This is a genomic window from Limisalsivibrio acetivorans, assembly GCF_000421105.1.
Classification (GTDB): Bacteria; Chrysiogenota; Deferribacteres; order Deferribacterales; family Geovibrionaceae; genus Limisalsivibrio; species Limisalsivibrio acetivorans.
This window is the reverse complement of record NZ_ATWF01000001.1, coordinates 1,486,161-1,543,831: the sequence shown is the minus strand read 5'-3', so window position 1 is coordinate 1,543,831 and position 57,671 is coordinate 1,486,161. Positions and strand designations below refer to the sequence as shown.

The following is a 57,671-nucleotide window of genomic DNA, read 5'->3' as shown; positions in this document are numbered from 1 at the left end:
TGGTTACACTTATCCCGGAGTTCACAGCCGTTTCATCACCAAGGGTATATATGTTAAGGCGGGCGGAATCGAGATACAGAAGCAGGCTGAGCAGGGATACGGCTATTAGAGATATCACCGCAGAATTAAATCCCACAAGGGTTGTATCCCCCATGTACCAGAGTACGAGGTTCTTTGTGAAGTGCTCGCTCATGACAGAATTAACAAGGGATATCACGGCGGAGAACAGAAAGTTAAGCCCAACTCCGCCTAGTATAAGTGTCGATGGGCTGAAACTGCGGAACCTCCCGGAAAAGCCGTAGACAGCGAAAACCGTTAATGCGGCAAAGGCGAAGCTGAATATCTGCCTTGCAAAGATGAACTCCGCCCCGATGAGCATTGCCAAAACCACACCCACGGCTGCTCCACCCGATATGCCGAGTGTAAAAGGCTCAGCCAGCGGGTTTCGGAAATAGGTCTGGAAGGCGAGTCCCACAATGGACAGGCCGCCGCCCACCATGAAATCCGCCATAATGCGTGGTACTCTGAGCTTTGAAATTATTATTCCGCCGTCAGCGATCCTGTGTGGGGGTATGAATTCCCCTCCGAAGGAGAGTGCGAGCCAGCACCCGGCAAAAGATAGGGCTGAGAGTATCAAAAAAAGGATTGTGAGGCGTGTGGGGGTTATTCCGCCAGTCTTTGCCGAAGATCCAGACATGCCCTGCCTATCCTTGAGGATGCTCTGCTGTAAAGGTCAGCGTCCACCTTTATAACCTTTGAGGTGAGCTTAAGGCGCCCAAGCTTGTCCTCAAACTCCTTAATCGATGCGCTCCCGGGAACTATGATCACATCGGGGTTGAGCCTGTATATCGATTCGAGGCTGGTTTTAGGATACTTCGCTCCGCTCGCCTCAAGCAGATTCCGTATCCCGGCACAGCTCATGGTATCGTTGATAAAGCTTCCTGCGCCAACTGCGAAAACGGGGTCCGTGGACACCAGATAAAGCCCCTGAACGGTCTCCTCCGGCTTACTGCGGAAGGTTTTGAGTATAGGCTGGATAACATCGGAATGGTCGGTTCCGGTTATTCCGGCGATCTCATCAATCATATTCAGGATCTCGCCAAGGTTATCCGCCTTGAAGAACCGGTTCTTTATCCCAAGGCTGTCCAGCTTCTCCTTGAGGGCCTTGGTGTATCCCTCACGCATGCCGAGTACATAGTCAGGATTCAGGCTCAGAACCTTCTCAAGGCTGGGTCTGCTGTATCCACCCACACTCGGTTTTTGAGCCGCCTCCAGGGGATAGTTGCAGAATTCGGTAACCCCCGCCACCTTTTCACCAGCGCCTAGGGCGTACAGGATCTCGGTGATGTTAGGCGCAAGGCTTATAATCCTCTGCTCTGCATAGGAAAAAGAAGCGATAAGAAAAATTGTTAGTAGTACGGCGAATTTTCTGACCATGGGCATTTATACATAATGTTCGGCGTGAAGAAAATCTATTTTTTTATATGGATGGGGTACATCTGTTTTAAAACTGTTGAAAGAGCCCCTTAAGCCGAATAGAATAGGGCGCTAAAAAATACGGGGGGAGATAATGAAACTTACCGCACCTAAGTTTATCACATGGCTTCTAGGAACCTTTCTTGGGGTTCTCGGGCTACTTATGGAATTTAATATAGTGAGCATATCCGGAGTATCTCTGAACTCTTTCTGGCTCATCGTCTCCGGCTTTGCTGTTCTCGCTCTTGCACCGCTTTTTGCAGGTCTGTAAATACCTTAGAAGCTGAATTCCTCAAGGTAGGAGTTCAGCTTTGAGGTTGCCTCATCGATATTCCGGCAGTTCCCCTGGATGCTGTCGAAGTAGTCCTTGAGCTTCTCACCCTGCTCCTTGGAGTTCTCCACGTTCTCCACCATGGTAATCGCCTTCCCTCTTATGCTTGAGATGATGTCGGATATCTCGCTCGTGGATGCCTGACTACGCTCGGCGAGTTTCCTTACCTCGTCTGCAACCACAGCAAAGCCCCTTCCCATCTCACCAGCCCTTGCAGCCTCGATGGAGGCGTTTAGCGCAAGCAGATTAGTTTGATCAGCTATATCCTTGATAAGCCCGACGATCCCCTCAATCTCAGCAGAGGAGGATTCCAGAGCGTTGCTTATCTCCTCAAGGGAGCCGAGACCCGATACGAAGTCGTTCTCATGCCACATTGTCATTATGTCCACATCACTGTTTATCTTTGAGGAGAGATCGGAGGCGGAGGCGGAGGATTCATTGATTGCAGAAAGTATTTCGTTCAGGTTGTGCACTATCTGATTAACCGGCTCCTCAAGCTGTTTCAGCTCGCTGTCTTCACTAAGGTGGAGCTCTTCGGTGATGTTCCTGTTTGCGATCTGTTCAAGGGCTGCGATTATGGGGGCAGACTCCTGCATCATGTATTCACGCCTGCGCTCAAACTCCTCCTCACGACTCTGTACAAAGCCAAAGGTGTGGGAGAGCTGTCCGTTTTTGAATATGGGTACTACAGTTACAAACACGGGTATCACATGACCGTTTCTGCTGGTTACCTGTGCTTCCTTTGAACCGGAATGTCCTTCATCCTCAAAATACTTAACAGTTTTGCAGACCTGACAGTCTGTAGGGTCGTTTGGTGAGAACATGCGACCAGCATCCGCCGGCCCTTCCACTTGTTCTACCTCAGAGGCGGACCAACCTATCATGTCAAGGAGTACATTGTTGTAGTAAAGAAACCGCCTCTTCGGGTTAACGGCAAAAACAGCCGAAGGGAAGTCGTTGAGGGGGGCTTTAAAGAAATCTGCCTCGGATTGCTTAATATCCCTGAAAAGACCTGCAAGCTCCTTTGCAGAGCCTTCATTTATTGTCTTCTCCACATTATCATCGGTAATGAAAAAGCCCTTCTCAAGCTCTTCTCTGATAATATCTCTCAGTACATCCCTTTCATCGTTATTTCTACCGCTGAAAAATCCCATTCAGAACCCCTATATTCAAAAATTATCATTTAATCTATCATTTAATCGAATATGTGGCAAGTTAAACCAAGGTTAAGAACACTCGCTTTAGAGCGAATTATAGTACACCTGTAACTCATTATTTCTAAGGCATAATATATTGAGCAGATGGGTAAACGTAATGATTTTTACCGATTATAAACAAAAAAAAGGCGGCTCTTAATGAGCCGCCCTTAAGTTATTAATTGTTAAAGAAAGTTATTTAGCGTGGCATGTGTTGCAGGATCTGCTCACTCTTCTTTCCTTGTGGCAGTCGATGCAGAGTTTATCGTGGAATGCGTTCTTCATCCCCTTAACCTCTCCAATCTCTACCTTGAGTGTGCCCATTTCAGGCTCGGCGTGGCACTCGGTACATGCAAGGTTCTCTGCGTGCATCTTGTGCTGGAATATAACAGCTGGCTTTGAGGGGTCTGCAACGTATCTTTCGGCAAGATTTATGGTGTCCACAGCCTCCACAATCTCCATGTGCTCGGGAGAGTTGATCGGTCCTGCGGGCTCCTCCTCCTTCTCCTCTTCTTCGTGCATAGCCTGCTGATCAGCATGGGGAAGAAGTTTGTCCTCAACGGGAACTGTCCAGTTGTGGATCTCTTCCTCAAGCTCTGCGGCTTTTTCGAAGAGCATGTCGAAGTACTCTGGGTTATGTACACCCTTGGAACCTTCTCTCTGAAGGATCTTCACGATATCGTTGTATTCGTTAAATATAGCCATTCTGCCGGGCTCCATATGCTCTCTCTGCTCAAAGAGGGGCTTGTATCTCTTGTTAAGAGCTTTAAGCTTCTCTTCATAGTCCTTTTGGATATCGAAGAGCATCTGGCCGTAGAAGGCATCTCCGTGACAGTTTATACATCCGTCGGAGTTGGGGGGAGTGTAGGCATCCATGTGGCAGTCACCGCATTCAAGGCTTGCCATATACCAGGGAAGCTCTTCCACGCCCTCAACAAGTGTCCCGTTCTGAACCTCTTCGTTCATGGTGTGGCACGCGGCACAGTCTTCGTTTGCAGGTATGGTTTCATACTCCGCCCGGACCTCATCGTGGCACTCGAAACATGTGTCCATTTCGGGACGATTGTAGAGTTCGCCGCCGTGTGCAACGCCGAGGTGGCATTCTGCACAGACAAGGCCGGCATCTTCTGTATGTACTTTATGGTTAGGCTCGACACCGCCGGTCACGCCGTCGGAGAGTATGTCGGGCATACCGTAGGATTCTCTGTAATCGGGGTTGTAAACTTCATCGATATGTCTGAAGTGTGCACCGATGGACATGATGTTCTCTCTGCGGAATTTTTCATTGTATTTATCCGTATGACAGAAGAGACAGGTCTCATCAGGTGCGGCATGCTCCGCTGCATGGGGATCGCTGGCAGCATGGGTGAGCATTTCGATCTTCGTTTCCTCTGAAGCGAAAACCTCATAAACCAGGCTTTTTGTGCCTGCAACAACGTGTGCGTAAAGGTAACCCATTACTCCGGGTTCGCCGTGACAGTCAAGGCAGCTTACATCAACCTTGCTGTGGATGTTCTTATCCCAAGTGTAGTATTCGCCCAAGACTCCAACATGTTCCTCGGGATGACAAGTTCTACAGAACTTTGCCGTACTGGTCATATGCATTATCTGCACTCCGCCCACAGCTCCGGCAGTTACAATAAAAACAATAGCCAGAACAAATATGAGAGGATCCTTACGGCTGAATTCCTTTAGTTTCCGCCACATAACAGCCTCCTAGAAAATAACAAACAAAGGGGCTCCCCGCTGGGAAGCCCCTGATTAAAGCCTTGATTAAACCACGAAGAGCAGGATAAGTGCTACAACGAGGGCGTAGATAGCGAGTGACTCGATAAGTGCAAGACCGATAATCATGGTAGTGGAGATTTTACCGGAAGCGCTAGGGTTTCTGGAAATACCTTCAACTGCGCTGCTGATAGCTTTACCCTGTCCCATACCGGTACCGAATGCTGCGATACCCATACCGAAGCCTGCTGCGATGTAGTGAGCCCACTTGTAGGTTTCGCCGCCGTTCTCTGCTGCGAAAGCGCTCACTGAGAAAAGAGCCATTACTGCTACTACGTTAAGTACGATTCTTACTGCTTTGGACATTTGGTGTTCCTCCTGGTTATGTTTATCCTAGTGTGCTTCTTCAAGTGCACCACTGATATAGATCATTGAGAGCATCATAAACACATACGCCTGAAGGGCGCCTGTGAAAAGACCGAGAAAAAACATCGGCAGAGGTACAATGTAGGGAACCAGCATGAAAAGGATGATGATTACCAGATCCTCACCGAAGATGTTACCGAAGAGACGCATGGAGAGCGAAAGGGGCCTAGCAAGGTGGCCGATAACCTCGATAACGAACATAAGGGGCGCAAGCAGAGCCACAGGGCCCATGAAATGCTTGATATAGCCCGCACCGTGTTTTCTGAAGCCGATGAACTGATAGGTAAGAAAAACCACAACGGCAGGTGCAATGGTGGTGTTAAGGTTTGACGTGGGGGCAAGGAATCCGGGTACGAGTCCCATCCAGTTTGAAAATAGGACGTATACTCCGATTCCGAAAATGAGGGGTACGTAGGGCCTTCCCTCTTCTCCCATGATGTCCACACCCATGTTGTAAACACCGCCGACCAGCAGTTCAAAGACATTCTGGCCTCTTCCGGGAACCTCACTACTGGCACGCATGGCCATGGTTCCGAGAAGGAGAGTTAGTAAAAGTACGATAAAGGTCATGATGACATGCCAATAGGTATGCGATATACCCATGGGCAGCAACATGGAAATGTTAAGTGGGTGTTGCATTAGTCGTTCTCCCGAAAGCTTTTATATAACACAACCGCCGGTATACTAATGGGTATTATGGAGAGCCCAACGAGCAGTCCGACCACGTTCGCACCGTAAAATTCAATGGCAGCCCAGAGGATTGCGCCAGTGATAAGCAGCCTGATTTGAGAGTTCAGGACTGCAAACCCGAAGGAACCCCCTTCAAGCATTCCAGTGACTTTGCGGGCGAGGGCGTAAAAGTTCAATACAGCCAATATGTAGCCGTATAGAACCCCGGTTGCTAATTCTATTCCCAGCTTGAACCTGCATACTGTATACAATATAAGAAAAAAGATCAACGATATAATGAAAATTTTATTCGCTGTCTTCATCGAACAGCCCAGCCTTGCGCATGAAATAAAACATATTTTTGAATCCTGCGGCGATACCTAAAACCATGAATATCAGAGTAAGATACGGTTTTGTACCGAAGGTGCTGTCCAGCCAGACTCCCATCCCCGTTCCTATAACTATACTGAAAACAAAGGACATTCCAATTGAACTGGCGTGCAGAAGCTTGTCCGCCTTCTTGGTTTTGCTCTCTTTATCCTTATTCAGCATTCCTGTTTATCTCCCTGAAAGTCCGTAGGTTTTATGGATATCCTGAAGGAAGGCTACCCCTGTTCCGGGCTCGTCGAAATGGATGATCCTGTCGAGCCCCTCCATGAAGTCCTCCGCAAGGGCATCGTCTATGGTGGTGAGGATAGTCTTATTGTTAGCTCTCGTGCCCACCATAAGATCACGGAAGCCGGCGAAGATCGGTATGTCGTAGGCGAAGATCTTTCCCATCCCCACCGAGTCCACGACTGTACCACCCTTAACGCCGGATTCCACGAAATATTCGATAACTTCTTCAAGAAGTTCTGTCTTGTTCAAAACGATAATTACAAGTTTCATCCAATCTCTTTGAGGCTGTCGTAATGTGCAGCCAGTGTTTTTTCGATATCCGCTTCACTGTGAGCCGCAGAAACAAACATGCACTCAAACTGTGCGGGGGCGAGGGCGATTCCCCTCTTAAGCATGGCGTGGAAAAACTTGGCGTACTTGTCTGTATCGGTCTTTACAGCGTCACTGAAAGCGTGAACACCACCCTCAACGAAGAAGAGGCAACCGAGTGATTCTATGCTGTTGAATGCGTATTTAAGGCCAAGCTTTTCGCTGTTTTCACGCATGCCGTTCCAGAGTATATCAGCCTTTGACTTAAGATTTTCATAGAAGCCGGGCTGGTTAAGCTTTTTAAGCGTTGCGATACCAGCAGCACAGGCAAGGGGGTTTCCGGCGAGGGTTCCAGCCTGATATACGGGGCCAGTGGGTGAAACCATCTCCATGAGTTCCTTTTTTGCACCGTAAGCACCAACAGGAAGACCGCCGCCGATGATCTTACCCATTGTTGTGATGTCGGGAGTTACGCCGTAATACTTCTGTGCGCCGCCGGAGCTGAGGCGAAAACCGGTGATAACCTCGTCGAAGAGAAGTGTTGCGCCGTTTTCATCACAAAGTTCACGAAGTCCTTCAAGGAAACCTTTCTCGGGGAGTACGAGCCCCATGTTGCCTGCAACAGGTTCCACAAGTACGCATGCGATCTCGTCCTTGTTCTCCTTGAATAGGTCACGCACGGTGGCGAGGTCGTTGTACTGGGCAATAAGTGTATGTTTTGCGAAATCCTCGGGTACACCGGGGCTGCTGGGCTGGTTGAATGTGAGCGCACCGCTTCCCGCTTTAACAAGCAGGCTGTCGGAGTGGCCGTGGTAGCAGCCTTCGAACTTGATGATCTTGTCACGCTTGGTATATGCCCTGGCAAGACGTATGGCACTCATGAGTGCCTCTGTGCCGGAGCTTACGAGGCGTACCATGTCGACGCCGGGAACCATCTCTGTTATCATCCTTGCCATATCAAGCTCCTGCTTTGTGGGTGTGCCGAAGCTTGAGCCTTTGTCTGCGGTTTCCACGATGGCTTTGTAGACATCCTCGTCACGATGGCCAAGGATCATGGGCCCCCATGAGCTTACATAATCGATGTACTCCTGACCATCAACATCGTATACCTTAGAGCCCTTCGCACTCTCTATAACCACAGGGTCGCCCCCTACTGAGCCGAAAGCCCGCACCGGACTGTTTACACCGCCGGGCATGTAGTTTAGCGATTCCTTGAAAATATCCATAATAATCCTCCCATGAATTAAATTTTGAGGTAATGAATTTATAAAGGATCATGGGAATGCATACAAGGGAAAGTGCAGGGATAATCTATTTATGGAATTTACCTTGGTCTGATTTTATCTATGGAATTTTCCATCCATGGAAATTCCATTGCCGCTTCGCTTGGCAAAGCCTTCGCTCCGCTTACTTCCGTTACAGAATATGAAGCATAGCTTCATATTCCTCACTTCAGGGCTTCCATCCATGGAAGCCTGTTGCGTATCAACCTTATTTGCATGATTAGTATAAAATTTCATGGACGAAAGCTCGCTTGCGTAAGTGAGAAGGAAGTCTCTTTCTTCGAACGGCAGAATATTTTTCATGGACGGGAAATTATTCAGATAGATTAAGGTGGGTTTTTGAGGGGTGCGGGGAACTTTGTTCCCTAAAAAGTTCCCTGCGATCTTTTGCTTTCATACTTAAATTAGAAATTAGTCACTAATTTATGTGTTTCGTGCTAAAGCACGCCATACTTTTGGCGCAAAAGTATGCAAAATTATTCCCTCAGGGTTTTTAATCCGTCATTGTTATCAGCATTTAAATAAAATACTGATAACTGATAACGGTTCCCTCGCTTCGTACTCCCTTTTCCTGAATATTTCCTGATTCTGAGGAGGTTATTAACTTATCACAGATAACCGAAGCCATTATTCATACATTCAGCAATGGTTATCGTGCGGGAAATATTCCTGGCGGAAAAGTAAGCACTTGCTCGGCTTAAAAACATTCGGGGGAAGAAAAGAAAGGGACGTGGTCACAATATCTTAGTGTCGTGAGTTATGATTACTGGCAAAACAGGTTCACACGGGGCACGTTGTTTTGCTCGCATCGGGCACGTGACAGCATGCCTTATAACGATCTGCGTCGTAATTGGTCTGATTTAATCTATGGAATTTTCCATCCATGGAAATTCCATTGCCGCTACGCTTGGCAAAGCCTTCGCTCCGCTTACTTCCGTTACAGAATATGAAGCATAGCTTCATATTCCTCACTTCAGGGCTTCCATCCTTGGAAGCCTGTTGTGTATCAACATTGATGATTATCTTTATTTGAGTGATTAGCATAAGCTTTCATGGATGAAAGCTCGCTTGCGTAAGTGAGAAGGAAGCCTCTTTCTTCGAACGGCAGAATAATTTCCATGGATGGGAAATTATTCAGATAGATTAAGGTGAGTTTTTGAGGGGTGCGGGGAACTTTGTTCCCAAAAAGTTCCCTGCGATGTTTTTTTAATTAATCTGGGAAATTACGTAGATAAATAAAGAAAGAGCCCCCTCAATTGAGGGGGCTCTGATAACACTATATAACGAATTATGGTCTAACTTTTAGGCTTCCCTTCTTCTGGCGAGCTTGAGCATTCCTGCCAGTGCGAGGAGTGCGATAAGCCAGTTGCTGCCGCTACCTGCGGAGCATCCACCCTGTGGCTCGGTATCCGTTGTTGTTCCGGTATCACCATCTCCGCCGGTATCACCGCCGTCACCGTCTCCGCCAGTGTCGGTATCGTTATCACCGCCGTCTCCGGTGGTATCTTCCTCGATACCTGTTCCCTTGAGTGTGAGAGTTCCTGATGTTCCGACCAGGCTGGTGTTGATATTGATCTTGTTCGTGTAGTTTACAGCCGCAGTGGGGACGAACGTGACGCTGAACTGCTGGCTCTGGGTTGCGGCAAGGGTTATAGGGAGTGATGCCGCCTGATTGAGTGTGAAGGGTGAGGCAACGCCTGTTATGGAGTCTATGGTGTAGTCCACAGAGCCGGTGTTTCTGATGGTGAATGTGAGTGTGTTCCCCTGGCCCACGGTAACGTTATCGAAGTTAAGGGTACCGTCCGTTGCATTGTCACCTTCGGTTATGCTCATATCTGCGGTAAGCGCAGAACCGGAAACGTATATATCTTTGTATCCGGCGTTTGAGTATATGGTGAATTGTGAGTTGAATGTTCCGTTTGTCGTAGGCTTGAAGTCTACGTTAAAGCTCTGCGAGGATGAGGGGACAATCTCGAGGGAGCCTGAGTCGCAGGAAACAAGCTGTTCGGGTATGTTCTTATACTCGAAGGGTGAGTCCAGCTCCTGGAAGCACTTTATCTCGAGCATGTCGTCACCGCTGTTCTTGATGGTGAAGGATTTAGTTACGGTTTCGCCTGTGGCGGTTGTTCCGAAGTTAAGGAGTGCAGGGTTGAGGTCACTTCCATTATCGGGGTTTATGAGCTTTAACTGGGGCTGGCCTAGGGTGAAGCGGATTCCGAAGATGTCAGAACCGCAGGGTTCGTCTTCGCCAGCTCCGCATGTGTTATTGTCGAGGCTCCTTGCATCCTTCCAGACTGAGAGGTACTGACTGTTGGACGTATTGAACGCAACGGAGGGGCTGTACTGGTTGAACTGTGCAGTTGCTATGGGGAAGTTGTCACCCCTGAGTGAGCCGTCGTAGTCGAGGAACTGTCCGTAAACATCGATGTTTTCTATGGAGTTCTCACCAGTACGTGCATCCTGCCATGAAACGAAGTAGCGCTGGTTTACAGGGTCGAAGGTTACAACGGGGTTGGTCTGTTTATGGGTTGAGTCACCGGGGTCTACCCCGATCTGAATGTTGTGGTTGTAGAGTCCTCCTGTGCTGTAAAGGAGCTGACCGTATATCTTGGTATTGTCGTCATCTCTGGCATCTTCCCATGCCACGAGGTGGCGGTTTGAGATACTGTCGAACATGATGCTGGGGTAGTATGCCTCTGTGGTGGTGTAATTATAAACGCCACCTTCGAAGGTGTGGTCTATCCTCTCACTTGTCTTTGCAGAGGAGAGGAACTCATTCATTGTGAGTGAGTAGATATGTGTTTTCACATCCTGGTTAACCTCAGAGTCCTCGCTGAATGAGCAGGATATAAGGCCGCTGTTAAAGTCGCACTGGAGTATGTGGGCGAGTCGCTTAGCTTCGAATACCGCTGTACATTCACCTGTTGAGTCGTCGCAGTCTATATCAGGGTTGTTAAGGTCAACAAACTCTTCGAAATGAATGAGTTCGGGGTCCCAGCCCATGAGCCTGTAATAGACCCTTAGTGATGTTGTTCCATCGTTTATCTGGGGGTTTGAGCTGTGTATAATATTGCTACCGGGAATAACGCCTGCACCGCCCAGATCCAGGTCTGTTGCATCAACGGATACGTAGCCGACATACTTGTTTCTTCCGCTGTTGAAGGGGTAGATAACCGTATCGTTGTCGAAGGCATCATATTGGAGGTAATGGGGAGTGTTTCTCTTCTCGATCCATACCATCACAAGGGTGTCTTTGTTCTTGTTGTACGAAATAGAGGGCTTTTCTCTCAGGATTAGTCCGTCTGTGGCAACTAGCTGGAGATTTTGGGTTAGGGGTGTGAAGCCTACTTCTTTCTCATTCCCGTGGGTGAGCGTGCTTTCATCGCAGGTGTCGGGATAGCCGGCTGGTATATCTATGGTCTTGTAATATACGTATCCGCTGTCGTCATCCCCCCTTGAATCCTGCCACGAGACGATAATAGAACTACTTGAGGGCCTGTACGCTATATCGGGTGCTGTCTGAAGTCCGGGTGAGCCTGATATGATGAACTCATTTCCGCATGTTGTTCCGCTGGAAGTTACAAACTTTCCGTAGAGATCCGAGCCGGTGGTTGTTTCGTTTCTCCAGTCCTCCCATACCACAAACCAGAGCTTATGGCTTTCAATGTATAGAGTAACCGGTTCCTGTTGATCCAGCTCAGCTGTTGCAAGCGGTATCCCGTCACCGTCGTCCTCAAGAGTTCCGAGGGGCTTGTATATCCCGTCCTCGAACATATACTGAATCTCATTAAGAGCAGCGCTTCCACCTGTTTCTGTCTGTTTGTTTTCAACCTCGGAACCGGAACCGCATGATATGACGAAGAAAGCCATTGCGGCGAGTAACAACCCTTTGATACGCATAGGTACACCCCTTATTTGTGTAGAACGTTTATATTTGGTATAGGTACAGCCTTTTTCAAAATCGGCAGATTCGTAAAAAGTATAACAAAAATGACGAGAAAAAAAACTGATTGTGCCTCTCAATTCAGTATAAGGGGAGTTCTATGGAGAATACGGTCCCTGATTGCTCGTCTGTGCTGAATGAGGCCGAGCCCTTAAGATACCTTTCTGTGAGAAGCTTAATGCTGTATGTGCCAAGCCCTCTGCCGATTCCTTTTGTTGAGAATGAGCGTTTGAAGATCTGGAGCTGTACCTCTTTGCGCATGAATCCGGGATTGTGGACAGAGAAAATACCTTTGCCGTTCTTTTGGCTTGAGCTTAGGGTTACGGTTCCACCTTTATGGGTAGCCTCTAGTGCGTTTTTGATCATATTGCCGAGAACACGGTTAACGAGGGTTCTGTCGGAAACGATCTTGAAATCATCGCCGTCGATGGAGACTCGTATGTTTCTGTCCTTGGCAACGCCAAGTTTCTCATAGAAGGTGGCAGCGTTATTAAGCGTTGATAGTGATGAAAATTCCTCTTTATGGGTAGTCAGCTCGCCATTCTCTGCATCTGAGAGCAGTTTTTGGGAGTTGATCTCATCGATAAACGAGTTCGATGTTCTGCCTAGCAGCTGAAGAAGTTCGGAGGCTTCCTCCGCAGTGCAGTCATCGCCGAGCATGTCTACAATTGTCTGGAATCCGGAAAGGATGTTGTTGATATCATGAAAGAAAAGTCTCTCAAGCATCCTTCGTCTGCTCTCTCTGCTTTCGTCACGGATAACGGCAAGAATATAGTATTGTCCGTTCAGTTTTATAGGGGCTGTTTTGACCATCAGCTCCAGCGCATCGCCGTTTTTCTTAAGGATGCTGCACGCCTGCTCGTCTTCATTTCCAGTAAGACTGTTCCTTATGGCTCTGTTTGCTCCGCATTGTGTGCAGAACTCGGTTCTTCCGCAAACATGGGATTCGTCCTCAAGGGCAACACACTGGAAGATCTCACCCGGCAGAAGGCCTTTGATCTCTGATACATCTTTATTCCCAGCAATTTCTCTCAGTTTTGCATTAGATATAACCATTTCACGGTTTTTGTTGAGGAGGGCAATGCCATCGTTTGTGTTGTCCAGAAGTGTTTTCAGAAGAGGACCGCAGTACGATAGCTCTTGGATTAGCGTTTCTTCGCCGGATAAATCATTGTTCATATCAAACCTGCTGCATAATGTGGTGCTTATATGTCAAAGATAACTGTCATTTTTAAATATGCAATAATTATTATCTGATAATCATACAATTTTCTTATGGTTTAATAAAGCAAAAAAGGGATTTTATTGCTAACACAGTCTTTGAATGTTTGATGAAAATGGTTTATAGTCTGGGCAGTTAAAGAAAGGAGGATGGAGAGTTGGATAGAGTTACCCTCTCCCTTGGAAGCGGCGGTTCGGCCAGTGCTTCCTTCGTGAAGGAGATGATCCAGACCCGCTTTGGGAATGAATATAACAAGGGTCTACCAGATGCGGCCCACCTTGACATAAAGGGGAAGGTCGCCTTCACCACCGACAGCTATGTTGTACGTCCGGAATTCTTCCCCGGCGGAGATATCGGAAAGCTTGCCGTCTGCGGAACTGTGAACGATCTGGCTGTTAGCGGTGCCAGGCCCCGTTTCCTTTCGCTCGGGCTTATTATCCCCGAGGGCTATCCTTTTGAGCAGCTCGAAAGGGTTCTGGATTCAATAAAGGAGACATCTGAAAGGGCGGGCGTGCTTATAGCCTGCGGTGATACAAAGGTTGTGGACAGAAACGGTGCTGACGGCCTGCTTATAAACACTGCGGGCATAGGCGAGGTCATAATGGACACTGCCTCATTTGAGCGGGTGTGTGAGGGTGATGCTGTTATCTTCACCTCGGATATTGCAAGACATGGGGTATCGGTTCTTATAGAGAGGGGTGAGCTTGGTTTCTCCGGTAACATAGAATCGGATTGCGCTCCGCTTAACGGAATGCTTGAGAGGATCTGGGATTACGATGTCAAGTTCGTTCGTGATGCTACCCGAGGGGGTGGGGCGGCGGTTCTGAACGAGATTGCAGAACAGTCCGGAATGGGCATACTGCTTAGGGAGGATGATATTCCATTGTCAGAGGATGTTGCAAATTTATGTGATATGCTTGGCTTCGACCCTCTGAGTGTTGCGAACGAAGGATTAGCTGTTATAATTGTATCATCTGATGACTCCACGAAACTGCTTAACACTCTGAAAGAAACGCCGGAGGGTGAAAAAAGTGCCCTCGTCGGCACGATAACAGGGGATAAACGTGTTATTATTGAAACGTCAATCGGTGGTCGGCGTGTTGTGGACATGCCTGCTGGCGAGCTGCTTCCTCGTATTTGTTAGTGTTTTATACGGGTGCAGCGGGCAATCTGAAAAAAAATTTGATATAATTGATAACAAGTGCGGGACGTGTCATGCCCCCGATGTTGTATATGCAAAAAAAAGACCCAAATCCGAATGGGATAGGCTGGTCTACGGCATGAAAATGCGTGGGCTTAAGTTGACTGAATCCGAAGAGAAACGTGTTAAAAAGGTTCTCTACGAGAATTTCTCAGTTAAGTAAAAAAAAAATCAGACGAAAAGAGACGTAAGGCTATGGAAGTACCGCAAATAGATTGGGTAAAACAGGACGGACTCCTTCCTGTTGTGGTTCAGGATGCAGACACCAAGGATGTGCTTATGCTCGCCTATGCGAATGAGGAGGCACTCCGGCTTACAAAGGAAACAGGCTTTGCCCATTATTACTCCAGAAGCAGAAAGAGCCTCTGGAAAAAGGGTGAGAGCTCTGGAAACCTTCAGTTTGTTAAGAGTGTTGCCCTTGACTGCGATGGTGATACGCTCCTTTATGTTGTAAATCAGAAAGGTGCTGCCTGTCACACGGGCGAGTGGTCCTGCTTTTATACTAACCTCTATCAGGGAGAATAGATGTTTAGCTCAAAGCAGCAGCTAATTGGAATCGACATCGGAAGCAGTTCTGTGAAGCTTGTGGAGCTGAAGCCGAAGAGGAAGGGCTATACGGTGAAAAGTGCCGTGGAAGTGCCGCTTACCCCCGATGTTATCGTGGAAGGCACTATTATGGATTACGGCGAGGTAACCGAAGCTGTCACCGCTGCTTTTAAGCAGGGTAAGTTTTCCACCAAAGACGTTGCCACCGCCCTGAAGGGGAACAGTGTTATCGCAAAGCGCCTCACAGTGCCCATAAGCGATCCCGATGAGCTCAGCGAAACCTTTATGTGGGAGGCTGAGCAGTATATCCAGATGGATATCGAAGATGTAAGCATCGACTACGAGGTTGTTCATATCAACGATGAAGAGGGGGAGACAGACCTTGTTCTGGCGGTTGCACGAAAGGACCTCATTGTAGATTTCAAATCCGTTCTTGAAGCGGCAAAGCTCAAGCCCCTTGTGGTGGACCTTGAGGTTTTTGCGCTTATGAACTGCTTTATTGCCAACTACGAGGTGGATGAAGAAGCCTCGATGATCGTTAATATTGGACATTCAAATACACTCCTAATCTTTGTAAGAGACGGCAACTACGAGTTCTCCCGTGAGATCCTCAAGGGCGGAAGAAACCTTACCGAGATGATCAGCCAGGGGCTCACAGTTCCCTATGAAGAGGCGGAACAGCTTAAGCATGACAACGAAGCTGTTCAGGGTAGACCCGAGCTTAAGGAGATTGTGGAAAGCTTCAACAACCAGATAGCTCTTGAGATTAAAAATACAATCGAAATGTACGAATCTAACAGCCAGACCAAGCCCTCCCGCTGTTTCCTCTGCGGAGGCGTCAGCTCGCTGGACGGCTTGAGAGAAAGAGTGGAAGAGGTAATTGAAGCGGATGCGAGCTTCTTTGATCCCTTTGCCAGAATGGACATTTCAGGCTCTGTGGACAGGGGTATGCTTGAGGAAAACCTGTATTCCTTTAACGTTGCCGCCGGACTTGCGCTCAGGAGTGTGAAGGACAAATGATAAAGGTTAACCTGCTCGGCAGAAAAAAGAAGAAGAAGCTTAAGGCGATACATATTGAGCTGTTCGCCTTTGTGCTTGCCGTTTGTGCTGTTATTGCGGCTGTGGTCGTTGTTGATATGACTATGAAGGCGAAAACAGCCTTCCTTGAGGAGCAGGTTAACAAGAAGCAGAGGGAGCTCAAGCAGCTTCAGCGTGTTAAGCGGGATGTTGATAAGTTCCAGAAGCAGATGGCCGAGCTTCAGAAGAAGATCGACATAGTCCGTTCCCTTAAGGAAGGTCAGAAAGGCTATTATAAGATACTTACTAATATAGAGCATTCACTCCCGGAGGATGTGTGGCTCTCCAAGCTCAATTACTCCGGTGCCAGCGTTACCTTGAACTGCAGCTCGTTGAGGGTTGCCTCTGTTAATAACTTCGTGATGAATCTCTACGAGACAGGCATGTTCACCAATATCGACCTGAACAAGGCGGATAAGGACACCAAGGACAACGTTGAGGTGAACAACTTTGTGATTGCCGCAGGCGTGAGGTTGGATTAATGAAGAAACTGCAGAATATCCCATTCAGATTCAGACTCATCATTGAGATAATTCTCCTCCTCGCCATTGCGGGCGGATACTACTACTTTAAATATATCCCCCAGGAAGAGAGACTCACCTCCCTTGAGGAGGAGTACGACGGGCTCATCGTCCAGATAAACAAGCTCCGCCCCTACGAATTGAGCTACGATGACTTTAAAGAACAGCTGGAGATACTGCAAAGACAGTTCAATACGGTTCTGCAGGTTCTCCCCAACGAGAAGAGCTACTACCTTCTTTATGACGAAGTTGTCGGACTTGCCGAAAAGGACAAGGTCAAGGTTAATATGTTCCAGCCGGCGGGTGAGAAGAGGGTGGATAACTTCCATTCAAGCGTCAATTTCAGCATGAATATGGTTACGGACTATCAGAACCTCGTACGTTATCTGTATGATCTGAACTATCTGGACAAGATCGTAAACGTTCAGAGCTTCAGCCTTATTAATACCAAGACCAAAGACGGAGACCGAGGTCTGAGTGTTAATGCGACGCTTAATTCATACCGTTTCGACTCAGGGGGTGCACAATGATGAGGATAATCTCAGTTCTTGCGGCCCTGATGGTTGTGGTTTCCTGTGTTGATATCGATCGGGATGAGATCATGCGCCAAAGGGCAAAGGAAAAGCCAGCCAAGCCTATTGAGGTGAATAAGCAGAAGCTCCTGGATCAGGAAAAGGAGCTTATTCAGCTGTTCAGCATAAACTATGTCCAGCCCGACTACGAGTTTGAGAAGGATCCCTTCTACAGCGTCGTGGAGGAATATAAGCAGAGCAGGGAGCTTGAAGAGGAAACCAGCAACCCGCTTCTGCTGGCAAGTGTTGATGAGATCAAGATCAGGGGTATTCTCACCGGCGAGGTGGGTAATATCGCAGTGGCCTCCCTCGGCAAAGACACCTACTATCTTCGTGCCGGGGATGAGATGGGCTTAAACAGGAGCAGGATACTGTTCATCGGCTCTGATTTTATAAGGCTCAGGGACGTAACCGAGGATATCTTCGGCAACAAGAAAACCGAAGTTCGTGAGATACAGCTAGATCCTTATCAGGAAAAAGAGGACGAAGAAAACGGGGAGAAGAAGTCATGAGGGCATACAGATTAGCAATTTTTATAGCTGCAGTTATGCTTCTTGTATCCTGCGCAGGCAAGCAGCCTGTTGCGGATGAGAAGCCTGCAACGGAGATAAAGAATTTCAGGATTGTAGATCTGGGAGACGGTGAATACGGAGCAACGGTTCGAGCGAGTGAGCCGGTGGGCTTTCGTGTGCTTTACTCCAAGAGCCCCTATAAGATAGTTGTCTTTGCCCCGGACGCAAAATTCAGCGAAGAGGTTCTTCACTACAACTTCTCCGACACAGTCGTCGAGGGGATTGTGTTTACCCCCGGCAAGGCGATGAGCCAGATTGAGATACTGCTTACAGAGAATGTGGATTACGATTACTCCATGGATGACAACAACACCCTCGGCGTAACCTTCCGCACTGCACTCCCTGATCTGAAATCAGATACCCTTGGAAGCTATGGCATGGATGTTGAGAACCTAGCCCCCGAAAAGGTAGGTCTCGCAGATGCTGTTAAATCATTCGCAGATAAATCCAATGACGGAACTCTCCACCTTGAGATAGGTCTGGACGGTGTGGCTAGGTACGACTACGGCTACCTTGACGATAACACCCTCTTTGTGGACCTCTTCGATGTCAAAAGCAGTCTCGGTAAGAAGGCATACCCCGGAAACGGCGTGGTCTCCGGTATTAAAGTTGGCGAATACTATCCCCCCAAGAAGGTTCGCTTCCTCGTGGATGTGTTCAGCAGGGTACCTGTTTTCGCAGGACAGAACGGCTCCAAGCTGACTATAACCAGCGACATGGCGGCAGCTCCCGAAGAGGAGCGCTATATAGCATCCATAGATACCCTTAACTACAAGAATATACAGAGCATCGTGGTCAAATTTGTTGGCCGGGTGAGCTACACCAAAAAGATAGTAAACAACGCCCTTCACCTTGAGTTTGAAAGTGATGTAAAGATGCTCGGCAACGTTAAGAACAGATTCAGCTTCAGCAATATGCCATTCAGCGAGATAGAGCTTGTTAAGATAGACGGCAAGCCCGTTCTCGTCCTCGAGCCCTCTGCGGATATCTTCGCAAGGGTGGATACAACCCCCGAGGGCCTTCTCATAAGCGCAAGCTACGAGGAGTTTGCAAGGGCAGCTATGGAGCTTGCAAAGGCCCCTGAAAAGAAAGAGGGAGATAGTAAGCAAGAGGTGAACAAGGACAACCTCATAACCCTTAACATGAAGGAAATGGATATCCGTGAGGCGATCCGTCTTATCTATTATGGAAGGGACATGAACCTCATCTTCGGCGAAGGAGTCAAAGGAGAGGTTACCCTTTTTTTGAAGGATGTTGATTACGAGACAGCCCTTAAACTTATCCTGCGGGACAGAAACCTAACCCTAGTTGAAGAAGGGAACATTGCCTGGGTTATCTCCTCAACCAGATACCAGCAGCGTCAGGCGGAGATAGAGGCGAGAAAACGTGCCGAGATGGAGGCGAAAAACCTTGCACCTCTTCAGACAGAGGTCGTTAGTGTTAATTTCGCCACTGCGGGTGAGCTTGTGGGTATTATCCAATCGGTCCTTTCAAACCGAGGCAAGGTTGAGGTTGAGGCCCGTACAAACAGCTTTGTTATAACAGATACCAAAGAGGCGATTCAGGAAGTTAAGCGCCTTATGAAGAGTGTTGATAAAAGAACGCCCCAGGTTACCATCGAGGCTCGCATAGTTGAGGTTACGGACATTAACAGCCTCGGGCTGGGTATACAGTGGGGTGCCTCCGTTAACGATACAACCAAGGTTCACTTCCCTAATCAGGTAGATGTCGGAGGGGATTCCAGCGGATACATGGTGAATATCCCGGCAGCTGGTGCTGTGGGTACTATCGGTCTTTCGCTCCTTAACCGCACGGGAACCTTCGGGCTGGACCTTGCGCTCAGCGCCCTTGAAACCCAGAACAAGGCCAAGACCATATCAAGCCCCCGTGTGACAACCCTTGATAACATGGAAGCCACTATTAAGAGCGGAAGCACAGCGCTTATCGTTCCTTCGGGGGATAACGCCGAGGCCGAGGAGATCGATGTTGGAATCAAGCTCACCGTTAGGCCTCAAATAACATCAAACAAGATGGTATTTCTGGATATCGATGTTGAGAAAAGCTCCCTCGGCGAGGTAACGGCAAACACAGCCACATCCGATGAGAAGAAGGCCGAGACAAAGGTGCTCCTTGCGAATGGAGAGACAACGGTTATCGGCGGACTGTATCAGGATGAGCAGTCGACAATAGATACCGGCGTTCCCGGCTTCAAGGACATCCCTGTACTTGGATACCTTTTCAAGGGTAAAACGAAAAGGGTTACAAGAAGCGAACTTCTTGTTTTCATAACACCTTATGTCGACATGTAAGAAGTTTTTCGTTATCGCCGGCGAACAGTCCGGCGATAACCATGCCTCCAGCATGTTTAAGAAGCTGGCCAGGCATTGTGCATTTGAGCTTTACGGTACAGGCGGCAGAAAGCTTGCCGAGCTTGGGCAGGTTCAGTACTACAGTATAGATGAACTCTCCGTCATCGGTCTTGACGGGATCCTGAAAAAACTCCCCTTCCTTTTCAAAGTGCGTGATGATCTTCTGGAAAAACTCGATGAAGTGAAGCCCGATGCTGTTCTGCTAGTGGATTACCCCGGTTTTAATCTTCGTTTTGCCAAAAAGATTCGTGAAAAGGGTATCCCTGTCATATTCTTTATCGCACCACAGGTATGGGCGTGGAACTACAAGCGGGTGAATACAATCCGTGAGTGCGTAGATCTTCTTCTCTGCATACTCCCCTTTGAGGAGGAGCTTTTCAAAAAAGAGGGTATAAACGCACGGTTTATTGGAAATCCTATCGTAGACAGTATTGAACTCAAATACACCGAAAGGGACTCCTTTCTGGAGGATGCCGGTCTTGATCCTTCTAAAAAGATAATCGGTCTTCTGCCTGGCTCCAGGTTTCGTGAGGTGGACACTCTGCTTCCAGTAATGCTGAAGAGTGCAGAAAATATGGGGGAAGATTACCAGTTTATTGTGTCAAAGGCGTCCTCTGTACCCGATGAGAAGATAATGGAGCACCTTAGGGGTAAGAATTTCAAAGTTGCCGAGCTCACCTACGATATAATGAAGCATGCCGATTTGCTCTGGATCTGTTCAGGTACGGCCACCCTTGAGGCTGCTGTGCTGGGTACGCCCATGGTTGTGTTGTATAAGGTGGGAATCGTAAGCCAGATAATCGGAAAGATAGTATTAAAGATCAAGTTCCTCGGACTGCCTAACCTTATAGCGGGTAGAGGAATTGTGCCCGAATGCCTTCAGGAGGATCTTGTCCCTTCCAGAATTATAGACAGCACCGAAAAGGTTTTCGGATCCTATGAAACGGTTAAAAGTGATCTGGAGAGAGTGGCAGAGCCTTTTATCGGCCTCAATCCTTCGGAAAAAGCGGCTTGGGAAATTTATTCCTTCCTCTCGGAAAGGGAAAAACTCTCCTGATCCATTCATAAACCAGCCTATACGCCTACTGCATAAGCCTATTCTCTTCAATATTTCAGAATTACGGAAAATATGTTCCTGATCCCTTAGACTCATCGTGGAGGACTGCTATCGATGCTCGCAGAGTTGAGGTATAGTCATAAGGTGTTGGTGAAGCTTGACTATATTGTGCAGGACCGTATGTTTTGACCCGTATAATACTATCGGCAGAAAGCTGAAAAACTTTTGGCACTTTTTTTTCTATTGAGAAGCCGGAGGTGTGGATATGGAACTATTGTCCATGATTGGAATGATGCAGCAGACATCCGCTGCACCCGGCAAAGACATATCCGCAGTACCGAATGACGGCCCAGGCGCTTTCGAAGGTATGATGAAGAAATACCTTAACCGCACAGAGGCAGGAAACGGACAGCGAGATAGCGGCAGTGAACAATCGACGCAGGCAGAAACGCCCGAAGAGGTGATAGATAATCTGGATATCCCCGAGGAACAGAAGGCGGAGCTTAAAGAGGCTCTGGCGGGTATCGATTCTGAGGAGGAGGCGGCTGAATTTCTGGAACATCTGCAGGAGGTCCTGAAGATGAACGGAATAGGTGTGCAGGAAACTATGATTAAGCTCGCCGAAACGCTCTTCGTAAAGAATGCTGAAGGCTTCAGCAATTCCGCCGGAAACCAGCAGAACAAAAATCTGGCACTCGCTATGCAGAACAGCAATGTGATGGAGCAGATGAGCACAGAGCTCACCCAGGAAGAGCTGGAGGTTCTTGAGGCAAAGCTGAAAGAGCTTGCCTCACAGCAGAATGGCGAGAAGAAGGAGCAGGTTTTCCGCTTTGTCCGCACAGAGGGAACCATTGAGGCAAACATGCCCGGTTCCGATGAAAAACCTAAGCTTACCGGCTTTAATGACGGCTCTCTCTTCGACCAGACTATAAGAGGTGGAGAGAAACAGCAGATCGCAAAGCCCACAGCGATACCACAAGAGATTGAGGTAAGAAACCCAAAGGAGATCCTGAAGATTGCAGAGATGATCGAGGTTGCTAAGAGCCAGGAGGCAAAGAAGCTTTCGATTCAGCTTGTTCCGAAAGATTTGGGCAGGATGAATATCGAGCTTGTGGACAACTCAGGCAAGATAACCGCAAAGGTAAGCTTTGAGAGTCAGGAAGCGAAGGCCCTTATGAGCTCGCATACGGATCAGATACGTCAGCATCTTGAAGAGAAGGGGATAATCCTGGAGAAGATGGAATTCCTCTTCGCAGACAGGGACCCGAGGGAAGAATTTCAGCAGGACAGCTCAAATAAGAAAGGCTCATCATCCGCCGACGCAGGCGGGGACACCCCCGAAGAGGATGAAGAGGACGACAGCAGCAGAGGTATATACGCCTAAAGCTGCTTGAGCATCACGGAGGATTTACCATGATGAACGTATCCAACGGAACAACCGTGGACAAAAATATGTATGAGCTGCTCAATGGCGGGCAGGCTCCTGAGGAAAAAAACAACGTCGATAACGATCACGGCGAAATGGATCAACAGGATTTCCTCAACCTTCTGGTAACTGAACTTCAGAACCAGGATCCCCTTGAGCCGATGAAGAACTCTGAGCTCACCAGTCAGACAAGCCAGTTCTCTCAGCTCGAGCAGCTTGTTAATATGAATGAATCCATCAGCAAGCTCAGCGATACCATGACAGGCGCCCAGGGGGTAAATAACCTTTTCTCAGCATCCAGCTTCATAGGTAAGACCGTTGATTACGAAGGCAACAATATCGTCTTCGACGGTGAGGTCGGAGCAATGCAGTTCGAGCTTCCCGATCAGGCATCGTTTAAAACCGAGATTTCGATAATGGATAAAGCGGGGAGGGTGGTAAACACTTTCCAGGCAGGTTCCTACGATCAGGGCAAAAACACCTTCTACTGGGATGGTTCCGATGCGGAAGGCAATATGGTTGAGCCCGGTGTTTATAAGTTCAGGGTCAATGCAGTTGATGTGGATGGCAACGAGCTTGAAACACAGACATATGCCAACGGCGTTGTGGACAGCGCAACACTGGACGGCGGAAAGATCGTTTTCAGCGTATACGGTGAAAAGGTCGGTTCAGACAAGATTATCTCGGTTAGAGGAAGTTAGGTGAGGGAGGTGTCCTTATGATGAGATCACTCTATTCCGCCATCACAGGTCTGGATGTTAACCAGAAAGCGATGGATGTTATCGGAAACAATATATCAAACGTGAATACAACGGGCTTCAAGGGGGGAAGAGCTATATTCCAGTCCCTCCTCAGCCAGACGCTCACAGGGGGTAAAGCCCCTACGGACAACAACGGCGGAATCAACCCAAGGCAGGTTGGTCTTGGTGGCTACCTCGCCGCCGTGGATAACATATTCGAACCCGGTACACTCTCCACAACCTCAAAGACCACAGACCTTGCAATTCAGGGTGACGGTTTCTTTGTTGTGAGAGGCGAGGGGGCGAATGAGATGTACTATTCAAGGGCCGGTGACTTCAACTTCGACCGTCACGGCACCCTTGTTACCCCCGCCGGTTACACTGTGCAGGGATGGATGGCGGATCCCGCCACCGGAGAGGTGCAGGACAGTACCGAGGTTAGCGACATCGTCATAGATGCCAACTACCAGACCGTTCAGGCGAACCCAACTTCCGAGGTTTCCATGAACGCGGTTCTTAATACACAGGCGGATCCTTCTATCCTTGAGTATCCCTCTCTACTACATACTGCAAATACAGCGAACGATGTTTTTTCAATCTTCAGTACAAACGGTATCAAGATGGACCTTGTGGATAACGAGCCTGTGAGGATCAAGGCACACGGTACCGAGATTACCGACATGGGATTTATGTATAATGATTCCGACGTTAACCTTAATCTTGAGGTTGATTCATCGCTTCTTATGTATGTGAACGGCAATCCCGAGACACTCACCTACGGAACGGACTTCAAAACCATGGGTCAGCTTCGTACAAGGATAGAGGATCTGATGGAAGGGGCCGCAGGCAATAATGCCGTTGCTAACAACTTTGTTGAGACCACCGTGGGCGGAACCTTTGACGAAACGATGGTTAGCGCAAGCAGTCATGGTGCGGTTACAGATAACTGGACAATCCAGATCGATCCCGCAGATCCCACCCGCTATACAGTGACCGGAGCCACAGAGGGGCTTATCGGTACCGGTATCGTCGGGCAGGACTTCTCACCCATGAACCCCGCCACCGACAGACCCTATGTAACTATCCCCGGTGCAGCTTGGGGAGGTTCATGGGCAGCGGGTGAGACCATTACTTTTGACACCACAGCGGCGGCAGGCACAGACTTTAATGTAGATATAACTAATGGTACATTCAAGATAACCAGAGAAACGGACAACGGCGTTGATGTACAGGTTAACTCATTCAGCGGAAGCCCCTATCTTTCGGTAATAATGCAGTCCCTCTCCGGAACTTATAATGAGATCTCAACCAGTAGAAGCAGTGATAACATGTTCTTCGAAGACACCGTCTACGCTGGAAGGGATTTCAGCACCCTTTCTGAGATGGCGGCCTCCATTGAGCAGGCCATCGACGGTAACGTTCTACGTGCCAGCGATTTCGCAGTTCAGTTCGACGAGGATAAAGGGCGTTTCGAGTATCAGAACCTTGGAACATACGATTCAGCCACTGGAACAGTGAGCGGAATGGACCTCTCAGGCTTTATGGTTGATAAGGCGTATTCAGGCTCCGTATTCGAGAACAACATGATCCCCTCAGGTTCCATGAGCCTCGGTCCCTCAGACCCAGATAACGACCCAGGTTTTATTGAAGCGAACGATTTCGGCTATTCCGAAGAGTTCTACCGATACGCTAAGGGTGAGGACGAGCTCACCAACCTTTACACCAGCTCCGGCGAATCCCTCGGCCTGGATGATACAGCTATTCTCCAGTTCAATGCCTCCGTAGGCGGGGATTCCATACCCGGCACGGGTACAATACCAGCAGACGGCAAGACTCTGGACGATATGCGGAAGATGATGGCGGACTATATGGGCTATCCCTCCGCCACAGAATCACAGCTGGCTAAGTATATGGGTGATATCGAGGAGAACAGCGGCAAGCTTCAGGTTACCGGTGAGGATGGTGAGCCGAACGAGATCGACTGGATGAAGTTTGAGGTTGTAGGCGGCGGAGACTACGCCAAGTTTTACGACTATTTCGAGTATCAGACGCTCCAGAGTGCAGACGGAGGTTCACTCAACACATCCCAGACCATATACGATGCCCAGGGTGAATCACACGTTCTTAAATATGAATATACCCTTGAGGACTCCACCAATAACATCTGGAAACTGAACATTGAGGCAGCGGACCCGAACGCAAACGTTTCATTCAACCAGACCGGCGGTGATGAGATCCTGCTGCACTTCAATGCAGACGGCTCATTCAACTATGTGACAAGTACAGCCGGAACCAGAATGGCGGACCTTACCTTCAACTACGATACAGCAAACGGGGCCGGAACCATCAGCGACATCGAGATGAATCTTGGAACCCCCTCCCAGTATGACGGGATCTACATCTCCGCCGAGCAGTCCTCGGTGAGCAGTACAGAGCAGGACGGTTACTCTGTGGGGCAGCTTGAGCAGACTCTCTTCAACCCTGCAGGTGAGATCGTGGGTTACTATACCAACGGAAACGTTAGAACCCTTGCCCAGGTGAGCCTTGCTATCTTCACAAACCCACAGGGTCTTATGAAGGTGGGTGATACGGTTTTTGCCGAGACAGGCAACTCTGGTGAAGCAGCTATCGGGAAGCCTCAGACAAGCTTCCGCGGAGACATAGCTTCGGGAGCCCTTGAGAACTCAAACGTGGATCTCTCCAGGGAATTTGTGAGTATGATCACGACCCAGAGAGGGTATCAGGCGAACTCCAGGGTGGTTACAACCAGTGATGAGATGCTGCAGGAGCTTCTCACCCTTAAACGTTAATAAATAATCATAAAGGCGGGGTTTTCCCCGCCTTTTTCACCTCTACATTTCTATTGATGTTTCTTTTCTCATCCTGTATCTTTAGATTAGTGAAAATTTACAAGATGCTTATAACGCTGTTTCTTCATAAATAGTCACGGAAGAAGTCTATGGATCTTTCTACGATAATTGGATTTGTGCTGGCCTACGTTCTGATCGTTGTTGCTCTGATTATTGGAGCCGGAGTGGGTGTTTATATCGACTACCCATCGGTTCTTATCGTTATCGGGGGAACCTTGGGTGTTGTTATGATCAACTTCCCCATGGCACAGATCGCCAGTATGGGGAAGGTGCTGAGCAAGGCATTTCTCCATAAGTCCGAGGACCTTGGCGAGCTTATACAACAGCTGGTTGGCTTTGCTGTCAAGGCCAGGCGTGACGGTATCCTCTCCCTTGAATCTGCAGAGGATGAGCTTGACGATGACTTTTTGAAGAAGGGCATACGACTTGCCGTTGACGGCACTGAGCCTGAGGTTATAAAAACGATTCTGGAAACAGAGCTAGACTATATGGAGGAAAGGCACAAGCTGGGAGCCTCCATCTTCGGTGCGATGGGAGACTTTGCACCTGCGATGGGTATGATCGGAACCCTTGTGGGCCTTGTGGCGATGATGCAGTCGCTTAACGACCCCTCCTCCATCGGCCCCTCGATGGCTGTGGCACTGCTTACAACATTCTACGGCGCCATAATCATGAACATGTTTGCAGGGCCCATTACCGGAAAGCTCAAGGTCCGCTCCGCAGAGGAGATCCTCATGAGGGAGATTATGATAGCAGGAATTATGGCTATCCAGGCGGGGGACAACCCCAGGATTGTGGAACAGAAGCTCAATGCCTATCTATCCCCCGGAAAGCGCAAGTCCCAGTTTGACTAGGAGGCCGTGTGGGAAAGAAGAAATGCCCCGAGTGTGAAAAGGGCGCACCCAAGTGGATGGCCACTTTCACCGATATGAATATGCTTCTACTTACGTTCTTCGTTCTCCTTCTAGCTATGTCCTCCATGGATAAAAGAAAGATTAAAGAGGCCCTCGGCTCTCTGCAGGGCTCTATGGGTATACTTCAGCACGGTAGTAAAACCGAGATGACCGCTGAGGATATCGTGTCCCGCATCAGTTTTGTGGACACGAAGAATAACGTGCAGACAAAAACCATCGCCACCATCAAGAGCTATGTTAAATCTGCAAACCTCTCAAAGGTTGTGACCGTGGTGGAGACCAAGAAGGGCGTCTCTGTACGTATTATGGATTCTGTACTTTTTGGACCCGGCAGCGCAGAGCTGAGACCGGAGGCGAGACCGCTTCTCTCAAAGCTCTCTGCGGTGATCGAAAGCTCGCCGTATAATGCACTGGTCGAGGGGCACACCGACGACACGCCGAGCAGGTCCGCAAGGTTCCCCTCAAACTGGGAGCTCTCTACGGCAAGGGCTGTTTCGGTGGTTAAGTTTATGATAGACCAGGGGGTCAATCCCCAGACACTTGCTGCATCAGGCTACGGTGAGTATCATCCACTTCTGCCGAATATAACGCAGGAGAACAGAGCTAAGAACCGGAGAGTTGAGGTGAACCTTGTCAGCCCCGAACTTTCCGAGAGTAGAAAGAATATATTCGAAGATGAAAACACAGAGGAAGATGGAGGATTTTAATGGCAGATGAAGAGAATGCCCAACAGGAAGGGGGCGGGAAAAAGAAATCCAAGCTGAAGCTTATTATCATTCTCCTCGTTGTCCTGATTATTCTCGGAGGGGGCGGATTTGGAGCTTATATGTTCCTCTTTAAGGAGAAACCTGCGGAGAATCCTTCGGCACAGCAGAACGAGCAGGTTCCCACAAATGAGCCTCAGCAGATAGGAGAGCTTTATCCCTTTGACAGCTTTATAGTAAACCTTGCGGACCCGGGTGGAAGCAGATACCTTCGTGTTACCCTGCAGGTGGAGCTTGGCCAGTCCAAGGAGCTCAAGGAAGAGATGGATGCAAGAAAGCCCCAGCTGAGGGATGCAATATTGACTATACTTTCATCCAAGCGCTTTGAGGAGGTCAATTCCTCACAGGGGAAGATGATACTAAAACAGCAGATAACCAGAAGGCTTAACTCCCTGCTCACCAAGGGGCAGGTGCTTAATGTTTATCTTACGGAGTTTGTGGTTCAGTGAGTTCCGAGAAGAATTACGATAATGAATACGTAAAATCACAGTTCGGAGAGGTTCTCTTTGACGTTATGGTCGAGCTCGGCCGTAAGAAGGTCAGCATACGTGAGATGCTGAACTGGGAGAAGGGAACCATCCTTAAGTTCAATAAAACCTCGGGTGAGCCTGTGGATTATCTTGTGAACAATAAACCTCTTGCACTGGGCGAGGTTATGGTCCTTGATGATCGATTTGCGGTGAGGATCACCGAGATCCTCAATAAGGAAACCCTCACCGAGATGTATAAAGACGGAATTTATGACTAGGCTCCTCCCCGCGATTCTTCTTATTGTTTTGTACATAACCATTCCGGCACACTCTGCCGAGGTGAAGTCAGAGCTGGGGGATAAGCACCTGTACATATCCATCCAGTTTGAGAAGGGATATTCCAATGTCCGCAGTATCAAGCTGGATAACTCTTACATCATAAGCTTTGATACAGCCGAAGATATTGAGTACAGTGAGGATTTCTGGGATAGCCCCGTAGATAAGGCTTATATAAAATCCGACGGCACACGTAAGAAACTTATAGTAGACTTTGAGAGAACTCTTATAGAGCCGGATGTTCTTTCCAACAACGGCAAGCTCACCGTTTCCTTCCCGCTGGAGGGCGTTCAGACCGCCGATGGTGAGGGGAATCAGGAGATAAACGCAGGGTCCTACCTGCGTATTGTTACGGGTCTCATCTTCGTTGTTATCATGATACTCGTTATCTTCTGGATGTTTAAAAGCTTTATGAAACGGAAGGTTTTCTCCGATATCCCCGGTTCTGGGAGACTGCTAGGCAAGGCGGATCTTGAGATACGCAAGAGCCTATATTTCTATGAGCTGGGCAACGCACTGTACATTATGGGTGTTACAGACATGGGGATAAACCTTGTGGATAAGATAACCGACGAGGAGGAGATAGAGGTGATCAAGGCCGGCTTCTCCCGCAAGACAGAGTTCTCGAGCTACTTCAACTTCTTCAAGAAAGGTGGAGAGCTTAAGGCCGATATAGACGTTTCGAGAAACCAGATAAAGGAGAAGCTGAAATCACTAAGAGAGCGTTGATAACAGTTTTTCTGCTTCTTTTAAGCACATCCGCCTTCGCCGCAGAGCCTCTCCCCCTTCCGAGCTTCACCTTCGGGGTGGAACAGGGGCAGAACCCGCAGGATGTGGCCGTTACCCTGCAGATAATACTGTTCATAACCATTTTGAGCCTTGCACCTGCCATACTCGTGCTTATGACATCGTTCACGAGGATCCTCATCGTGTTCTCATTCCTCCGTACGGCCATGGGAACCCAGCAGATGCCCCCCAACCAGGTTCTTATTGGGCTTACTCTCTTTCTCACGTTTTTCATCATGACCCCGGTATTCAACCAGGTTTATGAGGAGGGTCTGGCACCGTATTTCAACGAAGAGATCACATTCAACGAGATGTATGAGCGGGTTCGTAAGCCGATACGTGAGTTCATGCTCTATAATACCCGTCGTGAGGATGTTCGTGTTTTCCTGGATATTTCTGGTACAGAGCGGCCTAAGACGGTTGACGATATCCCCGATTCGGTTCTGCTTCCATCCTTTGTGGTGAGTGAGTTGCAGACCGCATTCCAGATGGGCTTTATGTTGTATCTTCCGTTCCTTATCATAGATTTTGTTGTGGCGAGCGTTCTTCTCTCCATGGGTATGATGATGCTACCGCCGATTATGATCTCTGTTCCGTTCAAGATCCTGCTTTTCGTACTTGTGGACGGTTGGGGGCTTATCGTCACATCCCTTGTGAAGAGTTTCCTTTAATTTTTCTGTTTCCAGCGATCCTCATAAAGTTTATATTAGTGGAGGAGGCAATCTATGACTTCGGATATGGTTATCACCCTTCTTTCGGAATCGCTTAAGATGGCGATCCTTATTGCATCCCCCATGCTTCTTTCGGGGCTTGCCATTGGGCTTATTGTTAGTATCTTTCAGTCTGTTACCCAGATTCAGGAGATGACTCTTACCTTCATCCCCAAGATCCTATCCGTTGTTGGTGCGGTTATCATATTCTCGCCATGGATGCTTCAGAAGCTTGTGGCTTTTACGGTGAATCTCTTCTCCAATCTCCATGCGTATATAGGCAGGTAAATAATGAAAAAAGCAGCTGTTCTTCTTATTATCATATCATTTGCTCTTTCGGTGCAGGCGAAAACAGTATTCAAGACAGAAGAAAACAAAGGTGGCGGGTTCAAGATGTCCGCCGAATGGAGCGTTACCACAGAAAACAGATATTCCGGCGTGGTTGGTGTTTATCCGCTGGAGGTCGGCACGATTAACTTTCGAGATGGACACACATTTAACGCATATCTCCTGCTCCAGCCCTCCCATAAGTCTGTGAACGAAGAGCTTGTGGAAAAGACGGAAAGAATCAGCGCAGAGGCTGTGGAGCTTTTGGAGGAGTATGAGGCACAGGAGCTGACGGTTCAGAGGATACTGCGCCGTGCGGAGAAGAGGATCAAGAAGAATATAAATATGGGTCTTCGAAGTGGGCAGATCATAAGAGCGTCCCTCCGTTTCAGCCAGGTGCCGGAGGAGTAGTCCAGCTCCTTATACGCTTGCCCGTATGGCTTACATTCCAAAAATTTCAAGTCCCCATACAATCCTGCTCACTGGTCATATACGGAATAGTTAAACAAAATAAAATGCCCCCGCTTGCCGGCTCCACGAAGCCATCCAGAGATGACATTACCGACATCGGGGGCTACTTAAATGTTATTAACAACTTGGCCCTTCCTGTGTGAACTAGCGTTCGTTTGTTACAGTTTATAATATATGAATAGTACATATCTTTTCAAGGGATAATGTTAAAATATTATATGAGCAAAATGGTGGCATTATCTTTTTGTATTAGTAGTATATGGGGAGGCGTTTTTATTCGATATGGATATTTGAACATTCAGTAAATATTCTGGGCAAGCCTTATGAGCTCGGTTTCTGCATCACCGGCGAGCTCATTTCTCAGGAGCTCAAAGGCTGGGGATTCATCGGTTACCAGAAGCCTTCTTACACCCTTCTCTGAACCATTTAGACCGGCCTCGCGCATATGTTCAATGATAACCTCGGAGGAGTCCACTATTCTGAGTTCCGGGTATATATCCTGTATCAGGGGCTTGAGAACAGGGTAGTGGGTGCAGCCGAGGATGAGGGTGTCGATCCCCCTGTCGTTGACCATTTCATCAAGATAACTATTAACAACAAGCTTGGGTATCTCCCCCTCCACAAGCATCTCCTCCACGAGAGGTACGAAGAGGGGGCACGCCTTCTCTATTATGTCCAGCTCCCTGCCGTTCATTTCGTTAAGCGTGTTTCTATATGAGGAGCTGCGCACCGTTGCCCTTGTGCCGATAACTCCAATCCTTCCTGCTGAGCTTAAGGAGAGCGCCCTTGAAGCACCGGGTCGTACAACTCCCAGAACGGGTATGCTGAACCTCTCCCTTAGAACCTCAAGGGCGAAAGAGGAAGCGGTGTTGCATGCAACGATAACGGCGCTGCATCCGCATTCATTGATAAGATGACCGGCGCACTCCATGCTGTAGCGGATGATGGTTTCCCTGGATCTGTTACCGTAGGGGACCCTTGCGGTGTCGCCGAGGTAGTACAGATCCAGCTCAGGAAAGGCTGCGGATACGGAGCGGAAGACCGTAAGGCCGCCGACACCGGAATCGAAAACTCCAACTGACATTTGAGAACTATACTGCAACGCCGATGGTATAAGCAATTTTTTTCTCATCATTTATAAAAAAAATCGCATGCACAATTCAAATGTGATAAGGTTATCTATAGAGAAGAAGTGATGTATAGGGGTGTGTGTTTTGCACGGCCTCTTTTATTCGTTCTATAAAAGAGTTGTGTGTATTTGCGAATCGGTTTGTCATCCGGTTTTTTCCACCCTTAACGTTCATTAAACCATTGTGCGGTTATCATTCGGTATGAGCATGAATTCTGCCCTTTTAGAGCGAAACTGCACCGTTTTTAGTTTATTTTTGGAGAGACAATTGCAGACGATAAAACTGTTTCTGGGGTGTAAGACAGCGCCCGGTGTTTTCAGTTTTGATTACTCAGAGGAGTTCATCAGCGGCCAAAGCCCTGAGGATTTCTTCCGTGGCCTGCATGAGCGGGATCTTAGCTTTGTGGACAACAGAGAGGGGTTCCTTAAAACAGTGAAAAAGGCTGTTGAAGAGGCTATGGAAAGCACATACGGCGCAAGCTCCGTTTATAAAGCGGGGAAATGTGCTGAAACCGGCGTTGTCTGTCATATCTGCGTAAACATCGAAGTTGAGGAAGAGGAGCTGAACAGGGCTGCTCTTTAATACCCTGCCTGACATTTATATCACTATTCTTCTGTGGAAAACATCCCCCCCGCCATGCTAACCTTCTTTAAAAGAAGGAGGCCCGCTTTGAAGCATATACACCGAAAAACTAAAGTAGTATGCACCTACGGTCCGTCCCTTGATGGGGAGGGTAAACTCAGGGAGATCATTGAGGCCGGTCTCGATGTTATACGTCTGAACTTTTCCCATGGGAATCAGGATGCCTACAGAGAGATTATCAAGAAAATAAGAAAAACAGCCGAGGACTGCGGAAGAGAGATTGCGATACTGCAGGACTTGGGCGGTCCCAAAATACGGGTGGGGCACATCCCCGAAGAGGGCCTGCGCCTTGTTCCCGGTGAAACAGCAGTGCTTAGATCTGGTGAGGAGTATGACGGGGAGAGTATCCCCGTGAGTTACCGCTATATAGCAGACGATGTTCGTGAGGGTGATAGGATACTCCTCGCCGATGGAACCATGGAGATGCGTGTTAAAAGCATCGAGTATGAAAGGGTCCACTGCGAGGTTATCCACGGTGGGAGGCTCTTTTCAAAGAAAGGTATTAACCTCCCCACATCAAACCTTCGCATTCCTGCTATCACGGAGAAGGACCGGAGCGATCTCAAGTTCGGCATGGAGCAGGGAATCGATATTGTTGCAGTCTCCTTTGTACAGAACGAGGCGGATGTTATCGAGGCGAGGAAGCTTATAAACGAATCTGGCCGCTCCCCCTATCTCATCGCTAAGATTGAGAAGCCGAAGGCTATCCTTGAGATGGAAGGAATACTTCGCCATGTGGACGGAATCATGGTTGCCCGGGGTGATCTGGGTGTTGAGATGCCCCATGAGGAGGTTCCCCTTGTGCAGAAGGAGATTATCGATTCTGCAATGAAGGCGGGGAAGGTTGTTATCACAGCTACTCAGATGCTCTCCTCTATGGTTAAGAACCCCAGGCCCACTAGAGCGGAAACCAGTGATGCGGCGAATGCCATCATGGACGGTAGCGATGCATTGATGCTCAGCGATGAAACAGCCGTGGGCGAGTATCCTGTGGAGTCTGTGAAAACCCTCTGCGCCATCGCTCTGGTCACGGAGAAGCGTTGCGACCAATACTGTCAGGGGAGGGTCAGGAGCACCTATGACGGGATATCCCTGGCCATAGGTAGTGCGGCGGCGGATATTGCCAAAAACCTGGAGTGTTCGGCCATTGTTACCTATACCAGAACAGGCTTTACAGCCATGGGTGTATCTCGCTACCGTCCATCCCTGCCGGTGATCGCCCTCGCCCCCGATGTGGAGGCAGTACGCAAGATGAGGCTGTTATGGGCGGTTATGCCGGTCATCTCGCCGGAATTCACAAATACAGACAACATGTTCGAGTTCGCATCGAAGTGGTGTGTTGAGAATAATATCGCTTTTGAAGGGTCCAGACTCGTTATAACCGCAGGCTTCCCCCTCGGAAAACCCGGAACCACGAACCTGATAAAGATACTCGAAATATAGGAAAAGAATCAGCCCATGGACTTTCTGTATCTCTCTGTGAAGGAGCTTATAACCTCCTCCGGAGAGATACCGGCGTCCTTGGGGTTTATGCTTGAGATTATCTTCTTGAGCGGTTTTCCTGTCTTTATATTCATCCTTCCCAGATCAAAGACAACGGGGTTGTGTGCTATTGTTCCTGCGGTGTCCTTAACGATGAGGATCTTCGGCTTTGTTAGATCCCCTTTCCCCTGTTCGAGAACAACGCCAGTCTCCTGAGAATCAAGCAGAACAACGGTTCCCGCCGGATAGATCCCCACAGTGTTGATGAAGAACTTAACGAGGGTTTCGTTGAAGTGCCTCCCCGACCAGCTGAATATCATCTTGAGTGCTTCGGAGGGTGTTTTGCCTTCACTGTAGGATTTCTTAGAGGTTACGGCATCGTAGACATCTGCGATTGAGGTAAGCTTTGCAATGGGTGATATATCCCTTTCGGTTAAGCCGTATGGATAGCCGGAGCCGTCGGACTTCTCGTGGTGGTGCAGAACGGCTGTTACGATATCCTTATCAAAGCCGGCATCCTGAAGCATTTTTGCACCAATCTCCACGTGCTTTTTGATGGTTGTATATTCTTCGTCTGTGAGTTTGTCCGGCTTGTTTACTATAGCTTCTGGTATCTTCATCATCCCGATGTTTTGCAGAAGCCCGGCAAGACCTATTTTCTCAAGATCCTTTCCCCCTTTACCGAGCCTTTTGCCGAGGGCTATGGATATGATGCAGACGTTGAGGGAGTGGCTGAAGGTGTAATCATCCTGAACACGAAGCTGGGTCATTGTTGAGAAAACCTTGGGTTTCTCCGAACAGTAGGAGACCATCTCCCGTGTCAGTGTTCTGGCTCCTGCCACATCGAGCTTGCCTCCCATCCGGAGTGTATTCAGTAGTTTTCTGGCGGATTCCTTCGCCCTGCCGAAAACCTCCTTCGCCTCCATTATATCGGAAAGGCCGGGTGCGTCTGTGAAGATGAAATCCGATTTATCAACTGGCTTACCAAGGAGCTGGGAGTATGTTTCACCAAGGATCTCGGCGGTCTCTTCCTCTGTGTCGTGTTCAGCCTCGTTTAGGATGTAAACGTATGATACGCCGGAATTCTTGAGTACATTTATCGGGCGCTGATCGGTGATTTCCTTGTCGAAGAACGGGAAGTAAAGCCCCTGTTTGTCGGTTTTGGTAACTGTCATTCCGGGCTTAAGTTCGTTTATATGTATCTTCTCTTCGGTTTTCATGGGACTCCTTGCTTGTGTGTTCAAAAATAATAATAATCCTTAAACAATTTCTTTACAACAGGAATCGGGTGTAATTAGTATCTGGCGCATATGCTGCCTGAGTGTTACTATAGGTGGAGACACAACAAGGGGCGGCCAATTGAAGATAAAAGAGTTACTACCCAATCATAGATTTCTCTATAAGATCCAGCTTGTTCTTGTGATCGCCCTCATTCTCCTCCTTTTGATAATGATCTTTCATAATGAGCGCACCAGCGACTATATGGACGATCTCCACGGCATTGTGGAGGGATACGGGCGGGAAAACATAAGCGTTACCTATGAGCTCTACGATACGGCTAACAGACTCATAAGCCCTGAGATTGCCAATACAGGCTTGGATCTTCAAAAGAGTTCTCTAAGGCTTGCCAGACATTTTGTAGAGACACAGGAGAGGCACAGAGCCTATGAGGAGTATATGCTGCGTGTTATCCTGCCAAGGTTTCGGAGTGATAAGCTGTCGGAGTACAAAGGTCTTGTGGAGAGCTTTTCTATCTATACCCGGGAGGTTAGGGGATACGCCGAACTGATTGCCGAGGCAGAGAGCTATGCGGAATTCTTCTATGTGTACAGTGAGTTCACTAATGTGTTTGCGGGTGCTGTGGAGGTTTTGGATAAGCTTATCCGATTCAACTCCGAGACGGAGGCAGTTCTTCTTGAAGCGATCAATCGGAATGTACACAAATCACTGAATTTTCACAGAATCCAGAATATAGTCCTGTTTTTGCTGGGATTGCTTATTATGCTTATCTTCAAGGCTGGCTCATATATGAGGAACATAGGGCAGAGGGAGCTTTTGCGTTCCAGAAATGAGCTTGAGCGGATCTTTAATACAACCTACGACGGAATGGCCGTTATCGATAGAGATTGTACTATCAAGGATGTTAACGACACCTTTGTGACACTCTTCGGTGGTGATAAGGATGACTACCGCGGGTCGAAATGCGGTGAGGTTCTTCCCGGCATGCAGTGTGATACGGATAAATGCCCCCTGCGCTTTTTTATCGACAAGGGTGAGGAGATTATCGAGTTCGAGAAGGTTGTGGAGGGTGCCGCTGGCAGGCAAATCCCCCTTCATGTGACATCCTCTCCCATGCGTGATTCTTCCGGTAATATGACAGGCATAGTCGAAAGCCTGCGTGATCTCTCCCGTGTCAAGAAGGCAAGGTTTAATGAGAGGCTTCTCAGCCATTATATGCAGAACAGTCCTCTCTGTACAATCATTTGCCACAGGGATGAGGGAGCGTGGCTGGTTGAGAGCTGGAACCCTGCCTGTGAGCGACTACTGGGCTGGTCCAGCCTGGAGACCTCCCACCGGAATATCCTGGAGGTTCTGGACTGCGCAGAATTCAGAAGTAAGTTCACTGCCATCTGCTCAGGCGGCAGGGCGGAGGGTGTCTTTATATCGGAGTGTGTCACCAAGTTCGGTGACTGGCGTGTTTTCAACTGGTCCGTTTCGGAGATAGCAGAGGAACCGAGTGGCAAGCCCTACCTCGTCTGTGTCGCCCAGGATATCACCGAGCTGAAGCATACCGAGCAGGAGCTGCGTGAGCGTCTGCAGGAGCGGGATGTGCTTCTGAGAGAGATACACCATAGGGTAAAGAACAACCTGCAGGTTGTCTCCGGTATCCTGAGTCTGGAAGCGGAGAAGGACACAAGCACAAAGAATCAGGAGCTCTACACCGAAAGCCAGAACCGTATCCACGCCATGGCGCTGATACACGAGATGCTCTATAAGTCTGAAAACCTTTCGGGAACCTGCTTCGGTAACTATCTTGTGGATCTTGCAAACAGGCTTATATCCTCCTTCAGCGCATCGGACAGGATAACGCCGGAGTTCGAATGCGATACGGTCTATCTGACAATAGATATGTCCGTTCCCTTCGGGCTGATTGCCAATGAACTCATCTCAAACAGCCTAAAGCACGCCTTCCCCGAAGGGAAGCAAGGGGTAATTGGTGTTAAGCTTGAGAAAAAGGAAGATGGTCGCATAAAACTTTCCATCGGTGATAACGGTAAACCTTTACCCGATAACTTTAGGCCAGAGGAGTGCGAAAGCCTTGGTCTACAGCTGGTTACGGGGCTTGTGGATCAGGTTTACGGTGAGCTTAGTGTGAAGAGTAATGAGGGCTGGAAGATATTTACTGTTGAAGCCGAGCTGAAAGACTGATTAAATATTGTACACTTATTATTATTTCAGGATCATAAACGAGTGCGGTTGGTGTAGAATAACAGTATAGATCCCTCCTTTTTCGGGGGAGTACTGTACTGTTACAATTATTTCTTTAACGGTAGGGATTTTTTTGATGAAGAACAGAGTAAACGTGCTTGTTATTGACGATGAAGAGAACATCCTGTGGCTCTTTAAGGAAGGCCTCTCCGACGAGAGAGTGAACATCATCACCGCAGACAACAGCGTTGACGGTCTGGCTGTGCTTGAGGGTGAGAGTATAGACATATGCTTTGTGGACATATTCCTCGGCGATGTGAACGGTATAGAGCTTGTGCGTGAATGGTCGGAGAAGTTTCCCCTCGTTCATTTCCTCATTATGACCGCACAGGATACGGGCTCCAATGTTATTGAGAGCATTAAGTCCGGCGCTACGGATTTCTTCCCCAAGCCCTTTGATCTTGTTGAACTCAAGAATAAGATATACTCCCTCTCCGGCGGGAAAACGGTTAGTGTGGAGCTGGATCCGGAGGTTTACGATTATGAAACCAAGAACCGGAAGATGCTTGAGATCTACAAGCTTATAGGCAAGATATCGGGTGCGAACATAAATGTCCTGATAAACGGTGAATCCGGAACAGGAAAAGAGGTTATCGCAAGGATGATCCATGAGCAGAGCAACCGCAACGACAGGGCCTTTATCCCCATAAACATGGCCGCCATCCCTTCGGAGCTTCTGGAAAGCGAACTTTTCGGCCACATAAAAGGCTCATTCACAGGGGCGATAACCGATAAAAAGGGTAAGTTCGAGGAGGCGCATCACGGAACCATTTTTCTGGATGAGATATCTGAGATGGATTTCGGGCTGCAGTCCAAACTGCTCAGGGTTATACAGGAGAAGGAGATAACACCCATAGGCTCGAGCAGGACAGTTAATCTAGATACGAGGATTATCGCCGCCTCCAACAAGGATCTTGAGGAGCTTGTACGGGGATCAAAGTTCCGTGAGGATCTTTTCTACAGGCTCAATGTGGTGAGCATCGACCTCCCTCCTCTAAGGGAGCGTAAGGAGGATATTCCATACCTTGCGGGGCATTTCCTGCGCAAGCACAGCGGGATAAAGAACCGTGTCCTTGCCCTCTCCAAGGAGAGTATGACCGCACTCACTAAGTACCGCTGGCCCGGAAACATCCGTGAGCTTGAGAATGTTATACAGTATGCTATTGTGAACTCGGAGACCGAGGAGATAACCCCCTCGTGTCTGCCGGAGAAGCTCTTTAAGACCGTTGAGGAATCGGGGGGAGGCTCCCTCTCCTCCGAGCTCAGCAAGCTCGCCTCTAATATACTTGAGAGTGAGGCACTGGCGGAGAGCTACAACGCATTTGAGGAATACATGAAGATTGTCGAGTATCCGCTGATAAAGGCTGTGCTGGACAGAACCTCCGGGAACAAGTCAGTTTCCGCCAAACTATTGGGAATAAACCGGAACACCTTCCGTAAAAAGGTGAAGGACCACGATCTTGAGTGATATCTCAACTAAGATTCTGAGAATTATAGAAAAAAGCAAATCACCCGTCTCCCTTAATATGATAATGAAGCAGGCCCGCCTCGAGAGAAGGCAGGCTAAGCGTCTTCTCAAGGAACTTGAGCGGCGCGGGGAGATATTCCGGCATAAATCGGGTAAATACGCCGCCGCCGGAAACGAGAAGACCATAAACGGGAAGCTGGACGTGCATCCGGACGGCTTCGGCTTCCTTGCCCCCGATGAGGGCGGTGACGACATCTTTATCCCCGCAAGGAAGATGAACGGCGCTGTACACGGAGACAGGGTTGCCATCCGCCCCGAGAAATACAAGGGTAAGAAGGAGGGGCGTGTGATGACTATCCTCAAGCGCTCCATGACCACCGTTGTGGCACGCATAGAACGTGTTCGAGGGTATATCCTTGCCGTTCCTTTCGAGAAAAGGTTCAACTACGATATCATCATATCCCCCAAGCAGACCTTCGGTGCAGAGGAGGATGACGTTGTTGAGGTGGAGATACTCGTATACCCAGATAAAAACAGAAACCCCGAGGGGAAGGTTGTCCGCCGTATCGGAAAGCTCGGCGAGAAGGGTATAGATAACGAGATAGTGATGGCGAAATACGATCTGCCCAGGGAATTCCCAGGACGTGTGGAGAAGGAGGTTGCGGATAATGCAGCCAAGATGGTCCGCAACAAGGGTAAGCGCACCGATCTCACCGAGCTTTACACCGTAACCATCGACGGCGAAACGGCGAGGGATTTTGATGACGCCGTCTCCATAGAGAAAACCGCTCAGGGCTACACCCTCTGGGTTCATATCGCAGATGTGAGCCACTTTGTCAGGCCGGGGAGCCAGCTGGACAAGGAGGCGTTCAGGCGGGGTACAAGCTGTTATTTCCCCGAATTTGCCATACCGATGCTACCCGAAAAGCTCTCCAACGACCTCTGCAGTTTGCGCCCAAGAACGAAGCGTATGACGATGTCCGCAAGGATGGAGTTCGATAAACAGGGTAGACGCAAGTCCTCGAAGTTCTTCCGTTCTGTTATCCAGAGTAACAAGAGGCTCACTTATACCTACGTCAAAGGCGTTCTGGATGGTGAGGAGAAGCCGAGGGACAAGAGGCTCAAAGATCTTATATCCATATCCGCAGAGCTTGCGGGTATAATCATAAAGCGCAGGGCGAGGGAAGGGATGCTCGATTTCGATCTCCCCGAGCCCGAATTCGTATTCAACGAGAATGATGAGATTGAGGATATCCGCCCACTCGAGAGGCATATGGCCCACAGGCTCATCGAGAACTTCATGATAGAGGCCAACGAGGCTGTGAGCGAGTTCCTTGAGCAGAGGAGGGATGTATCCCTGTTCAGGGTTCACGGCAACCCCGACGAGCGTAAACTTGAGCAGTATGTGGAGCTTTGCCGTTCCTTTGGTGTTGATGTTCACCCGATCAAGGATGTGAACCCGGGGAGTGTGCGGGAGTTGTGCGATACTGTAAACGCCTCCAGATACGGTAATATACTGGGGAATATGCTGGTGCGCTCCATGGCAAAGGCGGAGTATGCAACGAACAACATCGGCCACTTCGGCCTCGCCTCCGCCTCCTATACCCATTTCACCAGTCCTATCAGGCGTTATCCCGACCTTGTTATCCACAGGCTTCTAGCCTCCGAGCTCTTTGGAGACCATTGGAACGTGGACAGGCAGAGCCTCGAGGGGGCGGCGGAGCAGTCCTCCAAAACCGAGCAGAACGCAGAACAGGCGGAACGAGAGATACAGAAGTTCAAGGCTCTTGAGTACCTTGAAAAACACAACACCGAGCCCTATGCTGCCTTTATTAGCAGGGTGAGCAATGCGGGTCTGTTTATATTTGTTGAGAAGGTTATGATACAGGGGCTTGTCCGCATGGAGAACCTGAGCGATGACTACTATGTCCTCGACGACTCTTCCGGCTCCCTTTTCGGTAAAAGAACGGGTAAGCGCTACAGGGTAGGGGATAATATTGAGGTGTTCCCCGAGAGGATAAGCTACGATATCCTAGAGGCGGATTTCTACCTCGCCGGGGAGTGATACTTGCATACCAACGAAGCCGTACTCCTGATGCTAATCTCCGCCGGAGCGTTCCTTATGCCCATAATTGGGCGAAGGTTCGACTTTCTCCCATCCTCCGTGGCGGAGATACTCTACGGTATCGTCATCGGAACATTCATAGGTTCCGGTCTTGAGACGGGTATAGTCACTTTTCTATCGGACTTCGGCTTCATACTGCTTATGTATTTAGCGGGTATGGAGATAGATGTCGATGAGATAGCAGAAACCGGCAAACGGAACCTTGGGGTTTATTTCCTGTATTTCATCGCTGTGGCGGTGCTGGCTGTGGCGGCGGCATCGGTCACAGGTAGGGAACCGTCGTATTCCCTCATCTATCTTGCTACAGCAATAGGTCTTCTGTTCCCCATACTCAAAGAGATGAACCTCATGGGAACCCCAACGGGGAGCATGCTCCTTATCATGGGAAGCATCGGCGAGGTGGTTACCCTCAGCGGACTGATGGTTTCAACCGCCCTCTTCGAGTACGGGTTTAGCGTGGACGGCGGGCTCTATCTCGCACAGGTTGCTGGATTCGGGCTCATCGCATTCATAATAATAAAGCTTTTCACCCTCTATATGTGGTGGTTTCCTGCAACGCAGAGGTTCTTTCTCTCCACCGGTACAGTCACCGAAACGGGCGTTCGGGGTGCGCTGGTAAACATGCTCATCTTCACAGCCCTTGCGGCCATATTCCATATCAAGCTGATAATCGGAGCGTTCCTCGGCGGGTTTATCTTTGCCGCTGTATTTCGGCAGAGGCATGAGATTCAGGAGCGGCTCGGAACCTTCGGGTACGGATTCCTCGTTCCCGTATTCTTCATCGATGTGGGTATGAATTTCGATATCGGTGTGCTTAAGGATGTCTCGGTACTGCTGGCCGCCCTTGAGATAACAGCGGTGGTTCTCCTGCTCAGGATTGTCGCAACCCCGCTGCTTTTGCTCTCAAACCTTCGCCCCGCGCACCTGCCCATGATACCATTTGCCACGGCCTTCCCGCTGACACTGCTCGTGGCGGTGGGTAGAATAGGGAGCGAACTCGGCTGGTATACCCCCAAAGACACAGGGGCGATAGTGCTTGCCGCCATAGTCACAGCACTCATATATCCGCCGGTATTTAAGAACCTTGCTGCTAGGATACGTGTCTGATTCCGGGTATGCCGTTAAGCCTAAGTTTATTATTTTAAGTATAGTCAAATTTTGATAGACAGTGGGAAAGGAGCGGATAATAAATATCTTAACAATATTATGTATACATATTAATGAATAAGCCCTTCCGCGCTCCATAAAACAAAGTTATAAAGCAGGGTTAACAAGTATTTTACATAACAATGGTTCAGAATATCCTTTAATCCAATATGTGTACCAGTCAGATAGACTTTCATTCCTTTAAGAAACCCATTGTAATTTAACCTTGGTTTAACCTTTTATGGAAAAATTAACCATAGTCATGCATATTATTAATGCGTGTAATGACAGGTATTGGCTCAGTCTTTTAGCATGCATGAAAGTACTTGGAATCATGAGTATTTTCAGGTGTTCGTATCCTGGCAGATATTCATTGGGTTTTTTCTGTAGCCGCAGGAGAGGTTCTTACACTATGAGCTCACAGGGCTCAAAAAAGGTTTATTGGAGAAAGAGAATGACAAAGCTCAGCAGACGTTCTTTTCTGAAAAGTGCTGTTGCTGTGGGTGCCGGTGCTGGCCTGGGGAGTTTTCAGCCCAGGGCTAGTGCCGCAGAGCTTACACCCGTTGATTACGGCATAATGGAAAAGGTTTCCATGCGTTGTCGTATGTGTGCACAGCACTGTCCTATGGTAGGCCATGTTCAGGAGGGGAGGCTTGTTCGCATCGAATCGAATAAGAACAGCCCACACCCCAGTATCTGCGGAAGGGGTAGAGCCGCCATGGGTGCCCTTTATAACCCCGACAGAATAAAGTCACCGCTCATAAGAGTTGGTGAAAGAGGGGAAGGTAAGTTCCGAAAGGCGACATGGGACGAAGCTATAGCTCTTGTGGCGGACAAGCTTAAATCATACAGGGATGAAGGTCATCCCGAGGCTGTGTCGTATCTCCCCCGTTTCACAAGTTCCGCAGGGCTGGATAAGCTCTTCTTCGGAGCATACGGAACACCCAATACGGTTGGCTACGGCGATACATGTTTTGCAAACTCCCTCGGTGTAAGTTTCGGCGGCATCATGGGGGGAAGTGTGCAGAAGGGTGTGCCCAAGTCGGGCTCAGCCTCATGGACGCCGGACTACGAGAGGGCGAAGTACGGTGTTCTCATAAGCAGAAACCCCGGCGGTGGCCTCGTGGCATTCCCCTGGGCGGCTATGTTCGGCCTTGGTAAGAAGAACGGGCTCAGTGTTACAGTTGTGGATCCCAGAAGGCCCTCCGAAGCAGGTGAGAGCGATCAGGACTGGCTCCCCATACGTCCCGGAACAGACTCCGCATTTTTGTTAGGCGTAATGAACGTTATTATATCGAACAAATATTATGATGAAGATTTTATAAGAAAATACACGAATGCGGACATGCTTGTGGACACTGCCACCGGACTCCCACTGGGGCTCCGTGATGTGGATGGAAAAGCCGATTATATGGTTGCAGATGACAGCGGAAATATCGTTTACCGAGAGGTATCCGGAAGTAGCCAGCTCTTCGGAACCTTTGAGCATGAAGGGCGTGAGGTGAAGACAGGCTTCCAGATGATAGCCGAAACCGCTGAGCAGTATACGCCAGAATGGGCAGAGAAGGTCTGTGATGTTAAAGCCGCTGATATAAGAAGGGTGGCAGAAAACCTTAACAGACACAAGCCGGCTGTGTTCATCGAGAGGGGCTACAGAACCACCAGGTATGCCAATTCTATGAACGATAAGAAGATTATCGTTATGCTCAACGTTATGCTGGGTAACATTGCCGCAGAGGGTGGAATGCTTACCCCACGAAAGATGAAGGTGGGAAGCTACCGTAAGGCACCCAAATCAAAGGTTAAATCCGTTGGTGAGTATTTCAGGCAGTTTTCAGAGTATTACCTCCACGACACATCCCATTACAGGCGTCTTCTGTTCAAGGCAATCCTTGAGGGGAAGCCTTATCCTGTGAAGATGGTGTTTACATGGGGACAGAACCCCGTAGGCGGCTCCGCCGGAGGCTATAAGATTGCAGAGGCTCTTGAAAAGGTGGACAGCGTTGTATGTGTAAGCCCGTTCTATAACGAGACCTGCATGTATGCAGACGTGATCCTCCCCGATGCAACATTCATGGAGAGGGATGAGGAATACAGGACGAAATGGAAGAGTCCTTACCCCACCGTTGCAGGGCATTTCAAGGCCGTTGACCCCCTCTTTGATACAAAGGAAGGCTCCTGGATCATGAATGAGATCGCACGAAATGTTCTGGATGCAGATACATATGAAGAGCTTTTCGGTGAGTTTGACCGCAGGGGAATCGATGCCATATGGGAAGCACAGCTCGCCTCCATCAAGGGGCTTAACGAAAGGGAACAGCAGGATTTCACCATAACCGGGCTCAAGGAGAACGGCATGTGGTGCGGTGAGACCCACAGCAAGGTTAAGGCGAAAACCCCCACCGGACGTATCGAACTCTATTCCACTTTCTTTGCAGAAACCCATGCAGAGCTGGTTCAGAGAGGCACCGAGCTTGCTGACTACGGAAGCCCCCTGCCGCTGTGGACAGAGCCCTACTGGCACGGACGTATGGATGCCATGGAGAGCGACACCTTCATACCAATTACAGGATTCAGCCCCCTCGGTTCCTTCGGTGGCTCCCAGACCAAAAACAACCCTCTCCTCGCTCAGTTTGGCGACAAGATCGACTGGGATGCTGTTTTTATAAACAAGGAGAAGGGGGCGGCCATGGGTCTCAGCGACGGTGATATGGTAGACATATTCAACATTGAACAGCCGGAGATGGTTACAAAGGCCAGGGTGATGCTCAGCAGTACTGTGCACCCTGATGCTCTGTTTACATGGTACGGTACAGGAGCCGGATACCTCAACAGATCGGCGAAGATGCAGAGGTATGCTCCCCAGTACGGGTTTAACCCCAACCATGTTTCGAACTTTAATTTTGCACCCCTCGATGCAGGGCATCTTGCCCAGGACTTCATCGTCAGGGTGAGGAGGTCTTCATAATGACGATCTGCTACGATACTCAAAGCTGTATCAGGTGCTACTCCTGTATGGTGAACTGCTCTGCGGAGAACCGTTTTCGCCTGCAGAGGGATAAGCAGCTCGGTGTGGAAAGGGGAACAAACTCCCGCAGGGAGCACCTTGCCTATATAAAGCCCGATGTGATGGAGATAGGGGGCTACCCCGAATCGAGGAAGATTACCCGGTTCCACCACTGCAACCACTGTGAGAAACCCAGATGCATGGATATATGCCCTTCTAACGCCATCGTTATGAGGGGTGAGGGTACCGTTGTTATCAACGAGAAGACATGCGTCGGCTGCCGCTCATGCATGGATGCCTGCCCATACGACGTACCCGTCTACAGCCATGCAAACAACAGAACATATAAGTGTATAAAGTGCTACGACAGAGTGGAAAACGGGCTCAAACAGGCCTGTGTTGAGGCGTGTCCCACCTCCGCAATGTTCTCCGGAGAACGTGAAGAAGTGATTGCGGAGGCAAGGGAAAGGGCCGCGAGGTATTCAGAGATCACAGGGGAGGAGTATATGGTTTACGGCGCCGATACTGTTAACTCCTTCGTGGGCTCACTCGGCTGGGTAACCATAGCCCCTGCGAAGGATGCGGAGGCCTACGGGCTGGACGAGTCACCCTATAGAGCCGCTGTAAGCATGCGTGACTTTACGAAAAAAGCGGGGGGAATCCTTGCACCGCTCACAGTGGCGGCTGCATTCGGGCATTTTATGTATTGGCTCGGCAAGAGAAAGCAGAGTGTGACGGAGGAGAGCCATGACTAACAATAACGATGAAAGGATCGTAACCGCATTCAGCGAGATGCAGATCTGGTATCATAAGCATATTATCCATCTTATGATATTCTTCATACTCACAGGTCTGCCGCTGTTCTCTGAGAATTTCAGATGGATAGCCTATATCTTCGGCTACCCTGTTAGCTGGTTCACCGATGCCGCCCTCAAGAGCGAGATACTAGCCACAGGTATACAGGCATGTAGGGTAATCCACAGGGTTACTGCGCTTATCTTTGCGCTGGTGACAATCCCCTTCGCAATACATATGCTTAAAGGTATAAAAGGCTGGCATATCTGGCCAAACAGCCTGAACCCCATGGACCTGGGCAAGGGGATAAACGCACTGGCGGACTCCTATCTCCGTTTCAGGAGAACGAAGGATGTGGGTAAATACAACCTCGGACAGAAGGCCGTTGCATGGCTTTTTATAATAGGTATCGCTGCGATGGTGTGGTCTGGAGTTGTCATGATGTTCAGAGGCTCTTTCAGCCCTGAGATGTGGTATATCGCAAGGATGGTTCACGATGTATTCTTCGTACTCATCGGTGTTGCCTTGATCGCACATATGTATTTCGGCATGCATCCCCTTAACCGCTGTGGCAACCGGGCGATCTTTCGAACAGGAGAAACAACGCTTGGGCACATTAAGGAGAAGCACTGGCTCTGGTATGAAAGGCTTAGGAAAGAAGGAAAGGTTGATTAATAAAAAAGGGGAGCTCAGGCTCCCCTTTATCAGTTTTTACCGAAGACCGATGCCTTGTTAAGCGTAACAGTGAAGCTGGCCCCTTCCTCTGTGTTCTCACAGATGATTCGACCCTCCATATTGTTTTCGATGATAACCTTGGACATGTATAGACCTATGCCTACCCCCTGCCCCTCGTCCTTGGTGGAGAAGTAGGGCTCAAAGATCCTTCCCCTGATATCCTCGGGAATCCCGGTTCCGTTGTCTGAAACGGTGATGTTTATCGTTTCCCCTTCCGGCGTGACGATGACCTTGATTATGCCTTGTTCCTGATTCTTGTTATTGGAGCGTGCCTCAAGGATCGCATCCCGTGAGTTGCTTATGAGATTAAGAAGAACCTGCTTGAATTCGTTGGGGTAGCCGTAGCATGTTACGCATTCTATCCCTGTGGGTATCTCTATGCTGTTTCCTGTGAATTTAACTTCCTCGTCCATGTAGTATACAGCTAGCTGCACACTGTTATTTATAAGCTGGGGGTGGACGAGGGAAAGGACCTCACGAATAATCTCACACAGGTCGAAGATCTCTTTCTCTTTGTCCGGCTTGAAGAAGTTTCGGAAGTCGTCGATGGTTTTAGACATGTAGGAGATCTGCTCCATGGATTTGTTGCGGAAGGACTCTATATACTCCCGGTTCAGCTCGCTGTAGTCGTAGGCATCCTCCACATCCTGGATATAGAGACCAATCGTTGTAAGGGGCTGGCGCCACTGGTGGGCGATGGCATTGATCATCTGTCCCATGGAGGCCAGCTTGGACTGCTGCATAAGGAGTTGTTCCTGCATTCGGTTATGCTCAACCTCTTCCTGTACACGTTTTTCGAGATCCCGCTTCTTCTGGGCGAGGATCTGCTGTGTTTTGCGCCGTACGGTAACGTCCCTGATGATCATCTGCACAAGGGGCCCCTCGGGGGTTTTGAAGCTGCTTACGGAGATCTCTGCGGTGAACTTATCGCCGTTTTTCCGGTACATATCCCTTTCGTAAACGGATTTTTCATCCTGGCGGTAGAGGTCGCTTCCATCGGATGTTTCGGCATCTGAGAATACGTAGGTTATCCTGCGCCCCACAAGCTCATCGAAGGTGTAGCCCATCTGGCTGAGGAGTTCGTTGTTAACGTCGATGATGTAGCCTTCGTAGTTGAAGATAACGATGGGATCGTTGGAGGAATGGAACAGGTTGCTGAACTTCTGCTCGCTCTTGGCAAGCTCATCCTGGATACGCTTTCGCTCTTCGATCTCATCCTTCAGGGAGACATTGCTCTTGAGAAGCTCCCTCGTTTTACGTTTTATCTTTAGTTCAAGGTATATAGCTGTGAGAACGGCGATAATAAGAGGTATACCGAGACCTAAAAAGATCCATTTAAGGTAGGGGAAGTATTTCTTAATGCCGCTTACGCCCATCCATCTGTCCAGCGACTGATGGTAGATTGAGTTCTCGTTATCCTTCAGTTTTTTAAGGTGTTTGTCGAGGAGATCCGCAACAAGAACTCCCTTCTGACTGCCCAGGGGCATTGCAAAGCGTATCTCTATGGGGTGTATAAGGATCGGGGTTCTTGTGACACGGTATTTATTCTCGTAGAGCTGCCCGAAGAGACGGCTTACCAGACCAGCATCCGCCTTCTTTGTGCTTACCATCTCGATAATCTCTTTGTAACTCTCCGCAAAGATGAAGGCACATTTAACGTTGAAGGCCTTGGAGAGCCTGTTCAGTCCTTGGTCGCTGCGGAAATAGATGTCATCCTCAAGGACTGCGATGGTCTTTTTGTTTAGGTCTGGTATGGACTGGATTTTCAGCTCGGGCTGGGTGTATACCTGTCCCCAGTTTGTCAGGATGGTCTCTTCGTTGTATTGGTATATCTTTGCCCGTTCTTTTGAATATGCGATGGGGAAAAGGGCGTCGATCTCTCCCTGCTTAAGTCGGTTTAGGGTCTCGTTCCAGGTGCCGAAGATGTAGTTGATCTTCAGGTTCTCTTTATCTGCGACATAGTCTAGGATATCAACACCTATCCCCTGAGCCTCCCCTTTCTTGTTCAGGCTTATCATAGGGGGGTTATCGTATATCCCGACATTTACTACCATCTTTTCAGAAGCACTCGCAACCGTTGAGAAGGCTAGTGCCAGCAAGAGAAGTGCAGCTATTAGTCTCATTTTCACCGCCGGAAATAAAAACATGTAAAATGGTATTATTATTTAAAATAAATCTAGCACATTATTGACCTTTTTGAAATAAAAAAGCCGGAGCTTTAGGGGCTCCAGCAATGCTGTGTGGTATTCTCAGGAGGTTCTGAGCTTTGAAAGCTTTTTAACTTTTTGAGCTTACTGGTTCGAAGCTTCCTTAAATTTTTCGCAATTGAGACAGTTAACAGAGCATACGCCCTGCTCCATACAGGTGATGCAGTCGTTTATACTGTCCTCCACACTGCTTACACTGCAGTTGTGGATCTGGAAGAGGGGGACATCCTTCTGCTTTGCTATGCTCCTAGCTTTGTTTGCTACACCGTGGGCTATATTTGAGGTGAGCAGAACGATGGCATCGGAGTTCGAAAGTATATCATCTATGTGCTTCTGTTTTTTCAGGATGACCTTAGTTCTTACACCCTTCTTCTTTCCTGCTTTTATGTAATCCCTTTTCAGTCTGTCGAGTCCGCCTACTACTGATACGGTCATGGTGACCTCCCTAAATAAGTTTTACTCATCTAACATGATTAAATATACTGCACAGCTAGGGTATTGTCAATATAAACCGGAAAATAATTATCGAATAGTATTGAAAAAGCTTGATGGCTTGAGCCAGTGGTTGCAGAAGATATATGATACTAATAGTTTAGCCTGATTGTAGGCTTGGAGATGAGCAGGGTTTTACGTGGATTCCTTGAGCGATATGATAAATTCCGCACCCTTTGAGCTGTTTCTTGCGGTGAGTTTTCCGTTCATATTGTTCTCAATGATTACCTTCGCCATATAAAGCCCTATGCCCGTTCCCTTCTGGGTATCCTTTGTTGTGTAATAGGGCTCAAAGATCTTTGTAAGCTCACTCTCGGGGAGCCCCCCACCGGTATCTTTGATGGCGATCCTTACGTCGCCCCCCTCTGCATTAACATCTATGAAAACAAGCCCCTGGTAATCGTGTCCATGGTTTTTGCGCTGGTGTATTATCTCGTCCTTACTGTTGTTTATGATATTCAGGATAACGTGCTTGAACTCGTTTGGGTATCCGTCCACATATATGCTGTGGTGTGCCTGCCTGTGGAGCATCCCCCGCTCGATGAGCTTTGTTATCTGGGCGATATCGAGATAGATGCGCTCACCTCTTCGGCTGGTGAGGTTAATGTCGATCATGTTGTTGTTCAGGGAGGAGGATACGAGGGTTATGACCTCTATTATGGCCAGTGTTACATCCATACGCTCCATCGATTTGCTGGGGCGGAAGAAGTTGCGGAAATCGTCTATGGTCATGGACATATGGTTTATCTGTTTCATGGCGAGGGGGACAGCTTCTTTTATGTATGCCTCATCCAGTTCTCCAAACTCCTGCGCTTCCTCGATATCCTGAATGATGATTGCAAGGGCGTTGAGGGGCTGTCTCCACTGATGCGCAATCGCCCCTATCATCTCCCCCATTGCGGCCATCTTTGCCTGCTGGGTGAGGAGCTGTTCCTGTTTTCTCAGTTTTGAAGTCTCCTCATAGACCTTTTCCTCTAGGTTTCGGTTGAAGTTTTCAAGCATCTTGTTCTTTTCGTTCAGCTCCTCGGTTCTTTCGTCCACCCTTTTTTCAAGTATATCGTAGGCGCTTTGGAGCGAGTCTTCCCAGATCCTTCTTTTGAAGGTGTTTGCGATTATATCGCTGAAGATCTTAAGGGAGTTTGTTTTATTCTCTATATCCCTTCCCGTTTCTTCGAAAAACTCGAACAGGATGAATGAATCCTTCTCGGTCTCCACACTCATGGGGATTGTGAGGAAGGACTCAGTTCCTCGTCCTTTAAAGAACTCGGCATCGGTATCTGCCGTACCGAAAATATCGCTTAGACTTTTGATGTGGACGCTTCTGAACATTTTGAGTTTCTTTTCAAGCCATGGGAGGGATTTGTCCATGGGGATCCTCTCCCCGCTGGAGAATCTGCCATCCACACTCCATGAGTATGTGCATTTTGCAGTTTTGCTGTCCACCATGGAGAAGATGGAGACACGCCCCGAGCCCAGGGTTCTGCATATCCTTTCCAGTGCGAAGATAATTGATGTTCCGGAGTTTTCCCCTGTTGTATTTATGAATCTGGTGGATATGTCGGAGACAACCTTCTCGATCTCCAGGCTGCGGATAAGGTTTTTTTCCGCTTCCTCTCTTTTCAGGATATCCTTTTGAAGCCTGCTTTGGTACTCCTCCAGCTTCTCCATATATGAGTTGAATATCTCGGCGAGCTCGCCTGTCTCATCCTCTGCACGTACATTCATTCTCACGGATGTGTCCGTTTCTGCCTTTTTGAGGGTCCGGGTCAGTTCCTTGATGGGGTTCAGGATGGATGATGATACCCATAGGGAGGCGAGAATCATGAGTGCAAGGGAGAGGGTGAGGATCCCCACAAAGTATGCCCGGATGGTGTAAAGAGGGCTGTATATTTCATCTATGTAGCTTGAGGTTGCGGCAATCCAGCCGAGCCATGGTATATACCGGTGGCTGGCAACCTTCTCCCTGCTAGCGTCCTCACCGGGGTTTTTCCACGGGTAGTATGTTCGTCCATTCCTTTTCTCAACAAGTTCTTTGATAAAATAACGCCCTGTGGCATCCTTGCTTTCCATTACCGAGGTATTGTCGAGGACGGGATGCACAACGATGTAGCCTTCTGTATCGATGATATAGGAGTATCCGCTGGTTCCGAATCTCCTGGATAGTATATCCCGGCGGACAGAATCACTGCGGATGCTGTCTTTAAAGGCCTTGAGTGGAACAGCCGTAACCATGATCCATCCGCGATAAGGTATTACAACGGTATGGGTCATGTAAGGCTCGCCGTTGAAAAGAATCTGCCTGAATTCACCAGGCTCAGTATCCGGCATCACAGGTGGTGATATGCCGCCGGTATAGCTGAGCCGCTTGCCGGCGGGACTCTTGATGACAGCAAACCCCCCTTCCATGGGGCTGTTTACAGCTCTTTCCTGTATCTGTAGTGAGGCTTCGGCGGGGGTAATCACGCCGGTGGATTCAAGTTCATTAATGTAGTTAAGCTGCCGGAGGCGTTCGGAGTTTATACCCTCAAGCCTTTGTACTGCAGCTGTTTCAATGGCTGTTTCTATATACTCAGCAAGGCTTTCTGCGGTTCTGTCCAGTTGTTTGCCGATCCTGTCTTCAATCTCCGACTTAATAAACTGGTAGAGGATTATTCCGCTTATAAAAAGAATGCACAGCGTAACCGAGGAGGTGGCAAGTAGGATTTTATTTCTTATACTGTTGCGTATATTGTTGATAATCATATTCTTACTTGTTTACCTGCGGTTGAGTATCCATGCTTCTCACCTTGGAGTATGAGTATTGTTATTCAGCTCTCAGGCTGGATTACGGAATCATTTGTTAGTAAGGGAATTATATACTATCAATACGGATTTTCATAGAAAGATGTAAACTCCTAATATTGGGATAAATGTGTCAATTCTAGCTTACTACATAGCTTTGGAACGTTCATTATAAGGGAGAATGGACTATATTTGAATGGTTTAGGAATGAGGGGCTATGCTTCATAAGTTGTCACAATTTTTCCACTTGCAAATATTAAAACTTTATCATAAAACTTTTAAGGCTTTGTGGAGCAGGTTCGCAAAATATTTAACTTAAGCTGAAACTGACTCACCATGACTGTCCATACACTATTTACTACAGGAGATGCTTATGCTTAAGCGGATGTTTCTATACGCTGTTTTTCTTATGATGCTTGTGCCTTCAACGGTTTTAGCAAGCGGTTTTGCTATTAACGAGCAGGGGGCAAAGGCCCTTGGAATGGGTGGAGCATTTGCCGCTCAGGCGGATGACCCCACTGCTGTTTACTATAATCCCGCTGGTATAACCCAGCTTGAGGGGACCCAGTTCTCCATCGGTGCTGCTGTTATTACACCCTCTGTAAGCTTCGAAAGTGACGGTACAACCACCGTACCCGGAGCCTACGCCGGTGAGGACACAACCACCGAGGACAGGATTTTCATCGTTCCCAACATGTACATAACCCATAAGGTTTCCGACAGGTTCAGCATCGGTCTCGGATCCTTCACAAACTTCGGCCTCGGAACGGACTGGCCCGATAACTGGGAGGGTTCATTCCTCATAGGCGGAACAAATGCAGAGATCAAAACCTACACGCTGAACCCCGTTGTTGCCCTTGAGGCCTCGGACAAGTTGAGCCTCTCCTTCGGCTTCTTCTATCAGCAGGTAGATGTAAACCTTGAAAGCAGGCTTGCTCCTATAATGCACCCCGTTCTCGGTGAGCTGCACAGGGAAACCGATCTTATATTCAACACCGAAAGCGGTGAATACGGCTACAATGTCGGCCTGCTCTATGAGGTTAACAAAAACTGGAAGGTAGGCTTCAGCCACCGTTCCTCCGTTAAGCACACCACGAAGGGTGATGTTAAAACCAGTGACAACGAGCTTATACCCGCCCTTGGAGCACGTCCCTATGATGCCTACAACACCGATGTAACGGCTGACCTTACACTCCCCGCCGTAACGTACCTCGGAACAGCATACACAAGGGATAAGCTCACTGTGGAGTTTGATATTCAGTTCACTGAATGGTCCAGCTACGACCAGCTTGAGTCTGTTGAGGTGGGTCTCAGTAAGGACAAGGACTGGAATGATGCCCTTGCGCTCCGTCTCGGCGGACAGTACAGCTTTAATGAGATGTTTGACCTCCGTCTCGGACTTGTGAGGGACTACTCCCCCGTACCCGATGAAACCGTTGACCCCATGCTCCCCTCCGGCGACAGATGGCTTTACACTATCGGTGCCGGTCTTAATTTCGGCGACCTCGGTATCGACCTTGCATATAACTACCTCCAGGATGAGGCTAGGGATTACGATAACCAGGCGGGTGATTTCGAGTACCCCGCAGGCGTTCCCCAGCATATGGAAGGAACCTACAAAGACAACTACGCTCACATCTTTGCTGTGAACGTTAAATACAAGTTCTAAATTTTATCGAGGGGCCATTTCTGGCCCCTTTTTCTTTTCCCCATTTTTAAGCTATAATATAAATATGAAGATAGTTATCATAACCGTGCTTACCGCTCTGTTTATGACATCGGGTTGCGACTTCTCCCTGTTCCTGCAGACGGAGAACGCAAAGCTGATAATAAACGACAGCGACAACGATGATTTCGATAACGGAACCCTCAGCTATATCCATGAGCTGATACCAGTGGACAGCTCCCTGGAGGGGATTCTTGTTTTACCAGGGGCGAACTTTGCCGATATAAAAGAATATACCGACAGGGGGGCGGAGCTTGGCATGCCCGTTTTCGTCTGCGGAGAGTGTCCGGAACATATGGCGGAAAGCGTTGTTTGTGAAGGTGGAACGCCCCAAACAGGGGGCGTTGTGGAGCTTAGTGCGGCTGCCTCCTTGTCGTGTAAAGGGGAGGGGGCGGATGTTGTGCTCCACGACCCATGCTCAGAAAACAGGCCTCCCACAGGTATGGTTTTCGCACACCCTTCAAAGGAATGCAGTCTCAGAGGGGAGGAGCTCGCCGCCTACGCCCTGACCGAGGGGTATGCAGGTGTATCCGTACCACTGCTCAGATGACGATCATGCTTGAAAATCAACTCTGTATGTTTTAAAAGTAAGGGTATAAACAGGGGAAGCTTCCCCAGGGATTTTGGTTAATGGACTCATCAAGAAGAATCATTTTGAAGGCCGGCGCAATCGGAGCTTTAATGCTCAGCGCCGGAGGTGTGTCCGCCTCCATGTTCCCCGGGTTTGGTGAGGGAGAAGAGCCGGAACCCCTCTGCAGAGAAACCGATAAGAACAGGTTCAACAGGGAATACTTCAAAAAAATCCAGGATTTCGACAGGACTTACAGCGATGATATCCACGCCTCCATGTATGACTTTAAGCTACTCTGCTCCGTACAGAAGAAGCTGAAAGCCCTGCAGGGGTATGTGGGCTACGGTAACTTTAATATCCTCAACTTCGATGACGCACTCACCCTTATGGACAGGGCTGGAAGGCTTGATACATTCACAAGGGATGAGCACGATTTTATAGAGAGAACCTTTTACAGGAACGCCGCCGAATACGGTTTCTACGGTGAAAAGATCCTTACGGAACTCACCCTCAGGGTGGATGAGAACAGGATGGTCAAGGTTCCCGGAACTGGACATTATATCTATAAAGGCGAGGCGTACGATACGTATCGAAAGATAACCGGAGAGATGAAGACGCTGACCCTAACCTCCGGTGTACGAAGCGTTGTAAAGCAGATGTACCTGTTCTTCAGTAAGGCTGTGGAAACTAAGGGCAACCTCAGCCAGGCCTCCCGTTCACTCGCTCCTCCGGGGTATTCGTACCACGGATGCAGTGACTTCGATGTGGGTATAAAAGGCTGGGGGTACGCCAACTTCACAGATAAGTTTGCCACCACAAGGGAGTACTCGAGACTGTTGGAATCCGGCTACATGAGGATCCGCTATGACCGTAAAAACCCCTACGGCGTCCGTTTTGAGCCGTGGCACGTCAAAGTGGTTTAGAGAGGAGCCGTGCGCATACTCGAAACCTTCAGCCAAAAGCTATATATCGCCTTCAACCGATACTACGAAAACGAACTGACAAACCACGCCGGCGCTGTTGCCTACTACTTTCTTCTGTCAATAATCCCCATTATACTGGTGATGCTGACAATATTTGATACGGTGCTTAAGAGCTACCCCGGATTCAGCAGGGTATTCTTTGAGTTTTTAACCTCCATAAGTGCTTTCCTTAACGAGGATTTTTTGCATGAGATGGGTATCGGTTCGAAGATTAAGGGAGCCTTCAGCGTATTTGGTGTTTTGAACCTGCTTTGGATGTCCAGGCTTATCCTGAACTCCTTCCAGCGGGCGTTCGATGTAATCTTCCCCAGCAGCAAGAGCCGGAACTTCTTTATGACGAACATTATCTCTATCTTCATAATACCGGGGCTCTTCATCGTAATAACAGCATTCGTACTGCTGCGCTTTGCGGCGATACACATAGAGAACTTTTTCATGTCCATAGGTTTTTCCGCTGGTCTTTCCGGCTTCCTGCGCCTTGTGGGCCTTCTTATTCCAGCCTCCGCTGCCTTCGCCTTCGCCTTTTTCACCTACAGGTTCCTACCCGTAAAAAAGCCCAGCAATAATGCCGCTCTGCAGGGGGCCGGCCTGTTTATTGTTCTGGTTATGGTGTTGAAGCTCTTTTATACTCTTTTCACCCAGACGGCGGATCTGAGTATGATCTACGGCTTCATCGGAACTGTTATCCTCCTACTGCTTTGGGTTTATTTCGCCTGTCAGCTCTTTTTTATCTGTGCGGAGTTCACCTACGTCTCCGACAGCCTTGACCTGCTGGTTATAAACAAGATCCTCGACATCGATATGTCGGGTGGGAGAAAGCGTTTGGAGAGCTTCCTTTTCGGCAGGCTTGGTGCTGTATATGAAAGGTATGCGGACTACCACCGTGAAGGGGAGGTCTTGTTCCATCAGGGGGACGAGTCTAAAACTATTTATTACGTATACACAGGCTCCGTCGAGATAAGGAGGGCTGGAACGCCTGATTCGATAAGCAGTGTACGCAAAGGGGAGATCTTTGGCGAGATGGCATATCTCATAGACTGCCCCCGAACGGCAACGGCGGTTGCGGCGGAGAATTCCGTTATATTCAGCCTCGATCCCGATCTTTTTGATGAGCTTCTGCGGATCAATCATGCACTCTCCTACAGGATAATCAACATCCTTTCCAAAAGGCTAAAGGCAACAGATGAAAAAGTCTTTTGATAACAGGGTCAGGGGTATATACTATTCTTAGTAAGAGAGGAGGTGAATGTGGCTCTCAACGTCTCCGAGGCGATGAAATCCGCCTTCAAACAGCTTTCTGTGCTCTTTGTGGAGGATGACAAGAACGCCCGTGAATCCATGTCTGTCATACTCGGCCAGATCTTCGGCAGGGTGGAGCTGGCGGCGGATGGTTGCGAAGGTCTTGAAATATACAAGAACAGAGAATCCGATATAATATTGACAGATCTCTGGATGCCCCTGAAAAGCGGTATAGATATGATACGTGAGATACGTGATCTTAACCTCGACAGCGTTGTGGTTGTTATGTCTGCCTATGATATACCTAACTACGATAAGCAGGTGGAGGGTCTCAATATCGAATGTTTCCTCAAAAAGCCCTTCTGTCTTGAAGACCTTGAGGACTGCCTTGTTCATGTTGCCACCAAAGCGGCCAAGACAAAGGGGCTCGTCTGACAAAACCTGCCCAGGCTGTTTCCTCTGTCTCCTTCCCTGAGTATAACTATTTGCTCTGTTTGTTGGCTGTTTATTGCATGGTTTGATTCCTCACATCCCGGAACCCCTTTTGGGTTTTACTGAGCCCCCTGAGTGGCAATATTCCGGATGCCGCTGAAGCGAATCTTTCGATGATGCTTGTATATGCCCAGCCTGACTTTCCTTCAGGAATTGACTACGAAAAAATTACAAAAGTCCCCTTGAACTGAATCGGTAAAAGGATTATTCTAGTCCCATGAAGATACCCATACG

52 protein-coding genes and 2 pseudogenes (1 of these 54 only partly in view) are annotated in these 57,671 nt (G+C 48.7%); 34 read left to right on the top strand and 20 right to left on the bottom strand.

From position 1 onward, the window contains the following. A protein-coding gene (locus K300_RS14960; RefSeq protein WP_051135294.1) for a FecCD family ABC transporter permease crosses the window boundary here: on the bottom strand, nucleotides 1–697 show its 5' portion. The gene continues 293 nt to the left of window position 1, outside the view; 697 of the gene's 990 nt are visible here — the first part of the coding sequence; its start codon is at nucleotides 695–697; the stop codon falls past the left edge of the window. Further along, entirely contained in the window at nucleotides 664–1,443 is a 780-nt protein-coding gene (locus K300_RS0107320) for a helical backbone metal receptor (protein ID WP_022851018.1), read from the bottom strand. Before K300_RS0107320 ends, K300_RS14960 begins: the two co-directional genes overlap by 34 nt. Before the next feature lie 127 nt (nucleotides 1,444–1,570). Here K300_RS0107320 and K300_RS16720 point away from each other — a divergent pair, with 127 nt between their 5' ends. Beyond that, complete coding sequence (locus K300_RS16720) at nucleotides 1,571–1,747, top strand: hypothetical protein (protein ID WP_022851017.1); 177 nt, start codon at nucleotides 1,571–1,573, stop codon at nucleotides 1,745–1,747. Nucleotides 1,748–1,752: 5 nt separating this feature from the next. On the opposite strand, the pseudogene K300_RS17165 reads toward K300_RS16720, so the two are convergent. The 13 genes and pseudogenes from K300_RS17165 to K300_RS0107265 all read right to left on the bottom strand — a co-directional run. Then, a pseudogene (locus tag K300_RS17165) lies at nucleotides 1,753–2,082 on the bottom strand (methyl-accepting chemotaxis protein); the annotation flags it as partial. A 372-nt stretch (nucleotides 2,083–2,454) separates the two neighbouring features. Continuing rightward, nucleotides 2,455–2,961: pseudogene (locus tag K300_RS17160) on the bottom strand (PAS domain S-box protein); the annotation flags it as partial. A gap of 237 nt (nucleotides 2,962–3,198) precedes the next feature. Then, on the bottom strand, nucleotides 3,199–4,710 hold the full coding sequence (locus K300_RS0107305; RefSeq protein ID WP_022851015.1) for a cytochrome c3 family protein: 1,512 nt from the start codon (nucleotides 4,708–4,710) through the stop codon (nucleotides 3,199–3,201). Nucleotides 4,711–4,776: 66 nt separating this feature from the next. Then, a complete protein-coding gene (atpE, locus tag K300_RS0107300; protein WP_022851014.1) occupies nucleotides 4,777–5,094 on the bottom strand; it encodes an ATP synthase F0 subunit C in 318 nt (105 codons plus the stop codon). 27 nt (nucleotides 5,095–5,121) lie between these two features. Then, entirely contained in the window at nucleotides 5,122–5,793 is a 672-nt protein-coding gene (atpB, locus tag K300_RS0107295) for a F0F1 ATP synthase subunit A (RefSeq protein ID WP_022851013.1), read from the bottom strand. Then, nucleotides 5,793–6,146: an ATP synthase subunit I gene (locus K300_RS0107290; protein ID WP_022851012.1), complete on the bottom strand. Its 354-nt coding sequence runs from the start codon at nucleotides 6,144–6,146 to the stop codon at nucleotides 5,793–5,795. The genes atpB and K300_RS0107290 overlap by 1 nt, the downstream gene beginning before the upstream one ends. Beyond that, on the bottom strand, nucleotides 6,130–6,375 hold the full coding sequence (locus K300_RS0107285) for an AtpZ/AtpI family protein (RefSeq protein WP_022851011.1): 246 nt from the start codon (nucleotides 6,373–6,375) through the stop codon (nucleotides 6,130–6,132). The genes K300_RS0107290 and K300_RS0107285 overlap by 17 nt, the downstream gene beginning before the upstream one ends. A 6-nt stretch (nucleotides 6,376–6,381) precedes the next feature. Continuing rightward, nucleotides 6,382–6,711: a P-II family nitrogen regulator gene (locus tag K300_RS0107280; protein ID WP_022851010.1), complete on the bottom strand. Its 330-nt coding sequence runs from the start codon at nucleotides 6,709–6,711 to the stop codon at nucleotides 6,382–6,384. Beyond that, nucleotides 6,708–7,976: a glutamate-1-semialdehyde 2,1-aminomutase gene (hemL, locus tag K300_RS0107275; RefSeq protein WP_022851009.1), complete on the bottom strand. Its 1,269-nt coding sequence runs from the start codon at nucleotides 7,974–7,976 to the stop codon at nucleotides 6,708–6,710. Before hemL ends, K300_RS0107280 begins: the two co-directional genes overlap by 4 nt. A gap of 114 nt (nucleotides 7,977–8,090) precedes the next feature. After that, a complete protein-coding gene (locus tag K300_RS16820) occupies nucleotides 8,091–8,270 on the bottom strand; it encodes a hypothetical protein (protein WP_162139867.1) in 180 nt (59 codons plus the stop codon). Between the two features lie 543 nt (nucleotides 8,271–8,813). Further along, nucleotides 8,814–9,077 carry a hypothetical protein gene (locus K300_RS16715; protein ID WP_162139866.1) on the bottom strand — a complete coding sequence of 88 codons (264 nt, stop codon included), beginning with the start codon at nucleotides 9,075–9,077 and terminating at the stop codon, nucleotides 8,814–8,816. 258 nt (nucleotides 9,078–9,335) lie between these two features. Further along, the gene (locus tag K300_RS0107270; RefSeq protein WP_022851008.1) at nucleotides 9,336–11,933 is read right to left on the bottom strand and encodes a choice-of-anchor D domain-containing protein; all 2,598 of its coding nucleotides are present in this window, start codon (nucleotides 11,931–11,933) and stop codon (nucleotides 9,336–9,338) included. Nucleotides 11,934–12,057: 124 nt separating this feature from the next. Next, on the bottom strand, nucleotides 12,058–13,155 hold the full coding sequence (locus K300_RS0107265; protein ID WP_022851007.1) for a sensor histidine kinase: 1,098 nt from the start codon (nucleotides 13,153–13,155) through the stop codon (nucleotides 12,058–12,060). Nucleotides 13,156–13,355: 200 nt separating this feature from the next. Between K300_RS0107265 and hypE the strand changes: the two genes are divergently transcribed. From hypE to K300_RS0107165, 19 genes are all read left to right on the top strand, one after another. Next, a complete protein-coding gene (gene hypE / locus K300_RS0107260) occupies nucleotides 13,356–14,342 on the top strand; it encodes a hydrogenase expression/formation protein HypE (RefSeq protein ID WP_022851006.1) in 987 nt (328 codons plus the stop codon). A gap of 252 nt (nucleotides 14,343–14,594) precedes the next feature. Beyond that, nucleotides 14,595–14,924 (top strand): phosphoribosyl-AMP cyclohydrolase, encoded by a 330-nt coding sequence (gene hisI, locus K300_RS0107250; RefSeq protein WP_026836354.1) that lies wholly within the window; start codon nucleotides 14,595–14,597, stop codon nucleotides 14,922–14,924. Further along, nucleotides 14,925–15,965 (top strand): type IV pilus assembly protein PilM, encoded by a 1,041-nt coding sequence (gene pilM / locus K300_RS0107245; RefSeq protein WP_022851769.1) that lies wholly within the window; start codon nucleotides 14,925–14,927, stop codon nucleotides 15,963–15,965. Continuing rightward, a complete protein-coding gene (locus K300_RS0107240) occupies nucleotides 15,962–16,504 on the top strand; it encodes a PilN domain-containing protein (RefSeq protein ID WP_022851004.1) in 543 nt (180 codons plus the stop codon). The genes pilM and K300_RS0107240 overlap by 4 nt, the downstream gene beginning before the upstream one ends. Further along, a complete protein-coding gene (locus K300_RS0107235) occupies nucleotides 16,504–17,073 on the top strand; it encodes a type IV pilus inner membrane component PilO (RefSeq protein WP_022851003.1) in 570 nt (189 codons plus the stop codon). The genes K300_RS0107240 and K300_RS0107235 overlap by 1 nt, the downstream gene beginning before the upstream one ends. Further along, nucleotides 17,070–17,627 carry a hypothetical protein gene (locus tag K300_RS0107230; RefSeq protein ID WP_022851002.1) on the top strand — a complete coding sequence of 186 codons (558 nt, stop codon included), beginning with the start codon at nucleotides 17,070–17,072 and terminating at the stop codon, nucleotides 17,625–17,627. Before K300_RS0107235 ends, K300_RS0107230 begins: the two co-directional genes overlap by 4 nt. Beyond that, nucleotides 17,624–19,996, top strand: a complete 2,373-nt coding sequence (locus tag K300_RS0107225; RefSeq protein WP_022851001.1) for a type IV pilus secretin PilQ — start codon at nucleotides 17,624–17,626, stop codon at nucleotides 19,994–19,996. The genes K300_RS0107230 and K300_RS0107225 overlap by 4 nt, the downstream gene beginning before the upstream one ends. Further along, nucleotides 19,983–21,113 (top strand): lipid-A-disaccharide synthase, encoded by a 1,131-nt coding sequence (gene lpxB / locus K300_RS0107220; RefSeq protein WP_022851000.1) that lies wholly within the window; start codon nucleotides 19,983–19,985, stop codon nucleotides 21,111–21,113. The genes K300_RS0107225 and lpxB overlap by 14 nt, the downstream gene beginning before the upstream one ends. A gap of 265 nt (nucleotides 21,114–21,378) precedes the next feature. Continuing rightward, entirely contained in the window at nucleotides 21,379–22,497 is a 1,119-nt protein-coding gene (locus K300_RS0107215; RefSeq protein ID WP_081646917.1) for a flagellar hook-length control protein FliK, read from the top strand. Between the two features lie 29 nt (nucleotides 22,498–22,526). Next, nucleotides 22,527–23,240: a flagellar hook assembly protein FlgD gene (locus tag K300_RS0107210; protein WP_022850998.1), complete on the top strand. Its 714-nt coding sequence runs from the start codon at nucleotides 22,527–22,529 to the stop codon at nucleotides 23,238–23,240. A 17-nt stretch (nucleotides 23,241–23,257) separates the two neighbouring features. Further along, entirely contained in the window at nucleotides 23,258–26,089 is a 2,832-nt protein-coding gene (locus tag K300_RS16145) for a flagellar hook-basal body complex protein (protein ID WP_022850997.1), read from the top strand. Nucleotides 26,090–26,238: 149 nt separating this feature from the next. Continuing rightward, nucleotides 26,239–27,003, top strand: a complete 765-nt coding sequence (locus tag K300_RS0107200) for a motility protein A (RefSeq protein ID WP_022850996.1) — start codon at nucleotides 26,239–26,241, stop codon at nucleotides 27,001–27,003. 8 nt (nucleotides 27,004–27,011) lie between these two features. Beyond that, complete coding sequence (locus K300_RS0107195; protein ID WP_022850995.1) at nucleotides 27,012–27,770, top strand: OmpA family protein; 759 nt, start codon at nucleotides 27,012–27,014, stop codon at nucleotides 27,768–27,770. After that, nucleotides 27,770–28,276, top strand: coding sequence for a flagellar basal body-associated FliL family protein (locus K300_RS0107190; RefSeq protein WP_022850994.1), 507 nt, complete (start codon nucleotides 27,770–27,772; stop codon nucleotides 28,274–28,276). Before K300_RS0107195 ends, K300_RS0107190 begins: the two co-directional genes overlap by 1 nt. Beyond that, nucleotides 28,273–28,575 carry a FliM/FliN family flagellar motor switch protein gene (locus K300_RS0107185; RefSeq protein ID WP_022850993.1) on the top strand — a complete coding sequence of 101 codons (303 nt, stop codon included), beginning with the start codon at nucleotides 28,273–28,275 and terminating at the stop codon, nucleotides 28,573–28,575. The genes K300_RS0107190 and K300_RS0107185 overlap by 4 nt, the downstream gene beginning before the upstream one ends. Next, nucleotides 28,568–29,362, top strand: coding sequence for a FliO/MopB family protein (locus K300_RS0107180; RefSeq protein ID WP_022850992.1), 795 nt, complete (start codon nucleotides 28,568–28,570; stop codon nucleotides 29,360–29,362). The genes K300_RS0107185 and K300_RS0107180 overlap by 8 nt, the downstream gene beginning before the upstream one ends. Continuing rightward, entirely contained in the window at nucleotides 29,362–30,090 is a 729-nt protein-coding gene (gene fliP / locus K300_RS0107175; RefSeq protein ID WP_026836352.1) for a flagellar type III secretion system pore protein FliP, read from the top strand. The genes K300_RS0107180 and fliP overlap by 1 nt, the downstream gene beginning before the upstream one ends. A gap of 54 nt (nucleotides 30,091–30,144) precedes the next feature. Beyond that, nucleotides 30,145–30,417, top strand: coding sequence for a flagellar biosynthesis protein FliQ (gene fliQ / locus K300_RS0107170; RefSeq protein ID WP_022850990.1), 273 nt, complete (start codon nucleotides 30,145–30,147; stop codon nucleotides 30,415–30,417). Nucleotides 30,418–30,420: 3 nt separating this feature from the next. Beyond that, nucleotides 30,421–30,867, top strand: a complete 447-nt coding sequence (locus K300_RS0107165; protein ID WP_022850989.1) for a hypothetical protein — start codon at nucleotides 30,421–30,423, stop codon at nucleotides 30,865–30,867. Nucleotides 30,868–31,225: 358 nt separating this feature from the next. Here the strand turns inward: K300_RS0107165 and murI are convergent, their stop codons facing one another. Then, nucleotides 31,226–32,011, bottom strand: coding sequence for a glutamate racemase (gene murI, locus K300_RS0107160; RefSeq protein ID WP_022850988.1), 786 nt, complete (start codon nucleotides 32,009–32,011; stop codon nucleotides 31,226–31,228). 313 nt (nucleotides 32,012–32,324) lie between these two features. On the opposite strand from murI, the gene K300_RS0107155 reads away from it, so the two are divergent. Together K300_RS0107155 and pyk are read left to right on the top strand one after the other, a co-directional pair. Then, complete coding sequence (locus tag K300_RS0107155; RefSeq protein WP_022850987.1) at nucleotides 32,325–32,639, top strand: hypothetical protein; 315 nt, start codon at nucleotides 32,325–32,327, stop codon at nucleotides 32,637–32,639. A gap of 87 nt (nucleotides 32,640–32,726) precedes the next feature. Next, the gene (pyk, locus tag K300_RS0107150) at nucleotides 32,727–34,142 is read left to right on the top strand and encodes a pyruvate kinase (RefSeq protein WP_022850986.1); all 1,416 of its coding nucleotides are present in this window, start codon (nucleotides 32,727–32,729) and stop codon (nucleotides 34,140–34,142) included. An 8-nt stretch (nucleotides 34,143–34,150) separates the two neighbouring features. On the opposite strand, the gene K300_RS0107145 is transcribed toward pyk, so the two are convergent. After that, on the bottom strand, nucleotides 34,151–35,401 hold the full coding sequence (locus tag K300_RS0107145; RefSeq protein WP_022850985.1) for a cyclic di-GMP phosphodiesterase: 1,251 nt from the start codon (nucleotides 35,399–35,401) through the stop codon (nucleotides 34,151–34,153). Between the two features lie 139 nt (nucleotides 35,402–35,540). Between K300_RS0107145 and K300_RS16140 the strand changes: the two genes are divergently transcribed. The 7 genes from K300_RS16140 to K300_RS0107110 all read left to right on the top strand — a co-directional run bounded on the left by K300_RS16140 (nucleotide 35,541) and on the right by K300_RS0107110 (nucleotide 46,886). Beyond that, nucleotides 35,541–37,610, top strand: a complete 2,070-nt coding sequence (locus K300_RS16140; protein ID WP_022850984.1) for a sensor histidine kinase — start codon at nucleotides 35,541–35,543, stop codon at nucleotides 37,608–37,610. 136 nt (nucleotides 37,611–37,746) lie between these two features. Continuing rightward, entirely contained in the window at nucleotides 37,747–39,138 is a 1,392-nt protein-coding gene (locus K300_RS0107135; protein ID WP_022850983.1) for a sigma-54-dependent transcriptional regulator, read from the top strand. Beyond that, on the top strand, nucleotides 39,131–41,203 hold the full coding sequence (rnr, locus tag K300_RS0107130; protein WP_022850982.1) for a ribonuclease R: 2,073 nt from the start codon (nucleotides 39,131–39,133) through the stop codon (nucleotides 41,201–41,203). The genes K300_RS0107135 and rnr overlap by 8 nt, the downstream gene beginning before the upstream one ends. 3 nt (nucleotides 41,204–41,206) lie before the next feature. Continuing rightward, nucleotides 41,207–42,370, top strand: a complete 1,164-nt coding sequence (locus tag K300_RS0107125) for a cation:proton antiporter (protein WP_022850981.1) — start codon at nucleotides 41,207–41,209, stop codon at nucleotides 42,368–42,370. Between the two features lie 493 nt (nucleotides 42,371–42,863). Beyond that, nucleotides 42,864–45,377, top strand: a complete 2,514-nt coding sequence (locus K300_RS0107120; RefSeq protein WP_022850980.1) for a molybdopterin-dependent oxidoreductase — start codon at nucleotides 42,864–42,866, stop codon at nucleotides 45,375–45,377. Further along, entirely contained in the window at nucleotides 45,377–46,171 is a 795-nt protein-coding gene (locus K300_RS16135) for a 4Fe-4S dicluster domain-containing protein (RefSeq protein ID WP_022850979.1), read from the top strand. The genes K300_RS0107120 and K300_RS16135 overlap by 1 nt, the downstream gene beginning before the upstream one ends. Next, nucleotides 46,164–46,886 carry a cytochrome b/b6 domain-containing protein gene (locus tag K300_RS0107110; RefSeq protein WP_022850978.1) on the top strand — a complete coding sequence of 241 codons (723 nt, stop codon included), beginning with the start codon at nucleotides 46,164–46,166 and terminating at the stop codon, nucleotides 46,884–46,886. The genes K300_RS16135 and K300_RS0107110 overlap by 8 nt, the downstream gene beginning before the upstream one ends. A gap of 29 nt (nucleotides 46,887–46,915) precedes the next feature. On the opposite strand, the gene K300_RS16130 is transcribed toward K300_RS0107110, so the two are convergent. The 3 genes from K300_RS16130 to K300_RS0107095 all read right to left on the bottom strand — a co-directional run bounded on the left by K300_RS16130 (nucleotide 46,916) and on the right by K300_RS0107095 (nucleotide 52,387). Next, nucleotides 46,916–49,069, bottom strand: coding sequence for an ATP-binding protein (locus K300_RS16130; protein ID WP_022850977.1), 2,154 nt, complete (start codon nucleotides 49,067–49,069; stop codon nucleotides 46,916–46,918). A 168-nt stretch (nucleotides 49,070–49,237) separates the two neighbouring features. Continuing rightward, a complete protein-coding gene (locus tag K300_RS0107100; RefSeq protein ID WP_022850976.1) occupies nucleotides 49,238–49,588 on the bottom strand; it encodes a DUF2325 domain-containing protein in 351 nt (116 codons plus the stop codon). Between the two features lie 192 nt (nucleotides 49,589–49,780). Next, nucleotides 49,781–52,387: a cache domain-containing protein gene (locus tag K300_RS0107095; protein ID WP_022850975.1), complete on the bottom strand. Its 2,607-nt coding sequence runs from the start codon at nucleotides 52,385–52,387 to the stop codon at nucleotides 49,781–49,783. A 412-nt stretch (nucleotides 52,388–52,799) separates the two neighbouring features. On the opposite strand from K300_RS0107095, the gene K300_RS0107090 reads away from it, so the two are divergent. The 5 genes from K300_RS0107090 to K300_RS16125 all read left to right on the top strand — a co-directional run bounded on the left by K300_RS0107090 (nucleotide 52,800) and on the right by K300_RS16125 (nucleotide 57,380). Further along, nucleotides 52,800–54,095 carry an OmpP1/FadL family transporter gene (locus tag K300_RS0107090; protein ID WP_022850974.1) on the top strand — a complete coding sequence of 432 codons (1,296 nt, stop codon included), beginning with the start codon at nucleotides 52,800–52,802 and terminating at the stop codon, nucleotides 54,093–54,095. A gap of 64 nt (nucleotides 54,096–54,159) precedes the next feature. After that, on the top strand, nucleotides 54,160–54,702 hold the full coding sequence (locus K300_RS0107085; RefSeq protein WP_022850973.1) for a hypothetical protein: 543 nt from the start codon (nucleotides 54,160–54,162) through the stop codon (nucleotides 54,700–54,702). Nucleotides 54,703–54,833: 131 nt separating this feature from the next. Beyond that, the gene (locus K300_RS0107080; protein WP_022850972.1) at nucleotides 54,834–55,646 is read left to right on the top strand and encodes a M15 family metallopeptidase; all 813 of its coding nucleotides are present in this window, start codon (nucleotides 54,834–54,836) and stop codon (nucleotides 55,644–55,646) included. Nucleotides 55,647–55,655: 9 nt separating this feature from the next. Beyond that, nucleotides 55,656–56,906, top strand: a complete 1,251-nt coding sequence (locus tag K300_RS0107075) for a YhjD/YihY/BrkB family envelope integrity protein (RefSeq protein WP_022850971.1) — start codon at nucleotides 55,656–55,658, stop codon at nucleotides 56,904–56,906. Nucleotides 56,907–56,954: 48 nt separating this feature from the next. Then, nucleotides 56,955–57,380 carry a response regulator transcription factor gene (locus K300_RS16125; RefSeq protein ID WP_022850970.1) on the top strand — a complete coding sequence of 142 codons (426 nt, stop codon included), beginning with the start codon at nucleotides 56,955–56,957 and terminating at the stop codon, nucleotides 57,378–57,380. The last annotated feature ends 291 nt before the right edge of the window (nucleotides 57,381–57,671 follow it).

Excerpts from the sequence above, each read along its gene's own strand:
- K300_RS0107305 (WP_022851015.1), bottom strand. The coding sequence starts at position 4,710 with ATGTGGCGGAAACTAAAGGAATTCAGCCGTAAGGATCCTCTCATATTT.
- K300_RS0107135 (WP_022850983.1), top strand. The coding sequence starts at position 37,747 with ATGAAGAACAGAGTAAACGTGCTTGTTATTGACGATGAAGAGAACATC.
- hemL (WP_022851009.1), bottom strand. The coding sequence starts at position 7,976 with ATGGATATTTTCAAGGAATCGCTAAACTACATGCCCGGCGGTGTAAAC.
- fliQ (WP_022850990.1), top strand. The coding sequence starts at position 30,145 with ATGACTTCGGATATGGTTATCACCCTTCTTTCGGAATCGCTTAAGATG.
- K300_RS0107320 (WP_022851018.1), bottom strand. The coding sequence starts at position 1,443 with ATGCCCATGGTCAGAAAATTCGCCGTACTACTAACAATTTTTCTTATC.
- K300_RS0107210 (WP_022850998.1), top strand. The coding sequence starts at position 22,527 with ATGATGAACGTATCCAACGGAACAACCGTGGACAAAAATATGTATGAG.
- lpxB (WP_022851000.1), top strand. The coding sequence starts at position 19,983 with ATGTCGACATGTAAGAAGTTTTTCGTTATCGCCGGCGAACAGTCCGGC.
- atpE (WP_022851014.1), bottom strand. The coding sequence starts at position 5,094 with ATGTCCAAAGCAGTAAGAATCGTACTTAACGTAGTAGCAGTAATGGCT.
- K300_RS0107080 (WP_022850972.1), top strand. The coding sequence starts at position 54,834 with ATGCTCAGCGCCGGAGGTGTGTCCGCCTCCATGTTCCCCGGGTTTGGT.
- K300_RS0107120 (WP_022850980.1), top strand. The coding sequence starts at position 42,864 with ATGACAAAGCTCAGCAGACGTTCTTTTCTGAAAAGTGCTGTTGCTGTG.
- K300_RS16720 (WP_022851017.1), top strand. The coding sequence starts at position 1,571 with ATGAAACTTACCGCACCTAAGTTTATCACATGGCTTCTAGGAACCTTT.
- K300_RS0107145 (WP_022850985.1), bottom strand. The coding sequence starts at position 35,401 with ATGAAAACCGAAGAGAAGATACATATAAACGAACTTAAGCCCGGAATG.
- K300_RS16820 (WP_162139867.1), bottom strand. The coding sequence starts at position 8,270 with ATGAAATTTTATACTAATCATGCAAATAAGGTTGATACGCAACAGGCT.
- K300_RS0107100 (WP_022850976.1), bottom strand. The coding sequence starts at position 49,588 with ATGACCGTATCAGTAGTAGGCGGACTCGACAGACTGAAAAGGGATTAC.
- K300_RS0107085 (WP_022850973.1), top strand. The coding sequence starts at position 54,160 with ATGAAGATAGTTATCATAACCGTGCTTACCGCTCTGTTTATGACATCG.
- murI (WP_022850988.1), bottom strand. The coding sequence starts at position 32,011 with ATGTCAGTTGGAGTTTTCGATTCCGGTGTCGGCGGCCTTACGGTCTTC.
- K300_RS16145 (WP_022850997.1), top strand. The coding sequence starts at position 23,258 with ATGATGAGATCACTCTATTCCGCCATCACAGGTCTGGATGTTAACCAG.
- K300_RS0107110 (WP_022850978.1), top strand. The coding sequence starts at position 46,164 with ATGACTAACAATAACGATGAAAGGATCGTAACCGCATTCAGCGAGATG.
- K300_RS0107180 (WP_022850992.1), top strand. The coding sequence starts at position 28,568 with ATGACTAGGCTCCTCCCCGCGATTCTTCTTATTGTTTTGTACATAACC.
- K300_RS0107240 (WP_022851004.1), top strand. The coding sequence starts at position 15,962 with ATGATAAAGGTTAACCTGCTCGGCAGAAAAAAGAAGAAGAAGCTTAAG.
- K300_RS0107090 (WP_022850974.1), top strand. The coding sequence starts at position 52,800 with ATGCTTAAGCGGATGTTTCTATACGCTGTTTTTCTTATGATGCTTGTG.
- K300_RS0107280 (WP_022851010.1), bottom strand. The coding sequence starts at position 6,711 with ATGAAACTTGTAATTATCGTTTTGAACAAGACAGAACTTCTTGAAGAA.
- K300_RS0107270 (WP_022851008.1), bottom strand. The coding sequence starts at position 11,933 with ATGCGTATCAAAGGGTTGTTACTCGCCGCAATGGCTTTCTTCGTCATA.
- K300_RS16130 (WP_022850977.1), bottom strand. The coding sequence starts at position 49,069 with ATGAGACTAATAGCTGCACTTCTCTTGCTGGCACTAGCCTTCTCAACG.
- K300_RS0107095 (WP_022850975.1), bottom strand. The coding sequence starts at position 52,387 with ATGATTATCAACAATATACGCAACAGTATAAGAAATAAAATCCTACTT.
- K300_RS0107200 (WP_022850996.1), top strand. The coding sequence starts at position 26,239 with ATGGATCTTTCTACGATAATTGGATTTGTGCTGGCCTACGTTCTGATC.
- atpB (WP_022851013.1), bottom strand. The coding sequence starts at position 5,793 with ATGCAACACCCACTTAACATTTCCATGTTGCTGCCCATGGGTATATCG.
- hisI (WP_026836354.1), top strand. The coding sequence starts at position 14,595 with ATGGAAGTACCGCAAATAGATTGGGTAAAACAGGACGGACTCCTTCCT.
- K300_RS16135 (WP_022850979.1), top strand. The coding sequence starts at position 45,377 with ATGACGATCTGCTACGATACTCAAAGCTGTATCAGGTGCTACTCCTGT.
- K300_RS0107190 (WP_022850994.1), top strand. The coding sequence starts at position 27,770 with ATGGCAGATGAAGAGAATGCCCAACAGGAAGGGGGCGGGAAAAAGAAA.
- K300_RS16715 (WP_162139866.1), bottom strand. The coding sequence starts at position 9,077 with ATGCTAATCACTCAAATAAAGATAATCATCAATGTTGATACACAACAG.
- K300_RS0107165 (WP_022850989.1), top strand. The coding sequence starts at position 30,421 with ATGAAAAAAGCAGCTGTTCTTCTTATTATCATATCATTTGCTCTTTCG.
- K300_RS0107290 (WP_022851012.1), bottom strand. The coding sequence starts at position 6,146 with ATGAAGACAGCGAATAAAATTTTCATTATATCGTTGATCTTTTTTCTT.
- pilM (WP_022851769.1), top strand. The coding sequence starts at position 14,925 with ATGTTTAGCTCAAAGCAGCAGCTAATTGGAATCGACATCGGAAGCAGT.
- K300_RS0107265 (WP_022851007.1), bottom strand. The coding sequence starts at position 13,155 with ATGAACAATGATTTATCCGGCGAAGAAACGCTAATCCAAGAGCTATCG.
- K300_RS0107230 (WP_022851002.1), top strand. The coding sequence starts at position 17,070 with ATGATGAGGATAATCTCAGTTCTTGCGGCCCTGATGGTTGTGGTTTCC.
- K300_RS0107285 (WP_022851011.1), bottom strand. The coding sequence starts at position 6,375 with ATGCTGAATAAGGATAAAGAGAGCAAAACCAAGAAGGCGGACAAGCTT.
- K300_RS0107235 (WP_022851003.1), top strand. The coding sequence starts at position 16,504 with ATGAAGAAACTGCAGAATATCCCATTCAGATTCAGACTCATCATTGAG.
- K300_RS0107225 (WP_022851001.1), top strand. The coding sequence starts at position 17,624 with ATGAGGGCATACAGATTAGCAATTTTTATAGCTGCAGTTATGCTTCTT.
- K300_RS0107215 (WP_081646917.1), top strand. The coding sequence starts at position 21,379 with ATGGAACTATTGTCCATGATTGGAATGATGCAGCAGACATCCGCTGCA.